Raw genomic sequence first — 57,671 nt, 5'->3', positions numbered from 1 at the left:
GGTTATGCCGACGAAACGACGGTCAAAGCGTTCGAGGCGCGGTATCACGCGAAAGTCGAAGTCACCGTCGTCGATTCCGATGAAGCGCTGCACGCCCAATTGAATCCGGGCACGGCGTCGACGGGCCCATTCGACGTCCTCGCCGCGAATACGGCCGAAATCGAGCGCTACACGCGCGAACAGGTCCTTGCACCGCTCGATCTCGCCGCGCTGCCCAACACACAGCATCAATTGCCGCGCTTCCGCGCGCTGTCGAGCATCGACGGTCTCACGAGCGGGACGCGGGCCTACGGCATTCCGTTCACGTATTCGTCGATGGGCCTCATCTACGATCGCAAGCAGATTCCGGTCGCGCCGCGCTCGATGAATGCCCTTTGGGATCCGCGCTATCAGGGCAAGGTGCTCACGTTCGATAGCGCCCAGCACAATTACTCGTTCACGGCGCTCGCGCTCGGCTATCACGACCCGTTCGATCTCGATGCGGCACAGATGCGCACCGTCACGCACCGCCTGATCGCGCTGCGGCGCAATCTGCTCACGTATTACACGGTGCCCGAAGACGCGGCGAGTCTCTTCGTCGAGCACAAGGTCGCGCTGATGTTCGGCAACTACGGTAATCAGCAAGTCGAATTGTTGCGCCGCGCCGGCGCGGACGTCGGCTACGTGATCCCCGACGAAGGCGCGCTCGCGTGGCTCGATTGCTGGGCGATGACGCGCGCCTCGAAGCATCCCCAGCTCGCGCTCGAATGGATCGACTTCATGATCGGCCCGGATGTCGCCCGTCGCTTCACGCAACGCGAAGGGCTCGCGAATACGGTGTTCGCGTCGACCGATGCAGACGCGTCCGCGCGCCTCTACTGGATACGCCCGGTCGAGGACGGCGCGCAGCGCGAAGCGCTCTGGAACCGCATCGTGTCGGGCGACCGGCCGGAGACGTTCCGATGATCCGTTCCGGTCTGACCGTCAAACTGTCGGTGCTGCTCGCGCTCATCGGCGTGCTCGCGTCGGGGCTCACGGGCTACTACGCCTATCACGCGAACCGTACGCTGCTCGTCGACCAGGCCGAGCGCAGCCTGCGTACGTCGACCGATTTTCTGAGCCGCCGGCTATCGAATTCGATCAGCGACGTCGCCGCTGATGCGCGCGTGCTCGCGACGATGCCCTCGGCCGCGCAGACCGCATCGATCGATGACGGCCTGGATGACAACCCGGGGCGCGAACGGCTCGCGCAGGTCTTCGCGAGCTTCATGGCGAATCATCCCGAGTATCTGCAGATCCGGCTCATTGCGCGCGCGCACCACGGGCTCGAATTGATCCGCTTCGACCGCGACGCGGCCGGCGCGGTCCGCGTCGGCGGCGAGGGCCTCGAGGAAAAAGCACAGTTCCCGTACGTGTTCGATACGCTCGCGTTGAATCGCGATCAGATCTACGTCTCGAACATCACGATCAATCACGAGCACGGCGCACACCTCGCCGAAGGACGCCCGACGGTTCGCATCGGCGCGCCGATCGTCGATGCGCACGATACGACGGTCGGGGCAATCGTCCTCGACGTCGATCTGGGCGGACTGCTCGCGATGCTCAAGAGCGACCTGCCGCGCGATTACCACGTGTACCTGACCAACGAGTGGGGGGACTTTCTCGTTCATCCGGACAGCACGCAGACATTCGGCTTCGCGAAAGGCCGCCGCGTGCTCGTGCAGGACACGTTCGCCTCGACGCGCGCGCTCTTCGATCATTCGCGCGACGAAGTCGATCTGAATGGGCTCGACAACCCGCGCGAAGCCGGCGACCGGATCATCACGTTCATCCGCAAGCCGTTGCTCGGCGCGGGAGGCAATCGTTTCGTCGTGCTCGGACTGTCGAAGCCGCTCGACGACGCGCTCGCGGGAGCAAGCCTGCTCGGCGAGAGCATCGTGCACATGGTGCTGATTTCGAGCGCGATCGCCCTCGCGCTCGCGATCCTGTTCGCGCGCGCGCTGACCCAGCCGCTGCAGCGGCTCACCGACGCCGCGACGCATTTCATGTCGGACAAGACCATGGACGAGCTGCCGATTCGCCGGACCGACGAAATCGGCGTGCTCGCGCGATGCTTCGCGCGCATGCGTCGCGAGATCAAGTCGCAGATCGACGTGCTCCACTCGAAACAGACGGAACTCGCGCATCTCGCGAGCCACGATATGTTGACGGATCTGCCGAACCGGCTGCTGTTCATGCAACAGCTCGAGGCGGCGATCGCGCATGCGTCGGCCACCGGCGAACGGCTGGCCGTGCTATTCGTCGATCTCGACGGCTTCAAGCAGATCAACGATGCCTTCGGCCACTCGGCCGGCGATACCGTGCTGATCGCCGTCGCGCGGCGTCTGCGCGATGTGCTTGCACCCGACGACGTCGTCGCGCGGCTCGGCGGCGACGAATTCATCGTGCTGACGAGGGGCGCACGCGCCGACGACGCCGAACCCCGGATCGCGCGCGAGATTCTCGATGCGATCAACGTCGGCGTGCTGTTCAACGACGAACCGATGACGGTCGGCGCGAGCATCGGGATCAGCCGTTACCCGTCTGACGGTATGAACGCCGAATCGCTGCTCCTGCATGCCGATGCGGCGATGTATGCCGCCAAGCTCGCACGCGACGGCCGCGGCGCGTATCGCGCGTATGCCGATCTCGACGATCCGGCGGCGGCCGGCGAGCGCACGCGCAAGCGTGTCGCGTCGCCGCGCGCCGGTACCGGCACGGACTCCGGCGCGGCTGCATCGAACGATCTCGACGTCACCCTCTGAACCGCGTTCGGCATCGGGCCGCCGTTACCGATCCTCGCTTGCCGGCGCGAACGCGAACCCCTCGGAGAGTCCGCTCGCGCGCAGCACCTGTGCCTGCAGCGCATGACGCACGATGCGTTGACCGCCCGCGCTCGCGAGCGTCAGGAAGGCGCGAGCGCGCGTGATGCCCGTATAGACGAGTTCGCGCGTGATGACCGGACTCGGCGCATCGGGCAACACGAGCGCCGCATGCGTGAATTCCGAGCCTTGCGACTTGTGCACGGTCAGGGCGAACACAGTCTCGACGGACTGCAGACGGCTCGGCAGCACCCACTTGATCGCATCCGTGCCATCGCCCGCGGCGAACGCGACACGCAACCGCGATCGGCCATCGGCATCGGGCAAGTCGAGCGTCATGCCGATATCGCCATTCATGAGCCCAAGTTCATAATCGTTGCGCGTGACGAGCACGGGACGTCCGAGATACCACTCGCTCGTGACGTCGATGAGCCCTTCGGCTTCGAGGATCGTCTCGATGCGACGATTCAAGCCCTCGACGCCCCACGGTCCGCGACGCAATGCGCAGAGCAGTTGAAACGCGCCGTGCGCGCGAAGCACGTCGCGCGCCCAGGCATCGTGCGCCCGTTGTCGATCATGCGCATCGAGATCGGGATCGTACGCGGGACGGCGTTCACGCATGAGATCGAGATAGTGCCGGTAGCCGTCGCGCGGCGCCGTGAAATCAAGCTCTGTCGCATGCGGCGATCGGAACGTCCCGTCGACGACGAGCGAACGCAATGCCGAATCGTCGCCATGCGCGCAATCGAGCATCGCGATATCGCCGTACCCGTGTTTCCAGACCTTTTCGAATTCGAGCGCGCTGCCCGCGTTGACCGCCGACGCCAGGCGGCCGATGCCGCTGCTGTCCTTGAAGCGGTGACTATGCCGAAGCATGACGACCGCCTGGTCGAGCAAGGTTCCGTCGGGATCGACGAGCCGATCGTCGATCCGCTCGCCCGTGATCGTCTCGAGCCAGGCGCGCATCGGCGGCGTGTAGTGCGCATCGTAGGCGCGCCGGCAGAGTTCGCCGAGCACGGCCCCGGCTTCGACGGACGCGAGCTGGTCCTTGTCGCCGAGCAGGATCAGGCGCGCATGCGGCGGCAACGCGTCGAGGACCGCGGCCATCATCTCGAGGTCGATCATCGACGCCTCGTCGATCACGAGCACGTCGAGCGACAACGGTGCATCGGCGTTGTGCCGGAAGCGCCGCGAATCCGCGCGTGTGCCGAGCAAGCGATGCAGCGTCGTGACGGCGACGGGGATCGCCGCGCGAATCGCGTCGGCATGCTCGAACGCATCGAGCTTCAATCCGCCGACCGCCCCCGCGATCGATTCGTTCAGGCGCGCGGCGGCCTTACCCGTCGGCGCGGCAAGACGAATCCGCAATGCGCGCGAAGGGGCTGCGCCGTGCCCCGACGAGATCGCCATCGACTGGAGCAGCGCAAGCAGCTTGACGACCGTTGTCGTCTTGCCGGTGCCCGGGCCGCCCGTCACGATGCTGAACGCGCTGCGCGCCGCGAGGGCGCAAGCAAGCTTCTGCCAATCCGCGCGCGCGCGCGGCGCATCGGGCGCGGCGCGGCCGAACAAGGCGTCGAGCGCCGCACCGAGTCCGCGCGCGTGCGCCGCATCGCTCATGGCGACCGGCTGCCGGAGCCGGGCCGCGATGCCGTTCCGAACGTTCTGCTCGTATTGCCAGTAACGCCGCAGGTACACGCGCGCGCCGACGCGCACGAGCGGCGTATCGCCCGCTCCCGACGCGACGAGCGCGGGATCGGACAGCGCGTCACACCATTGCGCGAGCGTCACCCGCGCGAGCACCTTCGACGGCAGCATCGCGGGCGTATCGAGATCGCGGGCCCGCGGATCGTCGGGCGGCATCGACAAGGCGAACGAGGGATCATCGAGCGTGGCCGCGAGATCGAGGCACGCATGACCCCGGCCAAGTTGATGGCTCGCGAGCGCGGCGGCAAGCAAGAGCAACGGCGCCGCATCGGGGACCTCGCGCGCGAGGAAATCGGCGAACGCGAGATCGACGCGCCGCAGCCAGCCGTGTTCGACCCACGCGGCGAGCAGCGCGCGCACCGCGCGATGACTTTCCATGCCGGGGCGGTCGGCGATGTCCATCTCGGTCGTCGGCGCGCTCATGCAAAAACCCCCGCATCCGTCGACGATTCCTGACGATGCGCGAACATCGCATCGAGCGCTTCGATCAGCGCCCTCGGAGGCCGCTCGACATGCACGCCGCGCGTCGGCGCGTCCACGCCGCGGATAAACAGATAGACCGCCGCGCCGATATGCCGGTCGTAGTCGTAGTCCGGCACGCGAAGCTTGAGCAAGCGGTGCAGCGCGAACAGATAGAGCACGTATTGAAGTTCATAGCGCGCGTGCAGGATCTCCGCGCGCATGCGATCGACCGAGTACGCGGCATCGTCCGGACCGAGCCAGTTCGACTTGTAGTCGACGACGTAGTAGCGGCCCTCGTGTTCGACGACGAGATCCATAAAGCCCTTGAGCATGCCGTTCAAACGCGACGGTTCGAGCGCGGGCCGCGGCGCGCCGTCAAGCGTATGGCGGCATACGAGCGCATCGATGCGTTCCGTCTCGACCGCATGCGCGGCGACCCAGAACTCCATTTCGGCGAGATATGTGCCGAGATCGAGATCGGCGAGCCGCAATACGGCCGGCGCGATCTCCGCCTGATCGCCCCCGCGCGTGCCGGGCACGGCGAGCGGCGCTTCGACGAGCCGCCGGACCCAGTGCGTCAGCGTATCGATCCAGCGTTCCCAGCCGCGCAGATTGCAGCGGCGCGCGACCGCGTCGCGCAACGCCTCGGGGTCCGACGCGATCTGCTTGAATCCTTCGGCCGCGGCCCATTCGAGCAGGTCGTGCAGGAACGTGCCGGGATCCGATCCGCGTGGGAAATCGTGAATCGGCGGCAGCGCGGGCGTATTGGGCGGCACGTCAGCCACGGCCGCCGATACGACCGGGACGTCGCGCGACGATGCATTGCGCGACGCGTCGTCGAGCAACGGTTCGGTATCGAGCAGTTCGATCATGACGTCTTCATCGGGGGTATCGGCCGCAATCGCGTGGCCGTCACTTGCGGTCTTGAGGCTCGAATAACTCGAAATCCACCAGCGCTCGCGCACGACCTCGACCGAGGTTCGCGCGTGCCCCGTCGGCGTGGGCGCCACGCGCGCCACGTAACGCGCGTCGCTCGCCGCGGGCGCCTCGCCGACGGCGATATCCGTATGCGTGCCGAGTCGCGCTTCGAGTACCGCGCCGATCGCGCTCGGCTCGGTCAATTCGGCTGAGCCGAGCAGATAGCCGAATGCGCTGTTGCCCACGCCGTCGAGCCCCGCCAGACCGACCCAAGTCGCATACCGCGCGCGCGTCAATGCGACGTACAGCTTGCGCAGATCCTCGGCGAGCCGTTCGTGATCGGCGAGAAGCACGGACTCGGGACTCGGCGACAACTCGACATGCAGCCCGCCGCCATCGTCATGCCACTTGAGCGGCACGTCGCCCGCGCCGACTTCGCGGAACGTACACGCGAACGGCAAGAAGACGAGCGGATATTCGAGGCCCTTGGACTTGTGGACCGTCACGACCTTGACGAGATCGTCATCGCTTTCGAGACGCATCTGCCGCGCATCGCCGGCCGACGCCCCCTCGCCGAGCGCGGCCTGCCGTTCCTCCGCGAGCCAGCGGATCAACCCGTGTTCGCCCTCGATCAAGGTCGCCGCCTGCTGAAGCAGTTCCGACACGTGAAGCAAATCGGTCAACGCGCGTTCGCCGCCGGGCAGCGCGAGCCACCGCGCGGGCACGCGGTAGTCGTGCAGCATGCGGCGCAGCATCGGCAGCACGCCCTGCCGGCGCCAGCATTCGCGATACGCGCGAAAACGCATGACGCAGGCTTCCCACGCGAGCTCGTCGCGCCGCAACGCTTCGATGTCGGCCCACGCGAGGCCGAGCGTGCGCGTCGCGAGCGCCGTGCGCACAAGCCGGCCATCGTCGGGATCCGCGCAGGCCGCGAGCCAATGCTGAATCTCCGCGGCCGATGCGGTCGCCATCACCGAGTCCTTGTCGGACAGATACACGCTGCGCACGCCGCGCCGCGCGAGCGCGGTCCGGATCGCATCGGCCTCGCCACGATTGTTGACGAGCACCGCGAGATCGGCGGGACGCAGCGGCCGGAAACCGGCGCCGCTCGCGAATCCCGTGCGGCCTTCCTGAGCCTCGTTCAACAGACGCACCATCTCCGATGCGCACGCGAGCGCCATGCGTTCGAGAAACGCCCCTTTCGTGATCTTGCCGTTCTCGCGCTCGGCGGGCAGCCACCACGCGGTCAGCGCGGCAGCCGGCGCGCGATCGACGACGAGCGCCTCGCCGCGTCCCTGTGCGTCGACTTCGACGAACGGCACGGGATTGCCTGCGCGCGTGCGGAACAGAAACGCACCCGCCCCGTCCGCGCGCTGCTCGGCCAGCGCGAAACACGCATTGACCGCCTCGACCATAGCGCGCGTCGAACGGAAATTGCGCGTCAACGTATAGAGCCGATCGCCGCACGCGCGACGCGCGGCGAGGTACGTGTAGATATCGGCGCCGCGAAACGCATAGATGGCCTGCTTCGGGTCGCCGATCATGATCAGCGCCATGCCGTCGTGCGTGAGATCGCCATAGACCGTATCGAAGATCCGGTACTGGACCGGGTCCGTGTCCTGGAACTCGTCGATCAGCGCGACGGGAAATTGCGTCCGAATCACGCTCGCGAGGCGCGCTCCGTTGGGGCCGCGCAGCGCGGCATCGAGCGTCGTCAGCAATTCGTTGAAACCCATCTGCGAACGCCGGCCCTGCTCGTCGGCGAAGCGTCGCGCAATCCATTTGACCGCATGGCACAGCATGGCCTCGCGCGCGTCGGGCAATGCCGCGAGCGTCTGCTCGAGCATCTCGAGTGCGGCAAAGCCTTCGTGCGACGGCGGTTCGCCGCGCACGCATACGCTGCGAAGTCCCGACGCGGAAAGCTGTGACCACGCCGTCGGCGTGAGCGCCGGCACGATCTGCGCTTCATCGTCGACCCAGCTTCGCAGCGCATTGAACCATTTCGTGCAGTGGGCTTTTGCGAGCTTGCGCGGCGCGAATTGTCCCGCATCGCGCGCGGCGTCGATGTCGCGCTCCATGTCGTCGATCCACCCGCGCCATGACGCCTTGATCTGCGCGAGCGCATGCGCGGCGTCGCGCTTGGCGCGCGAGACGGCATCGCGCGGCGGCAGACCGTCAGCCAGTCCTTCAGCGTGTTCGAGCAGCACACGAACCTTCGCGCGCAACGCATCGGGATCGGCGCACCATGCCCCGACGGTCGCCGCGTCGTGCGCATCGAGCGACGACATGAAGCAGCGCCAATAGTCGCGCACGACATCCGCGAGCAATTCGGTCTGATCCGTTTCGAGCGACTGCGTAAAGAGACTGTCGCTATCGAACGCGTGCTCGCGCAACATCCGGTTGCACCAGCCATGAATCGTCGACACGGCCGCCTCGTCCATCGATTCGGCAGCGCGTTCGAGCTTGCGCGCACAGGCGGTCCACCGCTCGGGCGGATAGTCGTCGCGGAGATCGTGAAGCAGGTCTTCGCCGCGCGGACGCGGTTCGACGTCTTCGAACGGCACAAGGAAGCACGCGGCGGCTTCGGTCAGACGTGCGCGAATGCGGTCGCGCAATTCCTTGGTTGCCGCGTCCGTGAACGTCACGACGAGAATCTCGGGCGGCGTCAACGGAATGCGCACCGTGTCCGTGACCGTGTCCGCGTCGATCGAATCGCCATCGTGTCCGAGCACGAGACGCACGTAGAGCATCGCGATCGTGAACGTCTTGCCCGTGCCCGCGCTCGCCTCGATCAGACTGCGGCCCGTCAGCGGAAACCGCAACGGATCGAGCGGCTGCGGCACCGCGACGCGGTCGTCATGCAGGATCACGGCGCTCATGCCTCGCCCTCCGCGGTTTCGGTACTCGGCGACGATGCGCCCGCCTCGCGATCCTTCGCGCGCACGACCGACGTCAGCACGGGGCTCAGCAATGTCTGAGCGAGGCGCATGAATTCTCCGCTCGACGTCAGCGAAGCAAAGTCCGGATAAACGCGCTGCAGACTCGCGCTCGTTTCGACTTCGCCCGGCGCGCGCACCGCGCCCTCGTAGGCGACGCGCGCGACGGCGCGCGCTTTCGCCGCGAGCGCGTCGGCATCGGGCGGCTCGGCTTGCGCGCGCGCGCCGCGTTTGCCGCCGCCGTCGGCACCCATCGCGCGCAGCCAATCGAATGCCGTGCGCACCGCGAGCGGCAGCGGCCGGCACATGCCTTCGCGCCACGCGTCGAGCAACGTTCCGATCTGCGCTTCGGCATCGCCGCGCGCGAGCGGCGCAAACTCCGCGACGCCCTTCTTGCTGACGACGACCGTCGTCACAGCGCGGCCATCGAGATTCGCCGCGAGATGCTCGATCCAATACCCGACGAGCCGATCGCCACGGAAACGGCCGTCCTTGACGAGATCGCTCGTCTCGATGAGCACGCGGGCTTCGTTGCGCGCATCGTCGTACCGGAATGCGCCGAGCCAATCCGCGACGCCTGGCCGCCGTGCCGCGTCGGCCTCCGCGTAGCGGACTTCACGCTCCTCATCGACGGTGTGCGGCCACCGTTCGAGCGCCTCGCGATACGTCGCGAACAACGCGTCCATCGGCTCGTCGAGCGCATCGGCCATCATGTCGCCGAAGCCGCCGGCCGCGAGATCGCCGCGTCGGCGGATCCGATCCAGACGCGCGCGCCGGGCCTGCGACACGTCCTCGCCGTCGCGCAAAGCCGCTGTCTGCGTGCGAATCAGCTCGTTTTGCAGCGACCAACGCTTGAGCCCGTCGAGATCGAACGGCTCATGATCGTCGCGACCGCCCACTTCGACGTCGAGCGCGACGCGCAGACGCTGCGAGAGAAACGCGCGGACGGGGTGTTTCAGGAAGTCCGCGAGTTCGCGCAGCGAGAGCGGTTCATCGCGATCGAGCGGCGCGAGGCGATCGCCGTGACCCGATATGTCGTCCGCGGCATCGTGCAAACCGTCATCTGCAACTTCGTCGGATACGGATCCCATCCGCCATTCGCGCGCATACGTAAAGAGCCTCGACAATTGAGGATCGTCGGGAAAGTAACCCGCGCTGAACGGCTGCAGCCGATGCTCGACGGTCAATGCATCGAGCAAGGCGCGCGGATCGTCGTCAGCGCCTTCGAGACGCCAGCCCGCCGCGAGATGATCGCGCAACTGACTCACGAGCACCGACGGCGGACGCTCGCTGTTGTCGTTGATGCTGCGTCCGATCCACGAGACATGCAGGTGCTCGCGCGCCGACAGCAACGCTTCGAGCAGCAGATACCGGTCGTCCTCGCGGCGCGAGCGGTCGCCGGGCCGATACTGCTTCGCCATCAGATCGAAATCGGTCGGCACGCGCATGCGCGGGAAATCGCCGTCGTTCATCCCGAGCAGGCACACGCGCCGGAACGGAATCGCGCGCATCGGCATCAGCGTCGCGAACGTGACCGCGCCCGCGAAAAAGCGCTGCGACAGTCCCGTGTCGTCGAGTTGCGCGAGCCAATATTCGCCGACGACCGAAAGCGGCAATGCATCGTCGAGCGCAGCCTCGTCGCAGATATCGAACCAGCTTTCGAGCGCGGCATCGAGACGCGCGAGCGTCAGCGCATCGTCGTTGCCCGATGCGCTGAAGAACCGGTTCCTGAGCGCGCGCAGGCGCTCGCACCACTGCGGCACGGTCGCGGGCTCGCGCAATACACGCCACGTCGTTTCGAGCGCGTCGATCAGCTCGACGAGCGGTCCGATCAGCACGGCATCGAGTCCGCCGATCTCGCCATAGGGCTCGATCTCGCGCCACGGACCGACGTCGTCGCCGACCGCATAGCCGAGCAGCATGCGGCGCAGGCCGAACGCCCAGGTATGTGGAGCCGCGTCATGCGCCTCGCGCGGCAAATCGAGGCTCGCGCGTTGCTCGGCATCGAGCCCCCAGCGAATGTTCGCGCCGTGAATCCATGCGCGCAGCTTCGGCACATCGGCCTCGTCGATCGCGAAGCGCTTGCGCAGCGCGGGCACTTCGAGCAAGTCGAGCAGATCGCTGACCGCGAGCCGCGAACGCGGCAGACCGAGCAAGGTATCGAGCGCGCCGATCAGCGGATCGGCATGACGTTGCCCTCTGTCGGCCAAGGAGAACGGAATGTGACGCGGATCGTCCCGGTCGAGCAGGCCGAATACGGCCTGGATATGCGGCGCATAGGCGTCGATATCCGGCACCATGACGATGACGTCGCGCGGCTTGAGCGTCGGATCGGCGTTGAACGCGGCAAGCAATTGATCGTGCAGGATCTCGACCTCGCGCAGCGCGCTGTGCGCGATGTGGAAACGAATCGACGTATCGAATTCGGGATCGACTTCGGGCCAGGTTTCGCGCGTCTCGCGCAGCGGCCGCAAATCGCGGATATCGTCCTGCAGTTGTTCGAGCAGCGTCGAGGCGTCTTCGGGCTCGAACAGATCGATGCGTTTTCCGATGCCCGCGAACGTCGGCCGGTAGCGCTCGCGCGAATCGGCGCTGTCGTATTCGTCGAGCAGGCCGATAAAGTCGCGGCCCTGTTTGCCCCAGGCGGCAAGCAGCGGCTGCGCGTACAGATGCAGCGCGTTTTCGTCGAGGTCGTCGGGCATGCCCGCGCGGCGTTGCTGACGTGCGCGCGCGCTATGCAGCCAGTCGTTGTCGGCGACGATGTCGGCCCAGTAATGCGCGCATGGATTCGGCACGCACATGAGCACCTGCGTCCATTGCGCGATGGCCGCCAGCACTTCGAGCGATTGTTGCGGCATGCTCGAAATACCGAACACGATCACGCGGCGCGGCAAGCCCTTCGGACGCGCCGCCTGCCGCCCGACGTGGGCGAGGAATGCCGCGTGCACGGCCGCGCGCCCGCCATTGGACTGCGACGCGCCGCGCGACTGTGCATACGCGGTCGCCTCCACGTCGGCGAGCAGCGCGCGCCACAGTGCGGGCTGCCAGGCCTGCTCGACGGGCAGCGCGGCCCGATAGCCGCGCGCGTCGATCAGCACGTCGTCGTGGCGCGCCCATGCGTCGAGCCAGTCGGCGCGATACATCTGGTATTGATCGAACAGATCCGCGAGCCGATCGGCGAGCTGGAAGCGTTTGCGGCGATCGTCATCGGCGTGCAGGAATCGCTGCAAGGGCGCGAACGTTGCGTCTTGCGCGAGCGCGGGCAGCACGCGCATAAGTCGCCAGACAAGCCGCGAGCGATCGAACGGCGAGACCTCCGCGACGGCATCGCGCCCGAGCACGGTCCGGTAGACCTGCCAGATAAAGCGCGACGGCAGCGACACGTCGAGCGCGGCCGCGATGCCGCAGCCGCCCGCTCCGTCGTCGGCCACGTCTTCGGCGAGCGCGAGCTTGAGCCATTGCGCGATGCCGTTGCTCTGGACGAGCACGATTTCCGTTTCGAGCGGCGCGAGCGGGTAGCGCTTGATCCACTGGACCAGCAGGTCGCGCAGGTGCTCTGACCGGTTGCCGTGCACGAGCATGAGGCCTTCGGCGATCGCATCGGAACTCAAGCAAAGTCTCCGTCTAAGGGGCAATGGCAAAGGCTAACGGGGTTTGGGCCGTCGAGGCAAGCGTCGCCTTGGAACCGTTCGCGCAGGGACGCCGGCGCGCGAGCGGCCGGGGAGCGGCATCGACGATCGTGCATGCCCGGCGTACGGTCGTCGCGGCACGCGTGGGAGGTCACGAAGCCTGCATTTTCGCGTGCTACGATCGGCGCGATGCAAGGCGCCGCGGAGGGCCGCCATGACCACGCTTTACGACACGCTCGGCGTCAACGAGCATGCCAGTCCGGACGAACTCAAGCGCGCGTACCGGAAGGCCACGATGAAGTGGCATCCCGATCGCAACGCGGGCAACGAAGCCGCCGCGCACGCGGCGTTCCAGGAGGTCAAAGCCGCGTATGCGATTCTGTCCGACCCGGCCCAGCGCGAAGAATACGACACGATCTTCGCGGCCGAAATGCGTCGTTGGACCGAACGGCACGAAGCGGAAGACCGCGCACGTGCTGCGCGCGAGCGCGCGGAACGCGAACGCACCGAGCGCGAGGCACGCGAACAGGCCGCCGCGCAGGCGCGTTATGCCGAACATGTCGCGAGCGCGATGCGTCATGCGGCGCAGGGCTATAACCGCGACGTCGTGTTCGGCGTGCTGCTCGGACGCGGATGCGATGCCGCCGAGGCGCAACGGATCGCGGATAGCGTATCGGCCTGGCACGGCACGCATGCGGACGTGAATCCCGACGTTCGGACCGCGGACGCCGTCGAGCCAAACGATATCGAGGAACGTGCGCAATCGGCGTCGACGGCCCGCGGCGATCGCGCAGCAATGCGCGTCGCCCCCGCCGGCGATGCCGACCGCGCCGACACGTCGCGCGCCGAAAGCCCGCGCAAAACCGCACATGCGCGCAAACCCGCTCAGACGCGCCCCGCCACCTCACCCGACAACACGACGCATGACACCCACGCCGAGACGCCCGCACACCTGTTCGGCACGCTCTGGTATCACTTTCTGAATGGGCTGAAGCCTTAGCCTTTTGCGCTTGCATCTCGCACGAGGTTACGTTCCACGCCGTGCTCTCGCTGTCCAAGCACCACGCTTTTTTGATGTCGGTCGAAATACAAATCATAGTTTGTATTTCTATTTTACAAATCAGATTGCGTATTTTGGATTTACAAACTAATATTTGTAAATCCAAAATACGCGATTCTGTTTGTATGAGCGACTTCACCGTTCGCACCGCAGAGCAGCTACCGGCGCTACTCCAGGGCTTTCGCAAGCAAGCCGGTTTGACCCAGGCCGAGGCCGCGATGCGGCTCGGCGTCACCCAGCAAACACTGTCGGCACTCGAACGCAACGCAGAAAAAGTCCGTGCCGATCGCCTGCTGCGCTTGCTGAGCATGCTCGGCGTCGAAGTGATCTTGCGTCAAGCGGGCGATACACCGTCAAGCCCGACCGAATCCGGGCCCGCGTGGTGAGCCCATGGGTCGACGCTCTCACACACGGGCCCTTGGGCTCTGGATGAATGGCATTTTTGTCGGCACATGGAGCACGCAGTCTCACGCCGTCGAAGCGCTCCAATACGACAACGCATGGGTTACCGCCGAGCAGGGGCGGCCGCTGTCGCTCTCGCTTCCTTTTACCCCCGGCAACGAAGCGCATCGCGGCGACGTCGTGCGCGCGTATTTCGAAAACCTGCTGCCGGACAGCAAGGCCATCCGGGAGCGCGTCGCGCGTCGCTTCAAGACGCAGTCCACCGATGCGTTCACCTTGCTCGCCGAAATCGGGAGAGATTGCGCCGGCGCGCTACAGATCCTGCCCGACGGGATCGCGCCGACCGATGTCACGACACTCCATGCGACGCCCCTGAGCGAGGCCGAGGTCGCACAACTCCTGCGCGACACCGTGGCGCCCGCTCAAATGGGCGGGCACGACGGAGACTTCCGCATCTCCATTGCAGGTGCTCAGGAAAAGACGGCCCTGCTGTACTTCAACGACCAGTGGTACCGGCCCCACGGCGCAACGCCGACATCCCACATCCTCAAACTCCCTCTGGGACGAGTCGGCAACATGAAACTCGACCTCAGCGAATCCGTCGAGAACGAATGGCTGTGCTCCGAGATTCTGGCGGCCTACGGCATACCCATCGCGCGCACCGCACCCGTTCGGTTCGAAGACATGAAGGTTCTCGCGGTCGAACGATTCGATCGGATGTGGTGGGACGAGCGAAACGGCGCGCGCGTGCTCTACCGACTTCCGCAGGAAGACATGTGCCAGGCCACCGGGACGCCGCCGCACCTCAAATACGAGGCCGATGGCGGCCCCGGGGTCAATCGCATCATGCGTCTGCTCGAGACCTCTCAGTACGCGGAGCGCGACACGCGAATATTCTTCCAGGCACAGGTTCTGTTCTGGATGCTCTGTGCAACGGATGGGCACGCGAAGAATTTCAGCGTGTTTTTGCGCCCGGGCGGCGCCTACGAACTCACGCCGCTCTATGACGTGCTGTCCGCGTATCCGCTTCTAGGCGACGGCCCCCATCAAATACCGCGCCTTCGTGCGAAGATGGCCATGGCCGTGCGCTCAAAGAACGCGCACTGGCGCATGCGCGATATTCAGCGCCGGCACTGGTTGAGTATGGGTGAACGCCATGGCGTCGTGACGGCCGACGGCCGGGAAGCACGATTCGTGGTCGATGCGCTCGCAGAACGCACGCCCGAGGTCGTGCGTATCGTTCGCGCGAAATTGCCGTACGATTTTCCGCAAGGTTTGGCCGACAGCATCCTCGACGGGCTACAGACCGCGGCCGACAAGCTCGCCGGCTAAGCCATCGCCCACTGCTTGGCGATCGCACTTCGACGTACGGGACAACGCAACGTCACGCAGGGCGTAACGGGAGATCTTCACATCCCCGCCAAGGCTCAACCCGCGCTCAAATATCGTTGCACGCGTTCAACGAGCAGTTCGCGCAGCGCATTGACCGTCGGCGACAGCATCAACCGGTGCGCGCAGACGAGATTGAGCGGCGCGACCTCGGCTTCGTAGTCGGACAGAATCGCTTCGAGGCGGCCGGCGCGCACGTCTTCGAGGACGTCGATACGCGATTTGTATGCGATACCGTGGCCCATGACCGCCCAACGCCGAACGATCTCCCCATCGTCGCTGACGCGGTCGCCATCGACGGTCACGACACTCGATTGCTCGCCGCGACGGAACGTCCAGCGCGAATGCACCGTCTCGCTCAGTGCAAAACGCAGGCAGTTATGGTGCGCCAGATCATCGGGATGCTCGGGCCTCCCATAGCGCGCGAGATAGGCCGGCGACGCAACGAGCACACGCCGGTTCGTGTGCGCAAGCGGCAGCACGATCAGCGTCGAGTCCTCGGGCACGCCGTATCGCACGGCGACGTCGACCGACTCCTTGAACATGTCGGCGACACGATCGCCGATGTGGATCTGCAAGCGCACGTCGCGGTGCCGCGCCTGAAACTCGTCGAGCCATTCGATGAGCACATGCCGTCCGAGATCCGACGGGATCGACAACGACAGCTCGCCGCCGATCGTCTGCCGACCGCGCGCCACGGCCATGCGGCCCGCCTCGACTTCGGCGAGCGCGCCGCGCGCGAACTTCAGATAGCGCTCGCCGTCAGGCGACAGCCGCAGACTCCGCGTCGAACGCGCAAGCAAGCGCGCGCCGACTTCGGCCTCGAGGCGCTTGAGCGCGGCGCTCGCCACGGCCGGCGACACATCGAGTTGCCGCGCGGCCGCGCTCAAACTGCCCCGATCGGCCGCGCTCACAAAAATGACGAGATCTTCGAGTCGAACCATCGTGGTTGTCCGCATTGATTGCCCCTCGGCAACCGAACCGTTATCGCACACGCAAGCACACCCATGCAAGCACACGTACGCCAGACACCACGCGATGCGTCCGCCCTCTAGTCGCCGAACTGGAACTGCTCGAACGCATGCAGGGCGTCGTCGATCCGCGCCTTGTGCAAGCCGGCGCTTCCGTGTCCGACCCAAGTCCATTGCTGAATCGTGAGCGCACGGCGCTCACGATCGGCCTTCAGATCGACGACCGCGACGATCGCGTCATCGATTCGCACGTTCACGAGTGCGCCGCACCGCACGCGCCGATCGATTACGTCGCGCATCTCGGGCTTGCGCATCGCATCGCGCGCCGCGACGGCTTGCGACTCGCCCACGCGTGGTCCTTCTCGACAAGCGCGTCGTCGTCGATATCGCGGATCGACAGTGCGCCTTGCTCGCGAATCCGCTTCATGACCTTGCGCACGTCTTGGGGAGTGACGGACTCGAACCACGCGATCGGCGACACTTGATGTTGCTTCATGTCGCTGACGAAATAGCGGAGATCGCGTGTCGGCACATACGACAGCGCGTGTGGCTTGGGCAATGGTGGCGCGACTACGCGGGCTCCCGATTTTCCGCCCGTCGCCCTGCACTCCCGAAACTCGTCACTGGCCAATCTGCGTCATGGATTTGAAATTCGATACACACGATACCACTAGACTCACTACTCGCCACTCGCCATTCTCATGAGTTCCATTTATGTACACTCGGACACCGCCTATTTCGCAGCATCGCGCCATGTCGTCTCAGTGGCGAGCGCCATCGCGTCCTGAATCGGAATCTGCTCAAGCGTCCCCGGCCTCATCGACTCTCGACATACCGCATGATTTTCAATGGATGGCGCTCTCGGCAGATGAACTGAAAGCCGCACTCGCCGGCAATCCTGCCGGGCGCGAGGATCGCACGCGCCTTTCTCAAGAACAACAGCAGCACTTCATTAGGCTGATCAGTCAACCCGTTGAGTCCCGTACGCTCCCGGATCTTGCAAACGCAGGCGTACTAAAGGACACGGTCAAAGTCTCAAGCATTCAACGCGGCAATCGGACAATCCATGTCATAGCCGAAAAGCCTTGCCTGTTGACGCGGCAATTGCTCGACATACCACGCTTCCAAGAAGCGCTTGCGCGTGTCACCGCCGGCATTCCGTACGGAATAGACTCATCCCTTTCAACACAATCAGAATTTCCCATATCAGCGGACAATCGATCAATGAGAGTTTGCGTTGACGCGCCCGAGAGCGATGTCTACGAAACACTCATCGAATACAATTCCACAAACGCTAGTGCGTGCTTCGATATCAAACTGAACCCAGCATTGCCGGAAAATGTTCCGTTTGAACTACGCTCACACGAGCGCATTCGAATTCACGAGCAAAATTCGGCCACCATTCAAGCCGCGTGGATTTCCGAGATTAATGCCAAATATATCGATGAAGTGTTGTCGGACGCGTTTCTCAAGGATTGGCTACTGCACGGCTATTTCAGGCAACGCTCCCCCGATCTCGACCACTATATCTCGAACCGCTGCGCACGCACGGAAGGCACGAGCCCCTTCTTTATATTCGACGCCGACCTGTCTGACTCGAATCTGAACGCGACGACGCTCAACGCGTTTTCACTTTTCTACGCACGGTTATCCGGCGCGACGCTCTATGACGCACGGATCGAGATCAAGCAAAAGATGCTACTCCTTCTGCTCAAGGGTGAGGCCCGAGATCGCTATGCGGAAAGCGATCTTGAAGGCCGTCTCCCTATCGCGCTGGCGTTCACGACTGAGAGACTTCGAAACAACGGCGCCATTGGCATCGTCGATTCAGGCTGCCGGATCGCGGAGACAGAAGGCGACGAATGCGGACCGGAATACCTCGTGACGATCAACAGCGAGCCCACCTCCCTCGCGGTGCAAAATCAAGCGCCTCCCCGTGCGATCCGTGTCGTGAGAACGGAATAAAGGCAATCCGGCCAGGACACTCCGACCCTTATGACGACATTTCCCTAAAGCAAAGACTCAATCCGGATTGGGCGCATAGACGGGCGCACGATCCGCGAAATAGATCCCGTGCGGCGAACGGCCCACGTGAATCGTATCGATAAGCTTGCGCGACGCGAGATCGATCACGCCGACATGACGCGCGAAACGGAACGTGACCCACAGCGTGCGCTTGTCGGCCGAGAGCTCCATGTCGTCGGGTCCGGGCAGCAGACCCGTGATGTCGTCGACCTTCGTGAGCGTCGTGTAATCGAGAATGCTGATCGTGCTCTCGACACGATTCGATACGGCGACGTGCTTGCCGTCGTCGAGATTGCGGAAGTTGTGCGCGCCGCGTCCCGTATGAATGCGCTTGACGACCTGACGCGTATGCCAGTCGACGACCGCCACATCGTCTTCGCCCGTCATGCCGACGAGCAGATACTTGTCGCCGGGCGTCATCCAGAGCCCGGCGGGCGCGTTACCGACCGGCATTTTCCAGAGCACCGTCTGGCTCGGCAAATCGATCGCCGCGAGTTCGCCCGAATCCTGCAGCGTCACGAAGACGGTCTTGTTGTCCGAAGCGAACGTGATGTGACTCGGCGTCTTGCCGAGCGGAATGCGTTTGGCGACCGTGAAGTTCTGTCCGTCATAGCGGTAGAGATCGACGCGATCGAGACGCAATGCCGCCGTCACGAACCACTTGTGATCCGGCGAAAAACCAAGTTGATAGGGATCCTCGATATCTTCGAGCCGCTTTTGGACCTTGCCCGTATGCGGATCGAGGAACATCAGGTCGTTCGAAATCGAATCGGCGACGATCAGCGACGACCCGTCGGGCGTGATCATCAAGTGATGCGGTTCCTTGCCGGTCGGCTCGGTCGACATGACCTTGTGCGAGGCCTCGTCGATCAGCGACAGCTCGGCTTCGGCCGAATCGAGTACGACGACCGTGCCGGCGGCCGCGGGCAGCGACCAGCTCGACATACCGATCGCGGCGCATGCGGCGGCGATCGACATCAGACGGATGGAGAAATCAGAGAGAAAAGACTTGGGCATAGTGAGTCGGTTCACAAACAACGTCGGCATGCGCATTGTACGCATGCCGCGAGACGGCCACAGACTTTGCGCGACCGCAGCCCCGATTCATTCATGCGCGCGCGCTTGCACGCATGCGCTTGAATGCCGCCGTTTAAAGCGCGCAAACCTCAAGCGCGCAAAAACACGCGCTCTCCCGCGAATCGATTCCCCGCTGAAAGGCTCGCGACACAATTTCTTTTCAGAATTGAAAGTATTGGGTCGTATAAACAGAGAGACACAGAGCGACGCTTAAGGAAATCTTAAGCGCCTCACGAGCACACTCGGCCGACTGTTTCTGGCGCGTGACGAGAATGGAGCTTGGGTTCATGACCGACGCCACATGGTGGATACATTCGATCGGCTATGGCCTCTGCGTGGCGGGCGCGGCATACGCATGCGGCGCGGCGTTCGCACTCGAACGCTTTCAGCCGCGCAAGCCTGCCCCGGCCGGCGCCGCAACGCGCGCCGTCTCCGTGCTCAAGCCGCTCTGCGGGGCCGAACCCCGATTGCTCTCTAATCTCGATACGTTCTGCCGGCAAACGCATCCCGACTACGAAATCGTGTTCGGCGTACGCTCGCCCGTGGACCCCGCGATCGCCGTGGTCGAGACGTTGCGCGCGATGCATCCGTCGCGCGACATCACGCTCGTCGTCGATCCGAGCGTGCATGGAAGCAATCCGAAAGTCAGCAACCTGATCAATATCGCATCGCACGCGCGCCACGACTGGCTGGTGCTCGCCGACAGCGACATCTCGGTCGACCCCGACTATCTCGTCGACGTGTGCGCGCCGCTCGCCGATCCGTGCGTCGGCGTCGTCACGTGCCTGTATCACGCGCGCAGCGCATCGGGATTCTGGGCGCGCATGGGCGGCGAGTTCATCGACGGCTGGTTCGCGCCGTCGGTCCGCGTCTCGGCGGCGATGGGTTCGCGCAATTTCGGCTTCGGCGCGACCCTCGCCTTGCGGCGCGACACGCTGTCCGCGATCGGCGGGTTCGAGGCGCTGCGCAATCGTCTCGCCGACGATTTCTGGCTGGCCGAATACGCGCGGCGACAGGGTCTGCATACCGTACTGTCGTCGGTGGTCGTTCATACGGATGTCACCGAACAACGCTTTGCTCACCTCTGGCAACGCGAGATCCGCTGGCTCCGTACGATTCGCACCTTGAATCCGGTCGGTTTCGCGTTCGTGTTCGTGACGTTTTCGTGGCCGCTCATCGCGCTCGGCGCATGCTTGAGCCATGCGACGCCGGGCTTCGCGATTGCGGGCATCGGCGCGGCCGCGCGGCTCGTTTCACGCTGGCGCACCCGTGCGCGCGGCGACGCCGGCCCGCCGCGCCTGCTCGATCTCGCTCTCGGTCCGATACGCGATCTGCTGCTGGCCGCACAATGGATTGCCGCATTCACGGGCGATCATGTGCTTTGGCGCAATACGAGTCTTTCGCTGCACGATAAAGCGGTCGACACCTCTCATCCCAATGCATTTGAATAAGCGATTCGACTGGACATGACCATGAAAAAGACGCTCTTCCTCCAGGCACCCTCGTTCGACGGCTTCGATGGCGGCGCCGGATCGCGTTATCAGGCCAAGCGCGAAATCAAATCGTTCTGGTATCCGACATGGCTCGCGCAGCCTGCGGCGCTCGTGCCCGGCAGCCGCGTGCTCGACGCGCCGGCCGACGAACTCGATGTCGAACAGGCGCTCGCGATCGCGCTCGAATACGAACTCGTGATCATGCACACGAGCAGCCCGTCGTTTCCGACGGATGCGAAATTCGCCGAGGAAATCAAGAAGCGCAATCCGTCGATCCTGATCGGCATGGTCGGCGCGAAGACCGCCGTCGATCCGCATGGATCGCTCGGCGCAAGCGATGCGATCGACTTCGTCTGCCGCGAGGAATTCGACTACACCTGCCGCGACGTCGCGAGCGGCATCGCGCTCAAGGACATCGCGGGCCTCAGCTACCGGCTCGCCGACGGTTCGATCGAGCATAACGGTCCGCGTCCGATGATCGAGGACATGGACGCGCTGCCGTTCGTCGCGCCCGTCTACCAGCGCGATCTCAAGATCGATAACTATTTCATCGGCTATCTCCAGCATCCGTACGTGTCGATCTATACAGGCCGCGGCTGCCGCTCGAAATGCACGTTCTGTCTGTGGCCGCAAACGGTCGGCGGTCACAAGTACCGGGTCCGTTCGGTCGAGAATGTGCTGGCCGAGGTCCGATGGATCAAGGAGAACATGCCCGAAGTCCGCGAAATCATGTTCGACGACGATACGTTCACCGACTTCAAGCCGCGCGCCGAGGAGATCGCACGCGGTCTCGGCAAGCTCGGGGTCACATGGTCGTGCAACGCCAAGGCGAATGTCCCCTATTCGACGCTCAAGATCATGAAGGAAAACGGGCTGCGCCTGCTGCTCGTCGGCTACGAATCGGGCGACGACCAGATCCTGCTCAACATCAAGAAGGGCCTGCGCACCGATATCGCGCGCCGCTTCAGCGAAGACTGCCGCAAGCTCGGCATCAAGATCCACGGCACGTTTATCCTGGGCCTGCCCGGCGAAACCGAAGAGACGATTCAAAAGACGATCGAGTACGCGAAGGACATCAATCCGCATACGATCCAGGTCTCGCTCGCGGCGCCCTATCCGGGCACGCGTCTCTATGATCAGGCCATCGAAAACGGCTGGATGGAAGACAACAAGACGATCAATCTCGTCAGCAACAAGGGCGTGCAATTGGCCGCGATCAGCTATCCGCATCTGTCGAAGGAACAGATCTACCACGGCGTCGAGCGCTTTTATCGAAGCTTCTATTTCCGTCCGAGCAAGATCTGGGAAATCGTCCGCGAAATGTTGAGTAGCTGGGACATGATGCAGCGCCGCTTGCGCGAAGGCGTTGAATTCTTCCGCTTCTTGCGCGCGCATGAAAGCTGAACCGGTTTGACGAGCCCGCCACGATGACCGCGCCCGGCCTCATCATCAACGCCGACGACTTCGGCCTGCACTCGCGCGTGAACCTCGCGGTCGAGCGCGCGTTCGCGCGCGGCGTGCTGACGTCGGCGAGTCTCATGGTCGGCGCCCCGGCCGCGCGCGAGGCCGTCGATATCGCGAAACGTCATCCCGCACTGCGCGTCGGCCTGCATATCGTGCTCGCCGACGGACGCGCGGTCAGCGCGCCGCCGACCATCGCATCGATCGTCGATCGCGACGGCATGTTTCCCGATGCGATGGCGCGCGAAGGCGTGCGCTTCTTCTTTTCGCCGCGCGCGCGTCGCGAGCTTGCGCGCGAGATCCGCGCCCAATTCGAAGCGTTCGCGGCCACGGGACTCGCGCTCGATCACGTGAATACGCACAAGCATTTCCATCTGCATCCGACCGTGCTCTCGCAGATCCTCGCGATCGGCCGCGAGTTCGGCATGCGCGCGATGCGCGTGCCATGCGAACCCGATGCGCCGTGGGCGCTGCGGCCCTGGCTCGCCTTGACGCGCGCGCGGCTCGCACGCGCGGGCATCGCGCATAATCGCTTCGTCGTCGGCATGCGCCGCACGGGCGCGATGGACGAACAGGCCCTGCTCGCCGCGCTCGACGATCTGCCCGACGGACTCAATGAAATCTATCTGCATCCGGCCGTCGCGGGCGACGGGCCGATCACGCCGACCATGCGCGACTACCGGCACGCCGACGAACTGACGGCGCTGCTCTCGCCACGCGTGAAAGCCGCGCTCGATCGGCTCGCGCTTCCGCGCGGCGGCTTTGCGGACTTTATCCGGACATGAAATACCTGACGCGTCTTTCCGCGCTCGCGGGCCTGCTGATCGCCGCATGGCTCGTCTACGATTCGCAGCCGCAAACGATCCTGAGCCTCATGCGCGCCGCCGGACCGGGCCTCGTGCTGGCCGCGCTCGCCCACCTGATGCCGATGCCGCTCAACGCACGCGGCTGGCAGATCCTCGTACGCGGTTCAACGCGTCCGTCATGGCTTCAGATGCTTCACTGCGTCTGGCTGCGCGAGTCGGTCAACGGCTTGCTGCCTGTCGCGCGCATCGGCGGCGAACTCGTGTCGTTCCGTCTGTTGCGCGGTTTCGGCGTGCGCCCATCGTGGGCCGCCGCAAGCATCGTGGCCGACATGCAGCTCACGTTGATCAGTCAGCTCATCTTCACGATGGTCGGCATCGGCTTCCTGTTCCGTCATGCGGACTCGCAAGCGCTCCAGGTCGCGAGCGATCTCGCATGGGGCGTCGTCGTGCTGCTGCCCGTCTTGATCCTCTTCGCGATGGTCCAGCACGCGCGGCCGTTCGAGCGCATCAGCCGCGTGCTCAACCATGCGACGAGCGGCAAACTCGAAGCGCTCGTCGGACATTCGGCGCGCATCGATCTCGCGCTCAAGCTGATTTGGCGACGTCGCGGCGACGTCATCCGCTATCTGTTTTTCTGGCAAACGGCGCAGTGTCTCGCGACGTCGGCAGAAATCTGGCTCGCGCTGCATTTCCTCGGCGCCGACGTGACATTCGCGCAGGCCGTCGTCATCGAGTCGCTGATTCAGGCGATCAGCAGCGCGGCGTTTTTCGTGCCCGCCGGCCTCGGCGTTCAGGAAGGCGGCTTCGTGCTGATCGGCGGCGCGCTCGGCCTCGACGCATCGACATGCCTCGCGCTCGCGGGCGCGCGGCGTCTGCGCGATCTGCTCATCTACGTGCCGGGTCTGCTCGCGTGGCAAATCGGCGAATTGCGTATGGGGCCGCGCGGCGCGGCCAAATCGGCTTCGTCGGTCTAAGCGGCGAAACGAAGCGTAGTCCGGTGTGACTCGCGCCCCGCGTCAAGGTCGAGATTCACCGCGCCGGGCGCGTCCGATCCGCGTACGGTCCGATGACAATGTCCGCCGAATTCGATGGCGCGGCAATGTCGAATGACACGCGCGTTTGCACATCGTCGTTGACAGCACCGTCGAAAGTCGGCGAGACTGCAGTCCATGAAGACCCGCCACGCCGCCATCGCGCAGATCATTATTCGCCCCATTCCTTGCAGGGTGGGCTAGCACGCGTCGGTATCTTCAGCACATGCAACCCGCCCCCGAGGCGGGTTGTTTGTTTTCCGCCTCCGGGATTGTCGCTTTCCACCCAGGAGCCCGGATGACACCCGAAAACGAAGCCGTCGCCGATGTGCACGCAGGCACGTCCCACACGACCGGACATGACGGCGCGTCCCGCGCGCACGTCACGGCGCGCGAAACCGACGCCACATCACACGCACCGACCTGCGACGATTACCTGCGTAAGATTCTGACCGCACGCGTCTACGATCTCGCGCGCAAGACATCGCTCGATCCCGCGCGCCAGCTTTCGACTCGACTGCGCAACACGGTGTGGCTCAAGCGCGAAGACACGCAGCCCGTGTTCTCGTTCAAGATTCGCGGGGCCTATAACAAGCTCATGCAGCTCGATCCCGAGACACGTGCACGCGGCGTCGTCACGGCATCGGCCGGCAATCATGCGCAAGGCGTCGCGCTCTCGGCAATGCGGCTCGGGATCCCCGCGGTCATCGTCGTGCCCGTCACCACCCCCGAAGTCAAGATCGATGCGATTCGCGCGCACGGCGGCCCGGCCGTCGAAATCGTTCAGCACGGTCAGTCTTACAGCGATGCCTACGAGCACGCGTTCGCGCTGGGCCAGGCGCGCGAACTGACCTTCGTGCCGGCCTTCGACGACCCCGACGTCATCGCGGGTCAGGGTACCGTCGGACTTGAGATCGTGAGTCAGCACCCAGGGCCCGTCGATGCGATCTTCGTGCCGATCGGCGGCGGGAGTCTCGCGGCCGGCGTCGCGGCCTGCATCAAGGCCGTGCGTCCCGAGATCCGCGTCATCGGCGTGCAGATCGAGGATTCCTGCGCGATGGCGCGCTCGCTCGACGCGGGCGCGCGCGTGAAACTCGACGACGTCGGACTCTTTTCCGACGGCACGGCCGTCAAGCTCGTCGGCGAGGAAACGTTCCGCGTTTGCCGTGCCTACCTCGACGACGTACTGATCGTCGACACACCGGCTTTGTGCGCCGCGATCAAGGACGTCTTCCACGAAACGCGGACCGTGCTCGAACCCGCGGGCGCGCTCTCGGTCGCGGGACTCAAGCAGTACGTCGAGCGCGAACGCATCGACGGCCGCACGCTGATCGCGGTCACGTCGGGTGCGAACATCAATTTCGACCGCGTGCGCTTCGTCGCCGAGCACGCGGGCATTGGGGAAATGCGCTAGTGCCGGATGCGTGCCCGCGCACATGACCGGCTCGACGCCGGAGCCGAAGCACGGCGCCTGCGGAACACGTCGATCCCGCCGATCCGGTAGATCGCGCGGATCACGCGACCGGCCGGATACAATTCGCCTTCATGTCCTTTGTCCGACCTTGGTCGCCTTGATCCATGCCTGATTCGAACCGAGCCTTTCTGCTCGGCACGCTGCTCAAACGGGTATCGCGTTCGTTTTATCTGACGCTGCGCGTGCTGCCCGCCGGCATGCGCGACCCGGTAGGCCTCGCGTATCTGCTTGCGCGCGCGGCCGATACGATCGCCGACACGTCCTTGATCGCGCCCGCGCAGCGGCTCGATCTGCTGCTCGCCTTGCGCGCTCAGGTCAACGGAGATCGCGACGACGGCACGCTCGCGCGGCGGCTCGCAACCGAGGTCGCCGGGCAACAGTCCGTCACGGATGAAAAGGTCCTGCTCGAATCGCTGAGCCCCGCGCTCGATATCCTCGCGCAGCTCGACGACGCGGATCGCGCGGCCGTACGCGGCATCGTGACGACCCTGAGCGAAGGCATGGAGTTCGATCTGCGCACCTTCCCCGACGAGCAATCGGGCCGCATCGTCGCGCTTGATCGGCCCGAGGCGCTCGATCGCTATACATACCTCGTCGCGGGCTGCGTCGGCGAGTTCTGGACGCAGATGACGTATGCGCATGTGCCGCGCGCGCTCAAGGGCGATCCGGCGGCAATCGTCGAACGCGGGATCCGCTTCGGCAAGGCACTGCAGATGACGAACGTGCTGCGCGACTGCGCGAAGGATTTACGGATCAGCCGCTGCTACTTGCCGTCGAGCGTGCTCGAACGTCACGGCCTCCATCCCGACGATCTGCTGCAACCCGACGCATCGGTCCGCGCGCGCCCCGTCCTCGACGAACTGCTGCGGACGACGCTCGGGCTCTATCGCGATGCGCTCGCCTACACGCTGTCGCTGCCGGGCCATGCGATCCGGCTGCGGCTCGCGTGTATCTGGCCGATCATGATCGGACTCGAAACCCTCGTGCTGCTCGCCGGCAACGACACCTGGCTCGATCCGCGGCACGCCTCGAAAATCAAGCGCAATGACGTCTACCGGATCCTCGGCTACTCGTTCGTTGCGGTCGCATCGGACTGTCTCGTCACGCGCTGGGCGAACCGGCTCATCGACGCGGTCGGCGCGCGGCTCGTACGCTGACGCTCAAGCGCGCGGCGCGGGCTCGTCGAGCAGGACCGGCGCGCCCTCGAGAAAGCGTTCGATGACGCCAAGCGAGTACGCACTTGCGCGTTCTTCGAGAAAGCGCGGGAAATCGCGGCCCGCGTCGCCGTCGGCCGAATCCGAAATCGTCCGCACGACGGCGAACGGCAGATCGTACGCATTGCAAGCCTGCGCGATCGCCGCGCCCTCCATCTCGACGGCAAGCGCGTCGGGCAACGCGTCGCGCAGTGCGCGCACGTCCTCGGCATCGCTGATGAATTGATCGCCGCTGACGATCAAGCCGCGATAGACACGCCCGATGCCGACCTGTTCGAGATGCTGCTCGGCCGCGCGCATCAGCGCGCTCGCAAGATCCGGGTGCGTCTCGAAGCGGCTCACGCCAAGCAAGGGCACTTCATAGCGCGGAAACAGCGGACTCGCGTCGAGATCGTGCTGAAGCAGCGTCTGCGCGACGACGATATCGCCGACGCTGACGCCATGCGCAAGACCGCCCGCCACCCCGACGAATACGAGCGATCCGATATCGAACGTGCGGATCAGCGTCGTCGCCGTAATCGCCGCGGCGACCTTGCCGACGCCGGCGAGCACGACGACGCAACGCCGCCCGAACAGTTCTCCGCTATAGAACTCGCGGCGTCCGACCGTATGCGATTCGACCGCGCGGCTGGTTCGCATCGCGTTGATCAGGGCGGTGATCTCGCCGGGCATCGCGGCAACGATGCCGATCGGCCGGTTCGAACCGGAATCGGAGACAGGGGAGCGCATCGGAACAATCATCAAGAGGCAACGGGACAGGCCGCCAGTATGCCATCCCGCGACCGCCGAACCCTTACGCGGAGAAATACGACATCGGCTGGACAAGATCCGCGTCATCCGCCGACTCGACCGCCGTCGACGATGCCTGCGGCGCGTCCCATCCGAAGAACGCGCGGATATCGGCCGCGCGGTGCATCGCGTCGCGCTCGCCGAGCGCCATGAGCTCGCACGTATAGGGCGCTTCGAACAGCAGATAACTCGCGAGCGCGCCGCCTTGCGCGCGCGGCCCTGCCTTGCCGACGCCCGCGCCGCGCAGCAACGCGCGAATCGGGCGCGGCAGCGCGTCGATATGCCGTGTCGCAATGTCGTCGAGCCGCTCGCTCGGCGCGATCATCAGAAACTCGATCGGACGCAGCGGCGTCTGTTCAAGCGCGTCGCGCGGCAACAGCGAGAGCGTATGGTTGATCCGCGCCATGCGTTCGACGTCGACGGCCAGCGCATCGAGAAAGATGTTCGAGAGCGCGTGACCCGCGATCTGCGCGATGCTCGGATACCGTCGCTCGGGCGCGCGTTCGACCTCGGGCTCCTGGAGCCGGCCCGCGCCGATCACGAGCATGCGTTGCGCGCCGAGATGGATGGCGGGCGCGAGCGGCGCGGTCTGCCGCATCGAACCGTCGCCGAACCAGACGTCGTGGCCCGCTTGTCGCAGACTTGCGGCCGGGAAGATGAACGGGATCGCCGACGACGCGAGCAAATGCGCGTGATCGATGCGCGTCGCGACCGCTTGCCGCTGCGATCGCGCCCACGGTTCGATCGGTTCGCATGCGTCATAGAACGTCACGTGTTGCCCCGTTCCATAACTCGACGCGGTGATCGCAAGCGCGCGCAGATGCCCGCGTTCGAGCATCAGCGGGATACGCTGCATCGGTATCCAGTGTTGTAACAGTTCAGCGAGCGGTGCGTTGTCGAGCAACGAGCGCGGCCGGATGCGTCGCCATCGCGCTAGCGCCCAGCCGAGCGAGAGCATGGTCGCCCAGCGCGCGCCGTTGCGGATGACGCCGAGCGAGTCGGCTCGATAGACGTGCTCGGCACTGAAGTTCTCCCAGACATGACAAAGCATGTCCACTGCCTTGCCGAATCGATCGGCACGACATGCGAGCGCCGCACTGTTGATCGCGCCAGCCGAAGTACCGACGATGATGTCAAATGGGTTGTCTGTCGGCTGGGATGTACGACGTGCGTCAGAAAGGCCGCGTGCATCCGGTGTCCGAGGTGCGCGGGCCGCGGCGCCGTGCGATGTCCGAGGGTCGAATGCCGGGAAGGATGTGCCGGATGATGATGAAAGCGCGGATGCATGAGAGCGTGCCTCTTGCCGCAATTGCGCGATCGCACGCAGCACGCCCACCTGATAGGCCGCACGCGCGCCACCGCCACTCAACACCAGAGCAGTTCGTGGTCGATCGTTCATCGCGATGGCCCGTAGGGAAAGCGCACCCTGTGCACGCGCAGGGCCTGCAACGATGGTTGCGGCACGCGCCTCGTGAGCCGTGCGGCTCCGAACCGTCAATCGAACGCCGGTGCGGCCGGTCGAACCGGTCCCGCGCCGACGCATGGCCGGCCTCGCCGGCTGCGCACCCAACCATCACCGTCGCCGCGCGGAACACCAGCGGCGATACCGGTACAACGGCACGCGATCGCCCCCGTTGGATAGGGACTTACCCCGCCGCACTTACCCCCGTCAGTCCTCGACGTCCGCGAGACTGAACAGCTCGGTCTGGTCGTTGTACGAGAACACTTCGGCGTAGCGGCCCCAGTTGATGACCGCATCGAGCGTTTCCTCGGCGGTTTCGTCGGCCAGGAAGTCTTCGAGCTCCTGTTCGAACCGCACGCGCGGCGCCTTGTTGCCCGGACGCTCGTTGAGCACTTGGCGGATCCGCGCGGCGAGCGGCACGTTCTTGAGCAGATGGTCCGCGAACATGACCTTGCGCGCCTGCGTGCCGAATTCGGCGAACACGCGCGCTTGCGGGGTCAGGAAGATATCGCCTTCGCGAACATCGGCGAAACCCAGATGCTGAAGAATTTCGGCGACCGGGAACAGGTCGTCGATTTCGAGCTGCAGCGAACGCGCGATGTCGGGCATGTCGGCGCGGCCGTGATACGGCGCCGCCGCGAGTGTTTCGATAAAGCCGGCCATCAAGTTCGTCGAGACCTGCGGCAAGGCGCTGCCGAGCGACAAACCCTTCTTCGCCGTCTCGCCGGTCGGGCGCACGGTCATCTTCGCGTAGATCTCGTCGACGAGCTGGCGGAACGCCGGATCGAGACGATTGCGCGGATGCGCGAACGGCACCTTGATTTCCGCGGTCAGACGGCCCGGATGCGACGACAGCACCATGATCCGGTCGCACATGAACACCGCTTCCTCGATGTTGTGCGTGACGATGAGCACCGACTTGATCGGCAGCTTGCCGTCGTTCCAGAGATCGAGCAGATCGGTGCGCAGCGTCTCGGCCGTCAGCACGTCGAGCGCCGAGAACGGCTCGTCCATGAGCAGCAAGGTCGGATCGACGACGAGCGCGCGCGCGAAGCCGACGCGCTGGCGCATGCCGCCCGAGAGTTCGCGCGGATACGCGTTCTCGAAGCCGTCGAGACCGATCAGGTCGATCGCCTTGAGCGCGCGTTCGCGACGCTCGCGCGCGCCGACGCCGAGCGCTTCGAGTCCGGCCTCCACGTTCTGCAGCACGGTCAGCCACGGGAATAGCGCGAAGGTCTGGAACACCATCGCGACGCCCTTGGCGGGACCCGTCAGCGGCTCGCCCATGTATTTGACTTCGCCGCCCGAAGGCTCGATGAGCCCTGCAATGATGCGCAACAGCGTCGATTTTCCCGAGCCCGAGCGGCCGAGCAGGCCGACGATCTCGCCCTGCTTGAGCGTCAGGTTGACCCCGTCGAGCACGAGGTTTTCGCCTTGGGTCTTGTCGAACCCGCGTGAGACGTTGTTGACTTCGAGCACCTCATGGCTCGAAGGCACGATCGACTCGGGGTGCTTCGGATGAACGGTCGTCGTGGTTGACATTGCTGATCCCTTTCAATCAAGTCTAGGCATGCGATTCAAGGCGATCCCGCGTCACGGACGATGCGGGGCGGTACGTATTCACGCGCGTGCCGCGCGGCGTCAGGCCGGCGCGAACGCGCGATGTCGCGACGACACGTCGCGCCCATGCTCGGTGAACGAAGCATCGGCGCGGCGCTGAATCAGATGCACGAGAAAGAAGACTTTGACGCGCACCGTCTGCCGAGTGGCGGGACGGCGGCTCTGGAAAGGGCTGGGGACGTCCTGCGGCTCAGGCAGTGAAACTGTTCGAAGATCGACTACTGCAACTGTCCAAGGCATCGGCCCCATTTGTAACGACGCCGGAATTCTAGACGTCTCGGGATCTGCCGGTCAACCCGCTTATGGGGCTCGGGCACGCAATGTGCCCAAACTGCGACGCTCCGCGCGAGCCGGTCGTTCAGATCGCGCCTCACGCCCCGTTACACGGGGCGTACGGGCCGAACGCGATGCGTGCGCGAATGCGACGGGCATGACGCGTGCTGAATGCGAATGGCGCCCCTCGCGCGGCGTCGGACGCGCATTTCGGCAGTCACGCCGCGGGCGCTCGACGCACTTTCAAGGAGCCACCTATGAAGACGAAAGCCCTCATCACCAGCGCAGCGATCGCGATCGGCTGCGTGACGACGGCCGGTATGGCGCAAGTGGCCGGATTGCAGCCGATCGGCGTAACCGCCGAGCAGTCCAACGGCCTGCTCAAAGGCTGGAGCGTACGCAAGGCCCTTGTCGACGAGCCGGTCTACAACGACATGAATAATCAGATCGGCAGCATCTACGACATCATCATTGCACCCGACCGCAAAGCGACCTACGCGATTCTTTCGGTCGGCGGCTTCCTCGGCATGGGCAAGCACTATGTCGCGGTCGACATCGACAAGTTCTCGATCCGCGACGGCAATCTGTTTCTCGCGGGCGCGTCGAAGGATGCGCTCAAGGCCGCGCCCGAGTTCGAGTACAACAAACTCGAGAAGGCGACCAAGCCCGAGAAGGTGTCGGTTCAATAAAGGTCCAGGCCGCGCTCCGCCGCGACGTTGCGCAGCAGCGCGAGAAAGCGGCCGTCGAACTGGCACTGGGCGAACACCGTCGTGCTGCCGAGTTCGACGCGCGCGAGCACAAACAGGATCAGCGTCGTTTTCTCGTTCGCGGAAACAAGCGTGCGCGGCGAACGCAGCAAGCCGGCCAGGCATTCGGCCGCGCGCTCGCGCAGCGCCGCGTCGCCGGTGCCGCCGCCTGCCGGCGCGTCCATCTGCCCCGCGTCGGCCTCGAGCACGGTACATAGATCCTGGATCGGAATCAGCGCGGGCGCACCCTCGCGCGCGACCGGCGATCCTTCGAGGATCGCGCGTGCAAACCGGTGTTCGAGCGGCGTGAGCCGCAGTGCATCCCCGAGCACCTCGAGCGCATTGGTCATCCAGCCTCCCTACATCGGCAATCCCGAAAATCCCGACAATCTCGACAATCGGACCCGCTCAATTCTCCAGTGCTTTGAGATTCAGCGCATACGACTGTCCGATCCAGACCGCGCGATCGCGGTGATCGCCGAGCGGATCGCCCGTGTTCGGATGAACGAAGACGTCGAGCGCGCCGTGATGCAGCACGAGCCATTCGACGACGCGCGGGAATTGCGCCGGTTCGAATGCGAGCTGATACGACCATTGCGGATGCGGACCGACGGGCCGCTCGTGAAAGCGGCCGAGCACGATGGCGTCGCCGATCTGCGTTTCGATCGTCTGCCTCAACGCCCATGCCGCATCGCGGCTCGATGCATCGAAATAGACGTGCGCGTGCCAGCTTGCAATCTGTCGCATGAGATCCCGTTATCGCGTGAATGACGCCAGTGTAGCGTGATCGGCCCGACGCGGCCGGCGCGGATTTCGCGACGAAATGTGCCGACGATCGTAACGATTCGAATCCGGCCGCGGCGCGCGCGACCCGGGTACTCCTGATACCAGTATCGCCAGTGGACTGTTTGGGCGGGGGACAGAGGCACTACTATCCTTGCATCTCGCCGACGCGCGCCTGCCCGGCACGCGGCACCCGAGCGGGACTCGCACAACGAATCGATGCCCCCGACGCCATGACTTCTCCTCAATCGACTCCGCCGACGCTCGACGCCGCCTCCGCGACGGCACAGGCGCAGGGCTTCGCGCATTGGCGCCGCAATCTCGCGGTCTGCGTATTCGGATCGTTCACGACGCTCGTCGCGATGACGCTGATGTTGCCGTTCCTGCCGCTCTACGTCGAACAACTCGGCGTATCCGATCACGCGGCGATCGTCGAATGGTCGGGCATCGCGTTCGGTGCGACGTTCTTTACGGCGGGGCTGACCGCGCCGCTCTGGGGCAGGCTCGCCGATCGCTACGGACGCAAGCTCATGCTGATTCGCGCGAGCCTCGGGATGGCCATCGTGATGTCGTTGATGGGCATGGCGCATTCGGTCTGGCAGCTCGTCGCGCTGCGTCTCGCGGCAGGCTTGCTCGGCGGGTATGCCTCGGGTTCGACCGTGCTCGTCGCGACCCAGACACCGAAAGCGCGCTGCGGATGGGCGCTGGGCGTGCTGTCGTCGGGCATCATGGCCGGCAATGTCGCGGGACCGTTGATCGGCGGCTTCATCGCACCCGTGATCGGCATCCGCGCGACGTTCCTCGCGTCGGGCGCGCTGATTTTCCTGACGTTCATCGGCACCGTGCTCCTGATCAAGCGCGACCGGCCCGCGCAGGCCAAGCGCAAGGGGGAGGGACCGACGGGCTGGGCCGCCGTGCCCGACAAACGCCCGCTCGTCGCGATGCTCGTGACCGGCATGCTGCTGCTGTTCGCGAACATGTCGATCGAGCCGATCATCACGGTGTATGTCGCGCAGCTCGTCCCCGCGCACCAGGTCACGATGATCGCCGGTGTCGTGATGTCGGGCACGGCGCTCGGCAGCATTCTTTCGGCGTCGCGGCTCGGCAAGCTCGCGGACCGCGTCGGCCACTGGAACGTGATCGTCGGATGCCTGACCGTCGCCGGGCTCCTGATGATCCCGCAGGCGTTCGTCACGCGCGGATGGCAGTTGATCGCGCTGCGCTTCGCGCTCGGGCTTTCGCTCGGCGGCCTGTTGCCCTGCGTGGCGAGCGTGATCCGGCACAACGTACCGCCCGACGTCGCGGGCTACATGCTCGGCTATTCGATTTCCGCGCAGTACACGGGGCAAGTGCTCGGCCCCGTCGCGGGCGGCTATGCGGGCGGTCACTTCGGCATGCGCTCCGTGTTCTGGGGCACGGCCGGCATCCTGCTCGGCGGCGCGGCGTTCAACCGGCGCTCGCATGCCGCATTCACCCGCTCGCGCGGTGCGCGCGCCGAGGATCGCTTGCGGGAGACGCCGCGCGCTTAGCCGTGCTTGAGTCTCGCCCTCGTCATGCTTCAGTTGCGCCTTAGTCATCCGCTAAAGCGTGATCGACGATGCCTTAGCCGCGCTTTAGTCGTGCTTTAGTCGCGCCTTAGCATGCCTTAGCCATGCGTTGGGCGTGCGTTAGCCATGCGTTGGTCATGCCTTAGCGGCGCTTGAGCCGTGCCTCACATCCGCGCCTAAACCCGACGACACGTGGCCCGATTCACGGCGCGCACGCGCAAGGGTTGTTACGGATGCACGGACGCCTTTGCGCCGTCGATATCCCAGGGACAAGACGTGGACGCCGGACGTCGGCACGTGCCGATACGTCGGGCGAGCCGGCCTCAGCCGAATGCATCGAACCACAGGGGACATCGAGATTATGCTTTTCGGGTTTTTACGAGGAGGACGCACGCCCGCAATCTTCGGCGACATCGCGACCCAGGCGGGCGAACTCGGCATCGAGATCTGCGATGTGTCCGGGCATGTCGACGAGGTGGCCATGCGCGTCGGGCGCCAGACCCAAGTCTGCGAGACGCTGCGCGAATCGGCCGCGCAAACGATGGACGGCAACCGCCGCATCGCGAGCGCCGCGCGCGCGATGCGCGACGTGTCGATGCGTGCGGCCACCGGCGTTCAACAGTCGCAACAGACGCTCGACGCGTCGCTGGCCGATATCCACGGCCTCGTCGAAGGCGTCACGGTCATCGAAGCGCAGATCGCCTCATTGCGCGCCGCGCTCAAGCATGTGAGCACGGTGTCCGAAGAGATCTCGACGATCGCGCGACAGACCCATCTGCTCGCCCTCAACGCCGCGATCGAGGCCGCCCGTGCCGGCGAGCGCGGGCGAAGCTTCGCGGTCGTCGCCTCCGAGGTCAAGACGCTGTCGGCCAAGACATCCGAGGCCACGAGCCAGATCGAACAGACGCTCGCCCAACTCGCCCGCCAGACTGAACAACTGATCAGCGAGGGCACGGTCAACACCGAGCGCGCGCATCGCGTACGCGAAGGCACACGCACGATCGGCGAGATCGTGCACGCGACCGGGGACGCGATCACGCAACTGAACGACGAAGCCGACCAGATCGCGACGCTGACCGGCGATATCGAGGCGCAATGCACGGGGCTCGAGGCCCAGGTCCTCGATATGGCTTCCGATGTCCAGGATTCGAGCGCGAACTTCGCGCAAGCGAAGACGCGGCTCGGCAAGCTATTGAGCGTCTCGGAGACGCTCATCGAGCTGACGGCCGAGACCGGCATCGAGACCGAAGACACACGCTTCGTCACGGCGGTCGAACAGAACGCGGCGAAAATCGGCAAGCTCTTCGAGGCCGCGCTCGAGCGCGGCGACATCACGCTCGCCGAGTTGTTCGACGAGCAGTATCAACCGCTGCCGGGCACGAATCCTCCGCAACACATGACGCGCTTCACGGCGTTTACCGATCGCGTGCTGCCCGCGATCCAGGAGCCGCTGCTGTCGTTCGATCCGCGCGTCGCGTTTTGCGCCGCGATCGATCGGCACGGCTATCTGCCGACGCATAACCGCAAGTTTTCGGAGCCGCAACGCGACGATCCCGTCTGGAACGCGGCGAACTGTCGCAATCGACGGATCTTCAACGACCGGACCGGAAGCGCCGCGGGCGCCAATACGAAGCGCTTTCTGCTTCAGACGTATCGGCGCGATATGGGCGGCGGCGAGTTCGTGCTGATGAAGGACGCGTCGGCGCCGATCACGGTCAACGGACGCCATTGGGGCGGTCTGCGCATCGGCTATCGCGTTTGACGGATTATTTGTGCGCGTTGGGTTCGTTGGGTTCGTTGGGTTCGTTGGGTTCGTTGGGTTCGTTGGGTTCGTTGGGTTCGTTGGGTTCGTTGGGTTCGTTGGGTTCGTTGGGCTCTTGGGCTCTTGGGCTCTTGGGCTCTTGGGCTCTTGGGCTCTTGGGCTCTTGGGCTCTTGGGCTCTTGGGCTCTTGGGCTCTTGGGCTCTTTGCGCGCAGGATCCGGCAATGTGCGACATCTATCCATCTACGACTAGATAGATGCCTCCACGCAATGCGGCACGCGATCGCACAGGACCGCACAGGGCCGCACAGGATCGGCCGGTCCGACGGACGTGTTTTCGATCGAAATCGAGCGATTGTCACGGCCGATCGAATAACACCGAATCGCAGCAACACGAAGCAACACAAGGCAACCCGAAGCAAACCCAAGTCGATCGCGACGAATCGCTCGGCTTCTTGTCTCCTCGCGTTATTTATCGAGTCATCTATCTACTTAGAGATAGGTGACCCCAAAAATAACTCAACTTTTGGAAGTCGCCCAAGCACCTGCGTAGACCTGCCTAAGACCCACCTAAGCACCCGCCTAAGCATCTACCTAAGCGCCAGCCTAAACACTTACCTAAATACCTGTCTAAGCACCGACCAATGGTCCGCCCAAACACGGACTTAGATACTCAACTAAGCCATCGCCCATGCAATGACCTAACGACCCGCCTAAGCACCTGCTAAGCACCTGCTAAGCACCCCACGTTAACCCCAGCGCCGAGCCCGTTTTCGAACCCAATCGTTTCGAACCCTGTCTTTTTGCCTTCACCCTGCGCGAGGCCGACATTGTCGCGGCGGACGCGGTCATACACGGTCCGGCATCCGCCTCGCGCTAACGAACCTTGTACGCCGCGGTCACCTCTTCGAGTCGTGACCTCACGCCGAACAAGCGGCTCGCAAGCACCGCGCCCTGAAATGCCGAATACAGCACGCGCCCCGCGACCTCCGGCTTGCCCGTGTCGACGAGCGTGCCTTGCCGTTTGCCTTCGGCGAGCAATTTCCCGAGCCATGTTTCATTGCTCCGAAAAAAACTCTGGACCGCCTGCTTGACGTTCTCGGGCAACGACGCGATATCGGCGGCCAGCATGCCGCACAGGCAAATCTGGTCGCCGTCGCCGAGCACTTTGCCGAACAGCCGCGTATAGCGGTCGAGCCGCACGTCGGCCGGCAGCGACGAATCCATCGCGTACATCTCGGCCAACGTCTCGCTGCTATAGGTATTGACGGCCTCGAGAATCAGGTCGTCCTTCGAGGGAAAGTAATAGTGAATGCTCGATGTCTTGACCCCGACGAGCTCGGAGAGATCGCGGTAGCTGAACCCATTGAATCCCCGCAGCATGATCAGGGTCTGGGCGTATTCGACAAGCTGTTCACGGACGGTTCGCGTTTCCATGTGCGCAATGTTATCTATCAGTAGATAGATTTTCAATGATGTCAAAGGAGCAGCAAGTCAAAGGAGCGGCAAAGAAGCTAAAAAGGACGTCAAAAACGACACTCAGCACAAACCACGCTAAGCGCAACACCGCAACATGCGGCTCAACACCAGGCTCGACACTCAGCACCGCGCCAAGCACACCGGCAAGCACAACACCCAGCCCAGCCGATACGCAGCCAACACGCCGCGCCACACCCGACACGCGGTCCAACACAACGCCAAACACGACCTCAGCCCCACCACGAATCGAGGCCCCGAGCCAACCAGAGCCTCGATATCGCTCGATATCAGGCGTTCGCGACGCGATAACACCCGCGTCCGGCAAGTTTGGCTTCGTAGAGCGCGCGATCGGCGATGCGCAGCGTCGTGTCGAGTTCGAAATCGCCGCGCACGAGCGCGACTCCGATGCTCACGCCGATTTCCGCCGAATAGTCGCCGAGTTCATACGGCCGGCCGACGACGTCCACGAGATGCCGCGCGACCTGTTCGGCTTCCGACAGCAGATTGCCGTCACCCTTGCGCAGCAGGACCGCGAACTCGTCGCCGCCCAGACGCGCGACGAGCGCCTTCTCGGGCAAAGAGAGCCGGATTCGGTCGGCAACATGCCGCAGCAGGACGTCGCCCAAGACATGTCCGAGCTTGTCGTTGACGACCTTGAAGCCGTCGAGGTCGAGATAAAGCAACGCGATTTGCGCGTCGGTACTCGCCTCATCGATGACTTCCCAGAGCCGGCGCCGGTTCGCGAGCCCGGTCAGCGGATCATGCGACGCGAGAAACGCGATCTGCTCGTTGCTTTCGACGAGTTCGAGTTGACGCGCCCGCGCTTCGAGCAATTCGACGACAGTCGACGCCATATCCGAGAGGATCGCGCGATCGCTGCCCGCGAATTCCGACTGCGGCGCCGTGTCGAGAATGCAGAGCGAACCGACGCACGCACCCGACGGCGTGATCAGCGGCGCGCCCGCGTAGAACCGGAAAAACGGGAAATTCGCGACGACGGGCGCATTGACGAATCGAGGGTCCGCCAATGCATCGTGTACGACGAATACTTCCTCGCTGCGGATCGTCTCGCTGCAGAACGCCATATGCCGCGGCATCTCGGTCGCCTCGGTCCCGTATTTCGACTTGAACCAGAAACGATCCCGGTCGACGAGCGAAAGCGTGCAGACCGGCCTGCCGAATATATTCGCCGTCAGCTTGGTTACCCGGTCGAAGTTCGGCTCAGGCGGCGTATCGATTATTCGATACATCCGCACGAGATCGTCTTGCGCCTCTTTCGAATCAATGATCACGTCCGATGCTCCGCTTTTGACTTGGATAGAAAACAGAACGATCCGGGCCTGTTATCGACCATAGGCTATTGTGATGTCAAATATGCTCACGCAAATCAGCATTGCACCTTATTTTCCGAACATCTCGATTCCCGCTTGCGTTCGCGCCGATTTTAAGCTTGGCGCGCGCGGCGACACCGGACGCACTTGCGGACGGCGCGCGCGACGCGGTAAGGTCAGCTTTCTCCGATCCGCCGTTCTTCCCCGATGTACGCCGAAACAGCCGATGCCGCCGGACGGTCCGGACGCGCCGCGTCCGATTATCTCGCCCGTTTGAATCCCGCTCAACGCGCGGCCGTCGAGCACGGCGTGCGCGCGCCATCGGCCACCGGCGCCGCCGGCGCGCAGGTGGACGCCCCGCTGCTCGTCATTGCCGGCGCTGGCTCGGGCAAAACGGACACGCTCGCGCACCGCGTCACCCATCTGCTGATCCATGGCGTCGATCCGCGCCGGATTCTGTTGCTGACGTTTTCACGCCGCGCGGCGGGCGAGATGCGCAAACGCGTCGAACGCATCGCCTGGCGCGCGCTCGGCGCCGACGCCGCGACACTCGCCTCGGGACTCCACTGGTCCGGCACATTTCACGGAATTGGCGCGCGATTATTACGTGAATATGCGGGCCAGATCGGTTTATCACCGACCTATACGATTCACGATCGCGAGGATTCGGCCGATCTGATGAACCTCGTTCGTCACGAACTCGATTTTTCGACGAAAGACCGCCGATTTCCGCTCAAATCGACCTGCCTCGCGATTTATTCGCGCGTCGTCAATGCGCAAGCCGATCTCGAAGCCGTGCTCGGTCTCTATTACCCGTGGTGCGCCGAGTGGCGCGACGAACTGCGCGCGCTATTCGGCGCCTATGTCGAAGCGAAACAAAAACAGGACGTGCTCGATTACGACGACCTGCTGCTCTATTGCGCGCACATGATGGCCGAGCCCGCGCTCGCGGCCGATGCGGGCGCGCGTTTCGACCATGTGCTCGTCGACGAATACCAGGACACCAATGCGCTCCAGGCAACGATCCTGCGCGGCCTCAAGCCCGACGGCCGCGGCCTGACGGTCGTCGGCGACGACGCGCAATCGATCTATTCGTTCCGCGCGGCGACCGTACGCAACATCCTCGACTTCCCGTCTCAGTTCGACCCGCCCGCGCGCATCGTCACGCTCGAACAGAATTACCGCTCGACGCAGCCGATCCTCGAGGCGTCGAACGCGGTCATCGGGCTCGCCGCCGAACGCTATACGAAGCATCTGTGGTCCGAGCGCGCGTCCGCGCAGCGGCCGGCGCTCGTGCACGTCAAGGACGAGGCCGATCAGGCGCGCTATGTCTGCGCGCGCGTGCTCGAACAGCGCGAGGCGGGCGTCGAACTCAAAAAGCAGGCCGTGCTGTTTCGCGCATCCGACCACAGCGGCCCGCTCGAAGTCGAACTCACGGTGCGCAACATCCCGTTCGTCAAGTTCGGCGGACTCAAGTTTCTCGACGCGGCGCATGTGAAAGACGTGCTCGCGGTCCTGCGATTCGCGGAGAATCCGCGCGATCGTGTGGCGGGCTTCCGCGTCATGCAAGTGCTGCCCGGTGTGGGTCCCGTGACGGCCGGGCGCGCACTCGACGCGCTCGCCGCGGCGGACGACGTCGCGCACGCACTGCGCACATTCTCGCCGGGCGCGCGCCCGGCGGCCGACTGGGCGGCGTTCGCGGATCTCATCGCCGACATCCGGGCGGGCTTGCACGCGTGGCCGGCGGAGCTCGACCGGATCCGAACCTGGTATGAGCCGCATCTGCTCGACCGCTATGACGACGCGCCCGCGCGACTGGCCGATCTCGTTCAGCTCGCCCATATCGGCGCGAGCTATCCGTCGCGCGAGCGCTTCCTGACCGAACTCGCGCTCGATCCGCCCGATGCCACGAGCGACGAAGCGGGTGTGCCGCTGCGCGACGAGGACTATCTGATCCTGTCGACGATCCACTCGGCCAAGGGGCAGGAATGGCAGCACGTCTTCGTGCTCAACGGGGTCGACGGCTGCATCCCGTCCGACCTGGCGGCGGGATCGCCCGACGAGATCGAGGAAGAACGCCGGCTGCTCTATGTCGCGATGACGCGCGCGAAGGACACGCTCGAGATTCTCGTCCCGGAGCGCTTCTATGTGACGCAGCAGACCGCGCACGGCGATCGCCACGTCTACGGATCCCGCACGCGATTCATTCCGAATACGCTGCTCACGCATTTCGAATCGACGAGCTGGCCGCGCGAACCCGGCGCTCAGGCGACAACACCTGAACAGGCGCGCATGCACATCGATCTCGCCGCTAAAATGCGCAAAATGTGGGGATAATTGCACCGCCACCGGTGCCGCAAACGATCGCCATGCGTCGTTCGCTCGCCAAAAAACCGCATCTCCGCCCAAAGATGCAGCGGGCACGCAAGTAATAAAGGGTTTACACTCAGTGCTTTACGCCGCCTGTGCGGCAAGTCCCGAACCGTCCCGCCCGTGTCCACCGCCCAGCCTGCCGTTCCCGAATCCAGCGCGAACGTCACCGTCAAGATCCTGACCTTCGTCTTTTTCACGTTCATCGTCTATCTGACGATCGGCTTGCCCCTCGCGGTACTGCCCGGATTCGTGCACCAGGATCTCGGCATGAATTCGGTCTTCGCGGGTCTCGTGATCAGCGTCCAATACGTGGCCACGCTCGCGAGCCGGCCGGTCGTCGGACGGCTGTGCGACGACAAGGGCGCCAAACTCTCCGTGTCGATCGGCTTGGTCGTCTGTCTGATCAGCGGCCTCTTCTATCTCGGCACGAGCTTCGTCGACAACCACTCGCCGATGACGGCCTTCACGGTCCTGCTGGTCGGCCGGCTGCTTGCAGGCGTCGGCGAAAGCCTCGTCGGCACGGGGTCGATCCAATGGGCGATCGGCGCCGTCGGTTTCAGCAATACGAGCCGAGTCATCTCGTGGAACGGCATCGCCACCTACGCGGGCCTCGCGGGCGGCGCGCCGCTGGGCGTCGTGCTCGTGCGCACGTTCGGCTTCGCGACGCTCGGCGTCACGGTCATCGCGCTCGCGATCGCGGGACTCGCGCTCGCCTCGCGCCAGATCTCGGTGCCGGCCACGCACGGCGAACGGCTCGGCATGCATCACGTGCTGCGCCGGGTCATCAATTTCGGCGTGGCGCTCGCGCTCGGCGCGACGGGGTTCGGCGTCATCGCGACATTCATCACGCTCTACTACGCGAGCCGCGGCTGGTCGGGCGCCGCATTCGCGCTGACGGTGTTCAGCCTCTGCTTTTGCGGGGCGCGGTTCTTGTTCGTCGACACGATCGCGCGCTACGGCGGCTACAAGATCGCGTGCATTTCGCTCGTCTCCGAGGCGATCGGGCTCGCGCTGCTCGGCCTCGCGCCGAACACGACGCTCGCGCTGCTCGGCGCGGGTCTGGCAGGTATCGGCTTCGCGCTCGTATTCCCGGCGCTCGGGGTGGCCGCCGTCGCGACCGTACCGCTCGCGGACCGCGGTGCGGCGCTCGGCGTCTACTCGGCGTTCGCCGATCTCTCGCTCGGCATCACGGGTCCGCTGGCGGGCATCGTCGCGCACCATTTCGGCTTTTCGGGCATCTACGTGGCCGCCACGGGCCTCGTGCTCATCGGCGCGGGTCTCGTCGCATGGCTCTGGTCGAAAGCGCGCGAGCGTGCGGCCACTTCGATGCTCAACTAGCTGAGCATCGAACTCGCGGCGCATCGAAGTCGCACGAGGATCGGCGGCCGACGCGCCCTAAGCGTTGCCGGGCTTCTGTCGGACCTCGGACAACAGCCGGTCCAGCACACGCAACAACCCCGCTGGATCGACCGGCTTCATCACGTGCATCTGGAATCCTTCGCCGACCGCGCGCAATTGATGCGCCTCGTCGCCGTGCGCCGTCAACGCGACGGCCGGCGCGCTCGGCGCGCCCATCTTGGATTCGAGATCGCGTAACTTCTGAATGAAGTAGTAGCCGTCCATGCCCGGCAGCTCGATGTCGCTGATTACCGCGTCCGGAAGCCGCTGTTCGATGACCGCCAATGCGCCTTCGGCGTCGGCGACCGCCGTGACGTCCGCATCGCAATCGGTCAGCATGGCGGCCAACGACTGCCGGCTGCCCTCCTCATCCTCGACGATGAGAATCTTCTTGCCACTTACCGCATCTGCGTTCATATCGCTTATTCGACACTTCATATTCCGAGGCCGGTCGCGACGGCTCAAGCCATCGTGCCACCGCGCCGGGTCACATCCGCGCGCCGGCATACCGGTTGGCCACCGGTTGCAACGCCGCGCGCGGACGCAGTTCAACATCGCCGGAACAACGACTCACGACCCGCCGGCACGGGGGCTGACGCACCACGGCGCATCAGCCGGAAAAATGCTCCGATTTGAGTACCACGGGCTCCACATGCTGTTTGACGATGCGCCGCTCGAGCGCAACCGCGATCCGTTTGCGGCCGTCCAGATAGGCTCTCGTGAGTCGCTGCTGCTCGGCCTCGGGCGGTACCCAGAACCACATCTCGAGGGCTTTGCGTGCAAGCGCGCACCGGACCTCGCGGCCGTCGACGTCGGCGACAAATTCAAGGAATTGACCATCGCCGGATAACGTTGGTTCGGTCGAGAGCGTAATGTTCATTGGATTCCGTGGTATTCCAAACACCTGGCGAACAAGAAACGCTTGTTCGCTCCATTCAAATGCTGTCGACTCGACTAATAAGCAAACACTGTGCCGGATTCGAATACCGTGATTTGACGAGCCGCGCCGGTGCTTGTTTTCGGGCCAGTGTTACCGAATTTCAAAGTTCTGCGTAAGTTTGACACAGCTAAACAGCTGTCGCACTCGGGATATTCAAGAGAGCTAATTAGACGGATCGTCGCCGCGAGACAAGGCGTTTCCGGTAAACGCATAAGAAAGGCAAAAATTGGCAAACCGCCGTGTTATTTCCCTTGATTACAAGAATATTCAGACCAATACTACAAACTCCATTTGACCGCTCACCGGGAAACATCATGGAAAATATTGCCGCAACCACGACAATGCATAACCAGTTCTCCCCGAAGGCTTTGGGCGTACCGCATCAAACCGTGGGCGAACCGACCGTGCAGAACGCGCTTGCGACGTCGTTGACTCTCGACAGCCAGCTTTGTTTTGCGCTTTACACCGCATCGCTGGCCATGACGAAGGCCTATAAGGCCGTCCTCGAACGCTTCGACCTCACCTATCCGCAGTACCTCGCCATGCTCGTGCTCTGGGAGCACGACGAACTCTCGGTCAAGGATCTGGCCGCCCGGCTCGGCCTCGATTCGGCGACCTTGACGCCGATCCTCAAACGGCTCGAAACCGTCGGCTACGTGCGCCGCGTACGCGGTGTGCTCGATGAACGGCTCGTCCTGATCCATCTGACGGAAGCCGGCAAATCGTTGAAGCTCAGCGCGGCATTTTTACCGACTTACATCAATGAAGTCGCAGGGCGTCCGCTGTCGGATCTGCAACGCCTGCGCGACGAACTTCACGATCTCAAGGCTTCGCTGGCAGGGCGCGTCCGTATGTAGGCCGCGCCGCGTAAGCCGGGCCGCGCCGCGCGCGACGCCGTCGGTGACGGACCGCTTAGCGGTCCGGAGCGGACATTCGGGCGCGGTGTTTGTGCGCGAGTTCCGGGCGCTTGAGCGTACGCGAATCGTGCCCTTGGACGTGCACTCACGTGCATCTCAGTGCGCGCGTCAGCGCGTCGCATCGTGCTGCAACGTTTTCAGGCGAACTGAAGGCAGAGATCGACGAAACGATCGACGGCGCGCAGCGGTGCGGCGCCGTGCGGCACGACGATCGTCAAATGCCGCGTCAAGCGGTCGGGCGGCGCGATCGACAATGCGACAAGCGCATTGTCCTCGTGCCGCATCGACATGGCCGAGACAAAACCCACGCCCATGCCGGCGCGCACCGCCTCCTTGATCCCTTCGACGCCGGCCAGTTCGATCGCGACGCGCATCTGCAGCGCATGGCGTTCGAACGCGCGCTCGACGGTCTGGCGCACGCCGGACCCGCGTTCGCGCAGCACGATCGGATGAGCCGCCAACGCGTCGAGCGGCACTTCGGCGCGTGCGGCGGATTCGTCGCGGAGCGCGCGTGGATCGGATGCACCCGATGTGCTGGATGCGCTGGATGCGCTGGATGCACGTGACGTCCTGACCCCGTCCGGCGCGCCGCGACGCGCAAGCGGGTGCGCAAGGGGCACGACGGCGACGATTTCATCCTCTTTCCATTCGTGCAGTGCCGTCCCCGGCGGCAGCGGCACGCCGGTTTCCCCTTCAATCAACGCGATATCGAGTTCGCCGATCCCCGCGAGCACCTCAGCCGTATTGCCGTAGCGCGTCGAGATCGTGACGCCCGCATGGCGCTGATGAAACGCCGAAATCAGATACGGCAACACATAACTCGCGGGCGTCGTACTCGCACCGATACGCAGATGCCCTGCGTCGAGCGAGCGCAACGCGTCGCGAAACGCAAGGGCTTCGCGATAGTCGGTCCGCAGGCGTTGCGCATGCAGCGCGAGCTGGCGGCCCGCCTCGGTCAGCGCGATGCCGCGTCCGTCGCGGTGATAGAGCGGCTCGCCGAGCTCGTCCTGAAGCTGCTTGAGCTGTCCCGAGACGGCGGGTTGCGAGAGGAACAGCGCACGCGCGGCGCGGCTGATGTTCCGATGCTCGGCCACCGCGGCGAAGGTCAACAACTGTTCAGGGGTCATAGTGCCGTCAACCATCAGAATTTCGGATAGTTTATAACCGAAAAGGCGATTTCACAGATACATCGAAAGCCCTTATTCTTGTTTTGACTTTACTTATATGGATTTGTGGATATGAACTCCGCCACATCGACATCCGGCGCGCCCACAGCAGGATGGCTGCGCGCACATCGCAGCGAACTCAATGGGTTTCTGTTCGTCGCCCTCTTCGCCGCGGCCGTGACGCAGATCGCCGCCATCCCCGCAATCAGCGGGCTCGGCCTGAGTCCCTTGATCATCGGCATCGCCGCGGGCGTCCTCTATGGCAACGCCGTGCGCGAAGCGATGCCCGAAAGCTGGGCGGCCGGCGTGAACTTCGCGGCGCGGCGGCTGCTGCGGATCGCGGTCGCGTTCTACGGACTGCGCATCAGCTTCCAGGAAATCGCGACGGTCGGCGTGCAGGGCTTCGCGGTCTCCGCGTCGATCGTGGTCGTCACGCTCGTCGCCGGGACCTGGATCGGGACGCGCGTGTTCAAGCTCGATCGCGAAGAAGCGCTGTTGACCGCCGCGGGCAGCGCGATCTGCGGCGCCGCCGCGGTGCTCGCATTTGAATCGACGCTGCAATCGAAGCCGCACAAGAGCGCGATCGCGGTCGGCACCGTCGTCTTGTTCGGCACGCTGTCGATGTTTCTGTATCCCGCGCTGATACGTATCGGCTTCGTCCATCTCGATACGATCGGCACCGGGCTGTTCTTCGGCGGCACGATTCATGAAGTCGCGCAGGTCGTCGGGGCCGCGAGCGCGGTGAGCCCCGAGGCCACGCATATCGCGACGATCGTCAAGATGACGCGCGTGCTGATGCTCGTGCCCGTACTGCTCGTGTTGACGGTCTGGCTTGCGCGCCGCGACGCCGTGCAGCGGACTGCCTCGCACGACGGCACGCATGCACCGGCCGACGCCGTGAAGCGCACGATCGCCGTGCCCTGGTTCGCACTCGGCTTTCTCGCGCTCGTCGGCGTCAACTCCTTGCATCTGTTGCCCGATGCGGCCGTGCATACGCTCAACACGCTCGACACCTTTGCGTTGACGATGGCGATGACGGCGCTCGGCATCGAAACGCGCTTCGCGCAGATTCGCCAAGCAGGTCCGCGTGCGCTGTTCTTCGGCCTGAGCCTCTATGTGTGGCTGATTGCCGGCGGTCTCGGCATCACCTATCTCGCACAACATCTGCTTTGATACGTGGACGGATGGCGGCGGCGAACGCCGTCGCCATTCGCCACGCTCACCGATTCGGCGTCCCGCGCATCGCATCCGGTCTGCGACGCGTACGAAGCGCCTCATGCATCGAGCGTCATGCATCGAGCCTCATGCGCCGCCCCTTAAGCTTCGACCTCGAATGTGCCGACGACCTTTTCCATGCGGAACGCCTGTTCCTTCAGCGACGCGCTGGCCGCCGCGGCCTGCTCGACGAGCGCCGCGTTCTGCTGCGTCATCTGATCGAGCTGATTGATCGCGACGTTGACCTGCTCGATGCCGTCGCCCTGCTGCGCGGATGCGTGCGCGATCTCGTTGACGATGCCGTCGACACGGCCGATCGATTCGATCACGCCGCGAATCGCGACATCGGCCTCCTCGAACAGCTTCGTGCCGTTTTCGACGCTGACCGACGAGCGGTCGATCATCGCCTTGACGTCTTTCGCGGCCGTCGCCGTGCGATGCGCCAGCGTGCGAACCTCGCCCGCGACGACCGCGAAGCCCTTGCCCTGCTCGCCCGCCCGCGCGGCCTCGACCGCGGCGTTGAGCGCGAGGATGTTCGTCTGGAATGCGATGCCCTCGATCGTCGAGATCAGTTCGGTCATCTCGCGCGCGTGCTTCGCGATACCCGTCATAACCGTCACGCCGCGCGTGATGACCTCGCCGCTGCTGCTCGCATCGGCCGACGCCTGACGGCTCAATTGCCCCGCATGCTGCGCGTTGTCCGCGTTGTGGCGCACGGTCGACGTGAGTTCTTCCATGCTCGCCGCGGTCTGTTCGAGCGACGCCGCCTGTTCTTCGGTGCGCCGCGACAGGTCGAGATTGCCCGACGCGATCTCGTCGCTGCCGACGCGTACCGCCTCTGCACTCGACTTCGTCGCGACGATCGTCTCGTTCAATGCGTTCAGCACGTCGTTCATGCGCGCGCGGATCGTCGCGAGCTCATCACGCCCCGCGACATCGAGCCGGCCACGCAGATCGCCCTCGCTCACACGCGTCATCGACGCCGCGATATCGTCGACATCCGCGCTCGTGCGACGCGCGAACGCGACGAACAGATAGAGCGCGAGCACGACCGAGATCGCGCTGATCGCGATCAGCGCGACCAGATGTTCGGCTTGCGCATGCTCGCGTTCGGTCAGCAGCGTGCGCAACATCATCGCGAGCGCGCGATGCGCGTTGTCGATCGCATCGACCGCGCGCGTGCCCTTGTCGAAGTAGGCCGACGCATTCGGCGCCGGCGCATCCGATGGCACACCGAGGTCCGCGACGGTCTTCTGAAATGCGTCGAAGTCACCGAAATCAAGCGCCTGCAGCGCCGACGACTGTGCGCCGTCGCCGAGCGCGCGCTGCGTGCGCTGCAGATCGTGCCGGACGTCGTCGAGCTGGTCATGAAGCAGTTCCGCATGCACGCCGAGCGCGCCGCGGTCGGCGGGATCGATCTGCGGCTGGCTCAATGCCGCCGCGCCTTTGCCACGCGCAATCGCAGCCGTCTCGGCGGCCGCGGGCAGCGAGAACACAACGGTGTTCATCAGGTAGTAGGTCGCGGCTTCGGGATCGAGCGCGAGCTGGGATTGATCGGCGAGATCCGCCGTGTACGCGAAGATCGCTCGCACGAGTGCAGAGTGCGCATCGAAGACGGTCTTCGCAGGCCCCGACAATGCAAGCGCGGCGAGTGCCGTGTATTGCGCCGCGAGCGCATCGGTGCTCGACTTGACCGAGAACGACTGCGTGCGCGCGGCCTGTTCGACAAGGGCACGTTCGAGTCGCTCGGCATCGGCACTCGCCGCATCGAACGACGCACGCATGTCGGCGTTGCCCGACATCAGCGCGGCGCTTGCGCCGCGCCGCTTCTGCACGGCCTTCAGGAAGGCCTGGCTCGTTTCGAGCAGCGATACGCCTTCGAGCTCCTGACGTGTCGACGTATACGTCGCGATATCGTCGCTCACGATCGAGTAGAGACAGACCGACAGCGGCAGCAGAAACAACAAGGCAAGGACGATGAGTTTCTTCGACATCGTCAGCCGGCCCATCAAGGCGACACCGGGGGCAAACACATGCATTGTTCTAGGTTCCTCAGGTTCACGGCCGTGCCGGATCACGCGTGGGGGCGCATGTACCCATGCGGCACATCGGCTATAACGGCGACGTGTGCATGATCCTGAGGTCTACGAACTCAATTCTTCTCGACCGCACAATGGCGGCGCATGTTTTGCGCGCCGTGGTGCGCAATTGACGCATCGCGGTGCAGCGCGAGGCCGCGACCGCGATGCATACCTTACATTGCTGACGCCGCCGATGCGCGCTCGGACACCGACGCGGGCGCGTCGCGTTTGATCGTGTCACGCAAGCTATGGCCCGCGTCGTCGACCGGCGGGCTGCCCATCGAATCGAACAGTGTGGCCGTATCGGCGAGCCGCTGCGCACGCGCGCGAAGATACTGAACGCGCGCGCTCTGGTACTGCTGATCCGCCGACAACGTCGCGTAGAACGGCGTCGCGCCAAGCTTGTATTTCGCATCGGTATCGCGCGTCATGCCCTGTGCGGCATCCATCGCGCGATGCGTCTGCGTCAGCGTGTTCGCGTCCTCGTCGAGCGAGACGAGCGTATTCGCGACCGTCTGAAAAGCCGACAACACGGTTTGCTTGTACTGCGCAACGGCGGCCTCGTACGACTGCTCGTATTGGTGCTTGCGCGCGACCAGCGCGCCGCCATGGAACAGCGGCTGCGTCAACGACGCGCCCATGCTCCAGACGAGACCGGCCGGCGACGTGAACGTCGTCCAGTCGAAGCCGCCGCGCCCGTACGACGCCGACAGCGACAGCGACGGGAACATCGCGGCCGTCGCGGCGCCGGCCTGATCGGCGGCCGCGCGAACCGCCGCCTCGGCCGCGAGAATATCGGGGCGCTGATGCAGCAACTCGGACGGCACGGCCACCGGAACATCGTCGGGCAGATGCAGCTCGTCGAGCGTCAGCGGTTCGGGCGCCTTGTCGGGCGTACGGCCGATCAGCACGGCCTGCGCATGACGCATCGCAAGCCATTGCGCGCGCATCGCGGGCAAGGTGGCGGCCGCGTTCGCCGCATCCTGCTCGGCGCTCAACGCGTCGTCATGCGATGCACCGCCGAGTGTGTACCGCGCGGCCGTTTGCTGCGCGCGTTGCTCGCCGAGTTCGACGAGTTTCTCCGTCGCATGGACCTGTTCGTTCAGCGAGGCGATGTTGACCGTCGTAACGACGATATTCGCCGCGAGCGCGCGTCGCGCCGCATCGAATTGCAACGATTGCTGTTGCACTTGACCCGCGAGCGCGCGATCGGCGAGCAGCGCCGCGCCGAAGAAATCGAACGTATACGATGCCTGGACTTGCGCGTCGAAGATGTTGTAAAGGAAGGTCTCCTGCGACGGCAGGATCGGAATCCCGAGCGCGCGCTGACGCGACGGCGCGAAGCCGACATCGACGCTCGGGAACAGCGAGTTGCCGATCTCGGAGCGTAATCCCTCGCGCGCCGCATTCAACGTATGCTGGGTGGCCGCGAGCGACGGACTGTTCGCGAAGCCCTCTTCGATCAGGGCGTTCAATGCGTCCGACCGATAGGCCTTCCACCATTGCGGAACCGGTTGCGCGCCGACGTCGAGCCGCTGCGCGACGCCGTCCGCGGCCGGCAGCTGCGCGGCTTGCCCTTCGACCGAATAGTGCTCGGGCGATGCGATCTGCGGCGGATTCCGGTCGGGACCGAACAGGCCGCACCCTCCGAGACTCAGCGCAAGCGCGCCGAGCGCGAGCCGTGTGAGTGACGGTGTCGGTAACAAATATCTCGATGTCATACGGCCTCCCGCGGTGCTTCGTCGCGCTTGACGCGGAACCATGTCGCATACAGCGCCGGCAGATAGAACAAGGTCAGGATCGTCGCGACCGTGATGCCGCCCATGAGCGCGGTCGCCATCGGCCCGAAGAAGTTGCTGCGCAACAGCGGAATCAGCGCGAGCACCGCGGCCGCCGCCGTCAGCGTGATCGGTCTGAACCGCCGGACCGTGGCCCCGATGATCGCCTCGAACCGGCTATGTCCGCCGCGGATGTCCTGCTCGATCTGATCGACGAGAATCACCGAGTTGCGCATGATGATCCCGAACATCGCAATCGTGCCGAGCATCGCGACGAAGCCGAACGGCATGTGGAACAGCAGCAGCGCGAGCACGACGCCGATCAGGCCGAGCGGCGCGGTCAACACGACCATCAGCACGCGGCTGAAGCTCTGGAGCTGGACCATCAGCAATACGAGCACCGCGATCGCGAGCAACGGCATCTGCGCGTTGATCGACGCCTGCGCCTTGCCGTTTTCCTCAACCGCGCCGCCGATCTCGATCCGATAACCGATCGGCAAGCGCTTGCGGAGTTCGCCGAGTTTCGCGTCGACCGCATTCGTGACGTCGATCCCCTGCTTGTTATGCTGGACATCGGATTGCACGGTGATCGTCGGTTGGCGATCGCGCTCCCAAACGACGCCGTATTCGAGGCCATACGTGAAACGCCCGACCGCCGCGAGCGGCACGGCCGTGCCCGATGGCGACGGAACGGCGAGACGTTCGATCTGCGACGGATCGACGCGATCGTGCTCGGGGGCGCGCAAATCGACGCCGATCAGTTTGTCGCGCTCGCGGAATTGCGTGATCGTGTAGCCCGTCAGCGACATCTGCAGATAGTTCGCGATATCCGTCGACGACAGATTGAGCGCGCGCGCCTTGTTCTGGTCGACCTCGAAATGAACGGAGCGCTCCGCGGGCTCGTCCCAGTCGTACTGGACATTCACGGTATCGGGGTTCGCGCGCATGATCGACGCGACTTCGTCGGACAGCGCGCGCACGGTGCCGATCTCGGGCCCCGTCACGCGGAACTGGACCGGATACCCGATCGGCGGCCCGTTCTCAAGCCGGCTGATCCGTGTGCGCACCGTCGCGAAGTCGTTGCGCAGCACGCTGTCGAGATCGCGCGCGAGCGCCTCGCGGTCCTTGATGGTTTTCGCGGTGATCACGAACTGCGCGAAGTTCGGCGATTCGAGTTGCTGATCGAGCGGCAGATAGAAACGCGGCGCGCCCGATCCGACGAAGTCGATGAAGTGATCGATGCCGTTGCGCTTCGCGAGCACGGCTTCGAGCCGCTGCGTCTCGCGCAGCGTGGCCGCGAACGACGCGCCCTCGGGCAAGCGCATATCGACGAGCAGCTCGGTCCGGTCGGAACTCGGGAAGAACTGCTGCGGCACGAGCGTGAAGCCCGCGAGCGCGATGACGAACAGCACGATCGTCACGACGAGCACGACGAAACGCCGCTCGACGCACCAGCCGATCCAGCCGCGCAGCCGCGTGTAGAACTTCGTGTCGTAGATATCGTGATGTTCGTGCGAGACGTTGCCGTCCTCGTCGTGCTTGAACGCGCGGCGCGTCGGATGTTCGGACAGGATCCGGTAGCCGAGCAGCGGGATCACGATGACGGCCGCGAGCCACGACAGCAAGAGCGCGATCGCCGACACCTCGAAGATCGAGCGCGTGTACTCGCCCGTCGCCGACTTGGCGAGCGCGATCGGCAAGAAGCCCGAGACCGTCACGAGCGTCCCCGTGAGCATCGGAAACGCGGTGCTCGTATACGCATAGGCCGCGGCACGCATGCGGTCGAAGCCTTGTTCGAGCTTGACCGCCATCATCTCGACCGCAATGATCGCGTCGTCGACGAGCAGGCCGAGCGCGAGAATCAAGGTGCCGAGCGAGACCTTGTGCAGGCCGATGTCGAACATGTACATGAACAGCGAGGTCGCCGCGAGCACGAGCGGAATCGAGATCACGACGACCATGCCCGTACGCAACCCGAGACTGATGAGGCTCACGACGAGCACGATGCCGATCGCTTCGGCGACCGCTTCGACGAAGTCGTCGATCGAATGCTTGACCGCGTGCGGCATGCTCGACACTTCGACGAGCTTGAGCCCCGCGGGCAAGGCGGCCTGCAGGTGTTGCATCTCGGCGTCGAGCGATTTGCCGAGCGCGATGACGTCGCCCTTCGGCTCCATCGTGACGCCGATGCCGAACACATTGTGTCCCGCGTAGCGCATGTATTCGGTCGGCGGATCCGTGTAGCCGCGCTTGATCGTCGCGATGTCGCCGAGGCGGATCACGCGATTGTTCACGCGGATCAGCGTGTCGGCGAGCTTGTCGACGTCCTGGAACTGGCCGCTCGGCCGCACGTAGACGCGGTCGTTCGCCGTCGTGAAGAGCCCCGCCGCCGCGACCGCGTTCTGCGCGTTGACCGCATCGGCGATCTGCTGCGGCGTCAGACCCAGCTTCGCGAGCTGCGCGTTCGCGATTTCGACATAGATCCGCTGTTCCTGATCGGCGAGAAAGTCGACCTTGTTGACGCCAGGCACGCGCAACAGCTCGACGCGCAAACGCTCGGCGTAATCGTGCATTTGCGCGAACGAAAAGCCGTCGCCTTCGAGCGCGTATATGTTCGTGTAGACGTCGCCGAATTCGTCATTGAAGAAAGGACCCTGCACGCCGGGGGGCAGCGTATAGGCAATATCGCCGACTTTCTTGCGGACCTGGTACCAGGTATCGGGCACTTGCGAGGGCGGTGCCGCATCGCGGATCGTAAAGAACAACTGCGATTCGCCGGGGCGCGAGTAGCTTCGCAGAAAATCGACATCGGGCGTTTCCTGAAGCTTGCGCGCGATGCGATCCGTGACCTCTTCCTGAACCTGCCGCGCGGTCGCACCCGGCCATAGCGTGCGGATCACCATGACCTTGAACGTGAACGGCGGGTCTTCCGACTGCGCGAGCTTGCCGTACGAAAGCACGCCGAACAGCGTGATCAGCGCGAGCAGGAAGGTCACGAGCGCCTGATGCTCAAGCGTCCAGGTCGACAGATTGAAACGGTGCGCGACCTCGGCGGGTTCAAGCGGCGGCTGTGCGTGCGCGTCATGCCCGCCGTGCGCCGCGTGGTGGGGATCGTGCGCGGCGTCCGCGGCCTTCGCGCCGTCCGGCGGATGCACGCCCGCCGTTGCGTCGTCTCGTGCGTCGGTCATTGTGCGGATCCCTCGCCGTCGAACAAGGGCTTGACGGGCTTCACGCGCTCACCCGCAAAGACCGTGTGCACGCCGGCCAGCACGATCTGTTCGCCATCCTTGATCCCGTCGGTCACGGTCGCCGTACGATCGCCGTACAGGCTCACGGACACGGCGCGAAGCTCAAGCGTCGAGTCGGCGGGACGCACGACCCAGACCGCCGGATTGCGGCCCTCGTGGAAGATCGCCGTCGAGGGAACCGTGAACACGCCGCCCGCGGGCCCGGCTTGCGCGGACGCCGCCGCGGGCGCGAGCACCGCATCGCCCGTCATGCCGAGCCGGACATCGTCGGCGGGCTTCGCGAGCGTCAGCTTGACGCGGAACGTGCGGCTTTGCGGATCGGCCGACGGCGCGATCTCGCGGACCTTCGCGGCATAGCTGCGGCCCGGCAGCGCGGGGAACGTGACCGTCGCGGACTGGCCGGGCACGACGCGCCCGAGATCGCTTTCGGCCGCATCGAGGATCACGTCGGTATCGCCGCTCCACGCGAGTCCGTACACGGCCTGGCCGGCCGACACCACCTGACCCGTATCCGCGTTTTCGCTCGTGATCCAGCCGTCGTGATCGGCGCTCAGCGTGTTGTAGTCGAGATTGTTCCGCGCGACGACCAGCTGCGCGGCGGCCTGATCGCGGCCGGCCAGCGCGGATGCGTAGTTATCCTGCGTTTGTTCGAGCTGATTCGTCGCGACGAGGTTTTGCGCGGCCTGCGCCGTATCGCGATCGAGCTGCTGCTTGGCGAACACGAGCCGATGGTCGGCCGCATCGAGCGACGATTGCGCGCTGGCGAGCTGCTTTTGCGAATCCGAAGGATCGAGACGCGCGACGATCTGTCCCTTGTGCACGGCGTCGCCGAGACGCACATTGCGTTCGACGATCTTGCCCGCGATCCGGAACGACATGGTGTTCGAGTAGCGCGCCTGCACTTCGACCGGATATCGGACCGCGAGACCGCCGGCCGTCCCCGAGTCGGGATGCACGGGCAGCGCGACGACGACGGCCGGCGGCGCCGACGCCTCGGGCGCGCGATGGCAGGCAGCGAGCGCAAGCGCGCAGAGGACAGCGGCGCTCACGCGCGTGGCCGCGACCGGAGCGGCGGGTTGCCGGGCATCGGCACGCCGGACGGCGTATCGCCGCGCGGGGCGCCGCGAAGCGGCGCGAGACAACAGGTCCATCACGTTCACGACGACTCCTTTGGCGATGCGTCGAGGCAACACCCATTTGATGGGCATGAATGATTGGCACGATCGGAACGGCTCGCGCGCACTTCGCGATGCGCGAACGACGGCGAACGACGAACGGCATGGAAATACACGAACGCATCTTAATACACACTTGTATCTGAATTCAATCCCGAACTAGGATTTGATTGTGTATGTGCTAGGATGCCGAGCATGACCCGCAAACGCCTGACACGAGAAGAGAGCCGCGACCAGACCCGTCAACGTCTGCTCGACGCGGCGGAAAAGCTCATCGCCAAGAAAGGACTCGCCGCCACGAGCGTCGAGGACATCGCCGATGCGGCCGGCTACACGCGCGGCGCGTTCTACTCGAACTTCGGCGGCAAGAACGATCTGTTCATCGAGTTGCTGCGTCGCGATCATCAGCAAGCGACAGACCAGCTCAATGCACTGCTGAGCGACGAAATTCCGGTCGAGCAATTGCAAAGCCGCACGCGCGAGATCTATAGCCAGCTCTATCGCGACAACGAGTGCTTCATGAACTGGACCGAGGCGCGCATGGCTGCCGCGCGCGATCCGAAGTTCCGCGCGAAGCTGTCCGCGCTGATGCAGGAAAAGCGCATGCAGATCGCGCAGTTCATCGAGTACTTCTATCAGCGCGTCGGCGTGACGCCGCCCACGACGCCCGAGGCGATGGCGATGGGTTTCATGAGTCTCGTCGAGGGCGTCACGCTGTTCATGCTGTCGACGCCGCAAGACATGAACAAGACGCAGGCGGAGTCGATCCTGACGCTGTTCGTCGACTCGTTGATGGAACTCGCGATTCTGAAAGCGCGGACGCCGAGCGCGCTTTGATTCAAACCGAGCGCGTCTGCGGCAAGCGGATCCGCCCCGTGATCAACGCCGCACCGAGCAGAATCACCATGCAACCCGCGATCATCAGCGCGGTCACGCGTTCGCCGAGAAACACGGCGCCCCAGATCATGCCGAAGATCGGGATCAGGAACGTGACCGACGCGGCCTGCGCGGCGCCCACGTGCGCGATGAGCCGGAAATAGATCACATACGCGAGGCCCGTGCAGAGCAATCCGAGCAGGATCGTCGCCCCCCATGCGCGCACCGACACCGGCGCGCCAGGCAGCGTGAGCAGCGCGGGCACGGCAAGGAGAAGCGTCGCGAAGCCCATGCTCGCGAACGCCACGGTCATCGGACGCACGGCGCCGAGATGCCGTTTCGAATAGTTCGCCGCGAAACCATACGACAGCGTCGCGATCAGCACCGCGCCGATCGCACTCGGAATGCTCGCGCTCGCGAGCCGCAGCGTATCGGACAAGAGCGCGCCGACGCCGACGATGCCGAGCACGAGACCCAGGACCGCCGCGCGCGTAAGCCGCGTGCGAAACCAGATGGCGGCGATCGCCGCGGTCCAGAGCGGTGTCGTCGCGTTCAGAATCGCATCGAAGCCGGCGTTCAGATACAGCATCGAATAGCCGAACATGCAGAACGGCAATGCGGAATTCGATATGCCGACCACGAGCAAAGGCTTCCACGCCGCGCGAATTTCGGCGCGCGCGACCGGATCGAATGCGACGAACGGCGCAAGCGCGAGCACGGCGATCCCCACGCGCAACGCGATCATGACGACCGGCCCGAACTCGGGCGCGGCCACGCGCATGAACAAGAACGAAGCGCCCCACAGGGCGGCGAGCAACAGCAATTCAGCAGTGTGGCGATTCATGGCGCAACAGTTAGGCAAATGAAAGCATCGATCATCGCCGGATCGGCGAGACCGTTCAAGCCTCGCCGGTCAAGGCGAATTCGGGACGACGGCTCGCGGCGCCCTGTTTTTCGAGCGCGAGCAAGGCGCGCTTGCGATCGAGACCGCCCGCGTAGCCGGTCAACGACCCCGACTGGCCGATCACGCGGTGACACGGCACGATGATCGAGATCGGATTGCGCCCGACCGCGCCGCCGACCGCGCGCGCCTTGGCTTTGGGCAGACCGACCCTGAGCGCGATATCGCCGTACGTCGTAAGCACGCCGTAGTCGATCGTCAGCAGCGCGCGCCAGACATGTTCCTGAAACGGCGTCCCGCGCGGCGCGAGCGGCACCGTAAACGCCGCCAGGTCGCCGTGAAAATAGGCGTCGATCTGTTCGTGCGTCGCGCGGATCACCGCATGCGTGGGCGCGCGCCGCCAGCCGTCGAGCGTCGGCGAGTATTTCTGGTTCAGAAACCAGAGTCCCGACAGCGCTTCGCCGTCGGACGCGATGAGCATCTCGCCGAGCGGACTCGGCATCGTGTCGAATTCAGTCATGACTTGCCTCGTGCTTGAGTCGATCGTGGTGGCGCCAGAGATGGACCGTCGCGTACGCGCGCCAGGGCGCCCATTGCGCCGCCTGCGCGCTCGCCTGTGCGGCCGTCTCGACGCCGAGGTGACGGCGCAGGATCAGATCGCCCGCGGGAAATGCATTGGGCCACGACAGCGCGCGCATGGCCACGTATTGCGCGGTCCAATCGCCGATGCCCTTGATCGCGAGCATGCGCTCGAGCGTCGGTTCGAGCGGTTCGAGCGGCGCGAGCCGCAAGCGGCCCGACGCGACCTCGACCGACAGCGCGTGCAAGGTCAGGGCGCGCGCCTGCGTGAGGCCGCCGACTTCGCGCAACCGCGCGGCGCCCGCTTGCGCGAAATCCGCGGCGAGCGGAAACGCCACGCG

General features: G+C 64.8%; 43 protein-coding genes and 1 pseudogene (1 of these 44 only partly in view). 20 read left to right on the top strand and 24 right to left on the bottom strand.

What is annotated here, in order from left to right; genetic code table 11:
- Both D7S86_RS17875 and D7S86_RS17870 read left to right on the top strand, forming a co-directional pair.
- A protein-coding gene (locus tag D7S86_RS17875; protein ID WP_205962840.1) for an ABC transporter substrate-binding protein crosses the window boundary here: on the top strand, window positions 1–945 show its 3' portion. The gene continues 135 nt to the left of window position 1, outside the view; 945 of the gene's 1,080 nt are visible here — the last part of the coding sequence; the start codon falls outside the window, past its left edge; it ends in the stop codon at window positions 943–945.
- On the top strand, window positions 942–2,783 hold the full coding sequence (locus tag D7S86_RS17870; protein ID WP_121088226.1) for a diguanylate cyclase domain-containing protein: 1,842 nt from the start codon (window positions 942–944) through the stop codon (window positions 2,781–2,783). The genes D7S86_RS17875 and D7S86_RS17870 overlap by 4 nt, the downstream gene beginning before the upstream one ends.
- Window positions 2,784–2,807: 24 nt before the next feature.
- On the opposite strand, the gene recD is transcribed toward D7S86_RS17870, so the two are convergent.
- Genes recD through recC form a run of 3 tightly spaced genes read right to left on the bottom strand, consistent with a single transcriptional unit; the run spans window position 2,808 to window position 12,471 of the window.
- A complete protein-coding gene (gene recD / locus D7S86_RS17865) occupies window positions 2,808–4,967 on the bottom strand; it encodes an exodeoxyribonuclease V subunit alpha (RefSeq protein ID WP_205962839.1) in 2,160 nt (719 codons plus the stop codon).
- The gene (recB, locus tag D7S86_RS17860; RefSeq protein WP_121088225.1) at window positions 4,964–8,803 is read right to left on the bottom strand and encodes an exodeoxyribonuclease V subunit beta; all 3,840 of its coding nucleotides are present in this window, start codon (window positions 8,801–8,803) and stop codon (window positions 4,964–4,966) included. Before recB ends, recD begins: the two co-directional genes overlap by 4 nt.
- The gene (gene recC / locus D7S86_RS17855; RefSeq protein ID WP_240648252.1) at window positions 8,800–12,471 is read right to left on the bottom strand and encodes an exodeoxyribonuclease V subunit gamma; all 3,672 of its coding nucleotides are present in this window, start codon (window positions 12,469–12,471) and stop codon (window positions 8,800–8,802) included. Before recC ends, recB begins: the two co-directional genes overlap by 4 nt.
- Window positions 12,472–12,703: 232 nt before the next feature.
- Between recC and D7S86_RS17850 the strand changes: the two genes are divergently transcribed.
- From D7S86_RS17850 to D7S86_RS17840, 3 genes are all read left to right on the top strand, one after another.
- Window positions 12,704–13,489, top strand: coding sequence for a J domain-containing protein (locus D7S86_RS17850; protein WP_121088224.1), 786 nt, complete (start codon window positions 12,704–12,706; stop codon window positions 13,487–13,489).
- A 185-nt stretch (window positions 13,490–13,674) separates the two neighbouring features.
- Window positions 13,675–13,935 (top strand): helix-turn-helix transcriptional regulator, encoded by a 261-nt coding sequence (locus D7S86_RS17845; RefSeq protein ID WP_121088223.1) that lies wholly within the window; start codon window positions 13,675–13,677, stop codon window positions 13,933–13,935.
- A 4-nt stretch (window positions 13,936–13,939) separates the two neighbouring features.
- A complete protein-coding gene (locus D7S86_RS17840) occupies window positions 13,940–15,283 on the top strand; it encodes a type II toxin-antitoxin system HipA family toxin (RefSeq protein ID WP_121088222.1) in 1,344 nt (447 codons plus the stop codon).
- A gap of 95 nt (window positions 15,284–15,378) precedes the next feature.
- Here D7S86_RS17840 and D7S86_RS17835 read toward each other — a convergent pair whose 3' ends face one another.
- The 3 genes from D7S86_RS17835 to D7S86_RS30695 form a co-directional block, all read right to left on the bottom strand.
- Window positions 15,379–16,284 carry a LysR family transcriptional regulator gene (locus tag D7S86_RS17835; protein WP_121088221.1) on the bottom strand — a complete coding sequence of 302 codons (906 nt, stop codon included), beginning with the start codon at window positions 16,282–16,284 and terminating at the stop codon, window positions 15,379–15,381.
- Window positions 16,285–16,391: 107 nt separating this feature from the next.
- Window positions 16,392–16,661 carry a hypothetical protein gene (locus D7S86_RS29985; protein WP_205962849.1) on the bottom strand — a complete coding sequence of 90 codons (270 nt, stop codon included), beginning with the start codon at window positions 16,659–16,661 and terminating at the stop codon, window positions 16,392–16,394.
- Complete coding sequence (locus tag D7S86_RS30695) at window positions 16,598–16,807, bottom strand: hypothetical protein (RefSeq protein WP_420813259.1); 210 nt, start codon at window positions 16,805–16,807, stop codon at window positions 16,598–16,600. The genes D7S86_RS29985 and D7S86_RS30695 overlap by 64 nt, the downstream gene beginning before the upstream one ends.
- A gap of 356 nt (window positions 16,808–17,163) precedes the next feature.
- Here D7S86_RS30695 and D7S86_RS29210 point away from each other — a divergent pair, with 356 nt between their 5' ends.
- Window positions 17,164–18,276 (top strand): hypothetical protein, encoded by a 1,113-nt coding sequence (locus D7S86_RS29210; RefSeq protein WP_147432380.1) that lies wholly within the window; start codon window positions 17,164–17,166, stop codon window positions 18,274–18,276.
- Between the two features lie 57 nt (window positions 18,277–18,333).
- On the opposite strand, the gene D7S86_RS17820 is transcribed toward D7S86_RS29210, so the two are convergent.
- Window positions 18,334–19,353 carry a YVTN family beta-propeller repeat protein gene (locus D7S86_RS17820; protein WP_420813255.1) on the bottom strand — a complete coding sequence of 340 codons (1,020 nt, stop codon included), beginning with the start codon at window positions 19,351–19,353 and terminating at the stop codon, window positions 18,334–18,336.
- Between the two features lie 347 nt (window positions 19,354–19,700).
- Between D7S86_RS17820 and hpnI the strand changes: the two genes are divergently transcribed.
- The 6 genes and pseudogenes from hpnI (at window position 19,701) to D7S86_RS17790 (ending at window position 26,835) form a co-directional block, all read left to right on the top strand.
- On the top strand, window positions 19,701–20,864 hold the full coding sequence (gene hpnI / locus D7S86_RS17815; protein ID WP_121088218.1) for a bacteriohopanetetrol glucosamine biosynthesis glycosyltransferase HpnI: 1,164 nt from the start codon (window positions 19,701–19,703) through the stop codon (window positions 20,862–20,864).
- A gap of 21 nt (window positions 20,865–20,885) precedes the next feature.
- Window positions 20,886–22,310 carry a hopanoid biosynthesis associated radical SAM protein HpnJ gene (gene hpnJ, locus D7S86_RS17810; RefSeq protein ID WP_121088217.1) on the top strand — a complete coding sequence of 475 codons (1,425 nt, stop codon included), beginning with the start codon at window positions 20,886–20,888 and terminating at the stop codon, window positions 22,308–22,310.
- A 23-nt stretch (window positions 22,311–22,333) separates the two neighbouring features.
- The gene (gene hpnK / locus D7S86_RS17805) at window positions 22,334–23,152 is read left to right on the top strand and encodes a hopanoid biosynthesis-associated protein HpnK (RefSeq protein WP_121088216.1); all 819 of its coding nucleotides are present in this window, start codon (window positions 22,334–22,336) and stop codon (window positions 23,150–23,152) included.
- Entirely contained in the window at window positions 23,149–24,147 is a 999-nt protein-coding gene (locus D7S86_RS17800; RefSeq protein ID WP_121088215.1) for a lysylphosphatidylglycerol synthase domain-containing protein, read from the top strand. The genes hpnK and D7S86_RS17800 overlap by 4 nt, the downstream gene beginning before the upstream one ends.
- 493 nt (window positions 24,148–24,640) lie before the next feature.
- Window positions 24,641–25,615 (top strand): annotated as a pseudogene (gene ilvA / locus D7S86_RS17795) (threonine ammonia-lyase, biosynthetic); the annotation flags it as partial.
- A gap of 167 nt (window positions 25,616–25,782) precedes the next feature.
- Entirely contained in the window at window positions 25,783–26,835 is a 1,053-nt protein-coding gene (locus tag D7S86_RS17790) for a phytoene/squalene synthase family protein (protein ID WP_121088213.1), read from the top strand.
- 3 nt (window positions 26,836–26,838) lie between these two features.
- On the opposite strand, the gene D7S86_RS17785 is transcribed toward D7S86_RS17790, so the two are convergent.
- The 3 genes from D7S86_RS17785 to D7S86_RS17775 all read right to left on the bottom strand — a co-directional run bounded on the left by D7S86_RS17785 (window position 26,839) and on the right by D7S86_RS17775 (window position 30,685).
- A complete protein-coding gene (locus tag D7S86_RS17785) occupies window positions 26,839–27,621 on the bottom strand; it encodes a 5'-methylthioadenosine/adenosylhomocysteine nucleosidase (protein ID WP_121088212.1) in 783 nt (260 codons plus the stop codon).
- A gap of 64 nt (window positions 27,622–27,685) precedes the next feature.
- Window positions 27,686–29,080, bottom strand: coding sequence for a patatin-like phospholipase family protein (locus tag D7S86_RS17780; RefSeq protein WP_121088211.1), 1,395 nt, complete (start codon window positions 29,078–29,080; stop codon window positions 27,686–27,688).
- A 270-nt stretch (window positions 29,081–29,350) separates the two neighbouring features.
- Window positions 29,351–30,685, bottom strand: coding sequence for an ABC transporter ATP-binding protein (locus D7S86_RS17775; protein ID WP_121088210.1), 1,335 nt, complete (start codon window positions 30,683–30,685; stop codon window positions 29,351–29,353).
- Window positions 30,686–31,293: 608 nt separating this feature from the next.
- On the opposite strand from D7S86_RS17775, the gene D7S86_RS17770 reads away from it, so the two are divergent.
- A complete protein-coding gene (locus D7S86_RS17770) occupies window positions 31,294–31,725 on the top strand; it encodes a PRC-barrel domain-containing protein (RefSeq protein WP_121088209.1) in 432 nt (143 codons plus the stop codon).
- Here the strand turns inward: D7S86_RS17770 and D7S86_RS17765 are convergent.
- Both D7S86_RS17765 and D7S86_RS17760 read right to left on the bottom strand, forming a co-directional pair.
- On the bottom strand, window positions 31,719–32,132 hold the full coding sequence (locus tag D7S86_RS17765; protein ID WP_121088208.1) for a hypothetical protein: 414 nt from the start codon (window positions 32,130–32,132) through the stop codon (window positions 31,719–31,721). The two genes, D7S86_RS17770 and D7S86_RS17765, sit on opposite strands and share 7 nt — an antisense overlap.
- A 58-nt stretch (window positions 32,133–32,190) precedes the next feature.
- Window positions 32,191–32,529: a DOPA 4,5-dioxygenase family protein gene (locus D7S86_RS17760; RefSeq protein WP_121088207.1), complete on the bottom strand. Its 339-nt coding sequence runs from the start codon at window positions 32,527–32,529 to the stop codon at window positions 32,191–32,193.
- Window positions 32,530–32,798: 269 nt separating this feature from the next.
- Here D7S86_RS17760 and D7S86_RS17755 point away from each other — a divergent pair, with 269 nt between their 5' ends.
- Together D7S86_RS17755 and D7S86_RS17750 are read left to right on the top strand one after the other, a co-directional pair.
- The gene (locus D7S86_RS17755; RefSeq protein ID WP_121088206.1) at window positions 32,799–34,094 is read left to right on the top strand and encodes an MFS transporter; all 1,296 of its coding nucleotides are present in this window, start codon (window positions 32,799–32,801) and stop codon (window positions 34,092–34,094) included.
- Window positions 34,095–34,473: 379 nt separating this feature from the next.
- A complete protein-coding gene (locus tag D7S86_RS17750) occupies window positions 34,474–35,874 on the top strand; it encodes a methyl-accepting chemotaxis protein (RefSeq protein WP_121088205.1) in 1,401 nt (466 codons plus the stop codon).
- An 875-nt stretch (window positions 35,875–36,749) separates the two neighbouring features.
- Here the strand turns inward: D7S86_RS17750 and D7S86_RS17735 are convergent.
- Both D7S86_RS17735 and D7S86_RS17730 read right to left on the bottom strand, forming a co-directional pair.
- Window positions 36,750–37,310, bottom strand: a complete 561-nt coding sequence (locus D7S86_RS17735) for a TetR/AcrR family transcriptional regulator (RefSeq protein ID WP_121088203.1) — start codon at window positions 37,308–37,310, stop codon at window positions 36,750–36,752.
- Between the two features lie 329 nt (window positions 37,311–37,639).
- Entirely contained in the window at window positions 37,640–38,644 is a 1,005-nt protein-coding gene (locus tag D7S86_RS17730; RefSeq protein WP_121088202.1) for a sensor domain-containing diguanylate cyclase, read from the bottom strand.
- Window positions 38,645–38,890: 246 nt separating this feature from the next.
- Between D7S86_RS17730 and D7S86_RS17725 the strand changes: the two genes are divergently transcribed.
- Together D7S86_RS17725 and D7S86_RS17720 are read left to right on the top strand one after the other, a co-directional pair.
- Window positions 38,891–41,020 carry an ATP-dependent helicase gene (locus tag D7S86_RS17725; RefSeq protein WP_121088201.1) on the top strand — a complete coding sequence of 710 codons (2,130 nt, stop codon included), beginning with the start codon at window positions 38,891–38,893 and terminating at the stop codon, window positions 41,018–41,020.
- Window positions 41,021–41,176: 156 nt separating this feature from the next.
- On the top strand, window positions 41,177–42,394 hold the full coding sequence (locus tag D7S86_RS17720) for an MFS transporter (RefSeq protein WP_121088200.1): 1,218 nt from the start codon (window positions 41,177–41,179) through the stop codon (window positions 42,392–42,394).
- Between the two features lie 57 nt (window positions 42,395–42,451).
- Here the strand turns inward: D7S86_RS17720 and D7S86_RS17715 are convergent, their stop codons facing one another.
- Together D7S86_RS17715 and D7S86_RS17710 are read right to left on the bottom strand one after the other, a co-directional pair.
- Window positions 42,452–42,919 (bottom strand): response regulator, encoded by a 468-nt coding sequence (locus tag D7S86_RS17715; RefSeq protein WP_240648251.1) that lies wholly within the window; start codon window positions 42,917–42,919, stop codon window positions 42,452–42,454.
- A 145-nt stretch (window positions 42,920–43,064) separates the two neighbouring features.
- Window positions 43,065–43,334, bottom strand: coding sequence for a DUF1488 family protein (locus D7S86_RS17710; RefSeq protein ID WP_121088198.1), 270 nt, complete (start codon window positions 43,332–43,334; stop codon window positions 43,065–43,067).
- 374 nt (window positions 43,335–43,708) lie between these two features.
- On the opposite strand from D7S86_RS17710, the gene D7S86_RS17705 reads away from it, so the two are divergent.
- Window positions 43,709–44,251 (top strand): MarR family winged helix-turn-helix transcriptional regulator, encoded by a 543-nt coding sequence (locus tag D7S86_RS17705; protein WP_240648250.1) that lies wholly within the window; start codon window positions 43,709–43,711, stop codon window positions 44,249–44,251.
- A gap of 197 nt (window positions 44,252–44,448) precedes the next feature.
- Here D7S86_RS17705 and D7S86_RS17700 read toward each other — a convergent pair whose 3' ends face one another.
- On the bottom strand, window positions 44,449–45,438 hold the full coding sequence (locus D7S86_RS17700; RefSeq protein WP_121088197.1) for a LysR family transcriptional regulator: 990 nt from the start codon (window positions 45,436–45,438) through the stop codon (window positions 44,449–44,451).
- Window positions 45,439–45,549: 111 nt separating this feature from the next.
- On the opposite strand from D7S86_RS17700, the gene D7S86_RS17695 reads away from it, so the two are divergent.
- The gene (locus D7S86_RS17695) at window positions 45,550–46,650 is read left to right on the top strand and encodes a YeiH family protein (RefSeq protein ID WP_121088196.1); all 1,101 of its coding nucleotides are present in this window, start codon (window positions 45,550–45,552) and stop codon (window positions 46,648–46,650) included.
- A 143-nt stretch (window positions 46,651–46,793) separates the two neighbouring features.
- Here D7S86_RS17695 and D7S86_RS17690 read toward each other — a convergent pair whose 3' ends face one another.
- The 4 genes from D7S86_RS17690 to D7S86_RS17675 form a co-directional block, all read right to left on the bottom strand.
- The gene (locus D7S86_RS17690) at window positions 46,794–48,731 is read right to left on the bottom strand and encodes a methyl-accepting chemotaxis protein (RefSeq protein ID WP_240648249.1); all 1,938 of its coding nucleotides are present in this window, start codon (window positions 48,729–48,731) and stop codon (window positions 46,794–46,796) included.
- A gap of 215 nt (window positions 48,732–48,946) precedes the next feature.
- Complete coding sequence (locus D7S86_RS17685; protein ID WP_121088194.1) at window positions 48,947–50,494, bottom strand: efflux transporter outer membrane subunit; 1,548 nt, start codon at window positions 50,492–50,494, stop codon at window positions 48,947–48,949.
- Window positions 50,491–53,739 (bottom strand): efflux RND transporter permease subunit, encoded by a 3,249-nt coding sequence (locus D7S86_RS17680; protein WP_121088193.1) that lies wholly within the window; start codon window positions 53,737–53,739, stop codon window positions 50,491–50,493. The genes D7S86_RS17685 and D7S86_RS17680 overlap by 4 nt, the downstream gene beginning before the upstream one ends.
- Window positions 53,736–54,848, bottom strand: coding sequence for an efflux RND transporter periplasmic adaptor subunit (locus D7S86_RS17675; RefSeq protein ID WP_240648248.1), 1,113 nt, complete (start codon window positions 54,846–54,848; stop codon window positions 53,736–53,738). The genes D7S86_RS17680 and D7S86_RS17675 overlap by 4 nt, the downstream gene beginning before the upstream one ends.
- Before the next feature lie 321 nt (window positions 54,849–55,169).
- Between D7S86_RS17675 and D7S86_RS17670 the strand changes: the two genes are divergently transcribed.
- Window positions 55,170–55,811, top strand: a complete 642-nt coding sequence (locus D7S86_RS17670) for a TetR/AcrR family transcriptional regulator (RefSeq protein ID WP_121088369.1) — start codon at window positions 55,170–55,172, stop codon at window positions 55,809–55,811.
- Between the two features lies 1 nt (window position 55,812).
- Here the strand turns inward: D7S86_RS17670 and D7S86_RS17665 are convergent, their stop codons facing one another.
- From D7S86_RS17665 to D7S86_RS17655, 3 genes are all read right to left on the bottom strand, one after another.
- Window positions 55,813–56,694, bottom strand: coding sequence for a DMT family transporter (locus tag D7S86_RS17665; protein ID WP_121088191.1), 882 nt, complete (start codon window positions 56,692–56,694; stop codon window positions 55,813–55,815).
- 55 nt (window positions 56,695–56,749) lie between these two features.
- Window positions 56,750–57,271 carry a methylated-DNA--[protein]-cysteine S-methyltransferase gene (locus tag D7S86_RS17660; RefSeq protein ID WP_121088190.1) on the bottom strand — a complete coding sequence of 174 codons (522 nt, stop codon included), beginning with the start codon at window positions 57,269–57,271 and terminating at the stop codon, window positions 56,750–56,752.
- Window positions 57,264–57,671: DNA glycosylase family protein (locus D7S86_RS17655; RefSeq protein WP_476704092.1), on the bottom strand; the 408-nt coding region annotated here is incomplete at its 5' end. The genes D7S86_RS17660 and D7S86_RS17655, both read right to left, overlap by 8 nt.

Origin of the sequence: Pararobbsia silviterrae (genome assembly GCF_003628125.1) — a bacterium.
Lineage (GTDB): Bacteria > Pseudomonadota > Gammaproteobacteria > Burkholderiales > Burkholderiaceae > Pararobbsia > Pararobbsia silviterrae.
The sequence above is the reverse complement of the archived record's forward strand: the minus strand, read 5'-3'. Positions and strand labels throughout refer to the sequence as shown.

Coding starts and splice junctions, on each gene's coding strand:
- D7S86_RS17700 (WP_121088197.1), bottom strand. CDS start 45,438: ATGACCCCTGAACAGTTGTTGACCTTCGCCGCGGTGGCCGAGCATCGG.
- D7S86_RS17770 (WP_121088209.1), top strand. CDS start 31,294: ATGAAGACGAAAGCCCTCATCACCAGCGCAGCGATCGCGATCGGCTGC.
- D7S86_RS17835 (WP_121088221.1), bottom strand. CDS start 16,284: ATGGTTCGACTCGAAGATCTCGTCATTTTTGTGAGCGCGGCCGATCGG.
- D7S86_RS17725 (WP_121088201.1), top strand. CDS start 38,891: ATGTACGCCGAAACAGCCGATGCCGCCGGACGGTCCGGACGCGCCGCG.
- recB (WP_121088225.1), bottom strand. CDS start 8,803: ATGAGCGCCGTGATCCTGCATGACGACCGCGTCGCGGTGCCGCAGCCG.
- D7S86_RS17665 (WP_121088191.1), bottom strand. CDS start 56,694: ATGAATCGCCACACTGCTGAATTGCTGTTGCTCGCCGCCCTGTGGGGC.
- D7S86_RS17780 (WP_121088211.1), bottom strand. CDS start 29,080: ATGAACGATCGACCACGAACTGCTCTGGTGTTGAGTGGCGGTGGCGCG.
- D7S86_RS17705 (WP_240648250.1), top strand. CDS start 43,709: ATGGAAAATATTGCCGCAACCACGACAATGCATAACCAGTTCTCCCCG.
- D7S86_RS17690 (WP_240648249.1), bottom strand. CDS start 48,731: ATGCATGTGTTTGCCCCCGGTGTCGCCTTGATGGGCCGGCTGACGATG.
- D7S86_RS29210 (WP_147432380.1), top strand. CDS start 17,164: ATGGCGCTCTCGGCAGATGAACTGAAAGCCGCACTCGCCGGCAATCCT.
- hpnJ (WP_121088217.1), top strand. CDS start 20,886: ATGAAAAAGACGCTCTTCCTCCAGGCACCCTCGTTCGACGGCTTCGAT.
- D7S86_RS17660 (WP_121088190.1), bottom strand. CDS start 57,271: ATGACTGAATTCGACACGATGCCGAGTCCGCTCGGCGAGATGCTCATC.
- D7S86_RS17820 (WP_420813255.1), bottom strand. CDS start 19,353: ATGCCCAAGTCTTTTCTCTCTGATTTCTCCATCCGTCTGATGTCGATC.
- D7S86_RS17710 (WP_121088198.1), bottom strand. CDS start 43,334: ATGAACATTACGCTCTCGACCGAACCAACGTTATCCGGCGATGGTCAA.
- D7S86_RS17680 (WP_121088193.1), bottom strand. CDS start 53,739: ATGACCGACGCACGAGACGACGCAACGGCGGGCGTGCATCCGCCGGAC.
- recD (WP_205962839.1), bottom strand. CDS start 4,967: ATGAGCGCGCCGACGACCGAGATGGACATCGCCGACCGCCCCGGCATG.
- D7S86_RS17800 (WP_121088215.1), top strand. CDS start 23,149: ATGAAATACCTGACGCGTCTTTCCGCGCTCGCGGGCCTGCTGATCGCC.
- D7S86_RS17775 (WP_121088210.1), bottom strand. CDS start 30,685: ATGTCAACCACGACGACCGTTCATCCGAAGCACCCCGAGTCGATCGTG.
- D7S86_RS17785 (WP_121088212.1), bottom strand. CDS start 27,621: ATGCGCTCCCCTGTCTCCGATTCCGGTTCGAACCGGCCGATCGGCATC.
- D7S86_RS17790 (WP_121088213.1), top strand. CDS start 25,783: ATGCCTGATTCGAACCGAGCCTTTCTGCTCGGCACGCTGCTCAAACGG.
- D7S86_RS17845 (WP_121088223.1), top strand. CDS start 13,675: ATGAGCGACTTCACCGTTCGCACCGCAGAGCAGCTACCGGCGCTACTC.
- D7S86_RS17670 (WP_121088369.1), top strand. CDS start 55,170: ATGACCCGCAAACGCCTGACACGAGAAGAGAGCCGCGACCAGACCCGT.
- D7S86_RS17850 (WP_121088224.1), top strand. CDS start 12,704: ATGACCACGCTTTACGACACGCTCGGCGTCAACGAGCATGCCAGTCCG.
- D7S86_RS17735 (WP_121088203.1), bottom strand. CDS start 37,310: ATGGAAACGCGAACCGTCCGTGAACAGCTTGTCGAATACGCCCAGACC.
- hpnK (WP_121088216.1), top strand. CDS start 22,334: ATGACCGCGCCCGGCCTCATCATCAACGCCGACGACTTCGGCCTGCAC.
- D7S86_RS17760 (WP_121088207.1), bottom strand. CDS start 32,529: ATGCGACAGATTGCAAGCTGGCACGCGCACGTCTATTTCGATGCATCG.
- D7S86_RS30695 (WP_420813259.1), bottom strand. CDS start 16,807: ATGAAGCAACATCAAGTGTCGCCGATCGCGTGGTTCGAGTCCGTCACT.
- hpnI (WP_121088218.1), top strand. CDS start 19,701: ATGACCGACGCCACATGGTGGATACATTCGATCGGCTATGGCCTCTGC.
- D7S86_RS17755 (WP_121088206.1), top strand. CDS start 32,799: ATGACTTCTCCTCAATCGACTCCGCCGACGCTCGACGCCGCCTCCGCG.
- D7S86_RS17685 (WP_121088194.1), bottom strand. CDS start 50,494: ATGACATCGAGATATTTGTTACCGACACCGTCACTCACACGGCTCGCG.
- D7S86_RS17840 (WP_121088222.1), top strand. CDS start 13,940: ATGGGTCGACGCTCTCACACACGGGCCCTTGGGCTCTGGATGAATGGC.
- D7S86_RS17870 (WP_121088226.1), top strand. CDS start 942: ATGATCCGTTCCGGTCTGACCGTCAAACTGTCGGTGCTGCTCGCGCTC.
- D7S86_RS17695 (WP_121088196.1), top strand. CDS start 45,550: ATGAACTCCGCCACATCGACATCCGGCGCGCCCACAGCAGGATGGCTG.
- D7S86_RS17750 (WP_121088205.1), top strand. CDS start 34,474: ATGCTTTTCGGGTTTTTACGAGGAGGACGCACGCCCGCAATCTTCGGC.
- D7S86_RS17765 (WP_121088208.1), bottom strand. CDS start 32,132: ATGACCAATGCGCTCGAGGTGCTCGGGGATGCACTGCGGCTCACGCCG.